The sequence below is a fragment of the Methylobacterium indicum genome, from assembly GCF_001043895.1.
GTDB lineage: Bacteria > Pseudomonadota > Alphaproteobacteria > Rhizobiales > Beijerinckiaceae > Methylobacterium > Methylobacterium indicum.
The window spans coordinates 1-43,707 of sequence record NZ_JTHF01000140.1 but is presented as its reverse complement, the minus strand read 5'-3'; the positions used below and the strand labels follow the sequence as shown (position 1 = coordinate 43,707).

Genomic DNA, 43,707 nt, shown 5'->3' with positions numbered 1-43,707 from the left:
CTCACCCCCCCTTCACCCCCCCTTCACCGCTCCCGCCGTCAGCCCGGCGACGATCTGGCGCTGGGCGAAGACCGTCAGAACCAGCACCGGCAGGGTGACGATCAGCGCTGCCGCGGCGAGCGGTCCCCAGCTCAACTGGTCGAACGAGATCATGTTGTAGACCGCGACCGGCAGGGTGCGGGTCTCGCGGCCGGCGAGCACGATGCCGAAGACGAAGTTGTTCCAGGAGAAGATCACCGCCAGGATCATCGCGACGGCGATGCCGGGCTTGGCGATCGGCAGGGCCACGTGGCGAAACACCTGCCAGCGGCTGGCGCCGTCGACGACGGCCGCCTCTTCCAGTTCCATCGGCGTGGTCTCGAAGTAGCCGATCATGATCCAGATCACGATCGGCACCGTGACGACGAGATGGATGATGATCTGCGGCCACAGCGTGCCCAGCAACCCGAGCCACTGAAAGAGCAGGAAGAGCGGGATGAGGTAGGACAGGCCCGGGGTGATGCGGGCGACCAGGATCACCACCGCGGCCTTGGCGGCCTTCATCCGGGCGATGCCGTAGCCCGCCGGCACCCCGACGAGGAGCGCGAGGAATGTCGCCGTGCCCGTCACCAGCAGGCTGTTGACGAAGTAGGTCGAGAACCGGTTCGATTCGAGGACGTCGATGTAGTTCTTCCAGGCGAAGCGCTCGGGGATCAGCACCGGCGGATAGGCGGCATTGTCGATCTCGTACTTGACCGAGAGCGACAGCATCCAGACGAAGAACAGGATCACCGGCGAGACGATCACCAGGACGGAAAAGAGCAGGGCGGCCTGCCGGAGGAGCCAGCGCCAGTTCATGCCACCGCCCCTTGCGTGCGCTTGCGGACCACCAGCAGGGCGGCGGCGAGCGCGATGATGAGGAGGAAGAACACCACGGCGATCGCCGAGCCGTAGCCCACGTCGTAATAGGCGAAGGCGACGCTGTAGAGGTAGATGTTGATCGTCTCGGACGCCGTGCCGGGTCCGCCCTGCGTGATCGCGAAGATGATGTCGAAGCTCTTCACCGCGTCGATCATCCGGATCATCGCGGCGACGAACAGGAACGGGGCGACGAGCGGCAGGGTGATGTGCCGGAACATCTGCCAGATCGAGGCGCCGTCGATCTGCGCGCTCTCGTAGGGCTCGGTGGGGAGCGCCGCGAGGCCACCGAGCACGATCAGCATGACGAGCGGCGTCCATTGCCAGGTCTCGACCAGCACCAGCGAGGGGATCACGGTCGCCGGGTGAAAAACCCAGAGCTGGGGCGGGATGCCGACGAGCGAGAGGAGATAGTTCAGCACCCCAAGCTGGGGGTGGAACATCATGGTCCAGACGAGCGCGATGGCGACGGGGGTCGCCATCATCGGCAGGATGAACACCCCGCGCAGGAAGCCCCGCAGCGGGAACTTGGCGTGGAACACGCAGGCCGCCAGCGTGCCGAGGATCAGCGGCAGCACCACCGAGAGCGCGGTGTAGACCAGCGTCTGCCACACCGCGTCGAGGAAGCGCGGATCGGTCGGGAGCCGCGCGTAGTTCGACAGACCGACGAAGGCCGGCGCCGCGCCGACCTTCCATTCGTGCAGGCTCATCCACAGGGTGAAGGCCCAGGGAAACACGATCACCCCGACGACGACGACGAGGGCCGGCACCACGAAGGGCCAGTAGCCCGGCGGTTGCCAGCGGGCAGGCGCGGCCGCGTCGGCCGATGACAGATCGTCCGCGGGCGATACGAGGCCGGCCCGGGCCATCAGGCCTTCTCGCTGCGTTCGAGGATCGGGCGGTACTGCTCGGCCGCCTTCTTCAGCTCGGCCGCCGGATCGGCCCCCGACAGGGTGGCGGTGACGGCGGAGCCGACGATGTCGCGGAACTCCGCCACCGGCACCACGACCGGCAGGCCGAGCTTGCTGATCTTGGCCGAGCCGATCGCCGAATCGAGCCATTCGCGCGGCATCTTCACGCCCTGCTGGACCTCCGCGTCGCCCAGGATCGAATCGCGGAACGGTACGCCGCCACCGGCCTGGAGCAGGCGCGCGCCCATCAGCTTCGAGACCGCCCACTGGCAGTAGAGGTAGCCCGCCTCCTTCTTGGTGCTGGCGGCCGCCACCCCGATGCCGTCGCCGTAGGTGGCGGCGGCGTGGTCCGCCGGGCCCTTCGGCACCACGGCGTAGCCGACCTTGCCGACGACGCGGGAGGCGTTGGGATCTTCGAGCGGCGGCGCCCAGCCGACGCCGTCGAGCCACATCGCGGCGCGGCCCTGCGTGAAGGCTGCCATCGACTCCATCCAGTTGAAGCCGACGACGCCGGGGGGCGCGGTCTTGGTGAGCAGCCGCTGGTAGAGCTTCGTCGCCTCCACGGCCTCCGGGCCGTCGATCAGCAGGTTGCCCTTGTCGTCGAGGAAGCGGCCGCCATAGGCGAGGAAGAACGCGCCCCAGAGCGCCATGTTGGCGTTGCGCAACCCCCGGCCGACGAAGCCGTAGGTGCCGGCCTTCGGGTCGGTCAGGGTCTCGGCCGCCCGCATCATCTCGTCGAAGGTCGTCGGCAGCGCGACGTTCTTCTTCTGAAAGAGTTCCTTGTTCCAGTACAGGATGAAGTAATCGACCGAGAGCGGCAGCGAGCGCATCTCGCCGTTCGGGGTCTTGGCGTATTGCAGGCCCGCATTGCTGAAGTCGGCCTCCTTGAGGGAGGGCTCGGTCAGGGCCGGGTCCTTCATGAACCCGGAGAGATCGGCGAGCCAGCCGGCCTTGTCGAACTGGCGCTTCTGGACGTGGTAGCTCAGATGCACCACGTCGAAGCTCGGCCGGCCCGAGGTCAGCTCGATGACGATCTTCTGGCGTTGCTGCTGCTCGGGGATCACCTCGGAGGAGACCTTGATCCCGGTGAGCGCCGTGAACTCGGCCGCGCTGCGGTGGAGCAGGTCGCCGCGGGGACCCTTGATCAGGTTGACCTCGAGGGAGGTGCCGGCGTGCTTTTTCCAGTCCACGGCGGCGAAGGCCGGCCGCGTGCCGATCAATCCGAGGCCGGTCGCAGCGGCGCCGGAGGCCAGGAGGCTGCGGCGGCTGGGACCGCTGCGAAACGTCTCGCTCATCGTTTCCACCCTTGCGATTCCGCCCGGATCTGGCGCCGGGCTGGTTCGGGGCGGGGCCGGTCTTCCGGTCCCCGGGGCGCTGCGCCGCGTGAATTGGCGTCGCGGCGCGGCAGCGCTGCCGGTCGAGCCTAGTGCAAGTGATGAGGCGGTGGGAAGCGGCTCGCTGCGCAGAACGTAGGAAAAATCCGCGAGCGAGCGCTGTGCCGAAAGCCAATCAGCCTGGCATCACAGCGCTTATCGACGAAATAGATGCGGGCCCATCATCGAAAATTACGCAAGAATATACCTTATAAGATTTCATGATTGCAATGCATCTACAATATCTTCTAACATCCGGGTAAACCATAGCGTGATACCCCGGCTCGCTGCAGCGCTTCGTCGATCTTCTCAACTCGGCGTTCGATTTTTGTAGACTCGACCGAAATCGAATCCTGCCCTTCACTCCATGTGCTCTCTTTTGCAAGGCCGTTGATGAATTTTTTATAACAATCGCTCTCGCTTTTTGCGATCGTGGTCATCTCAGGCGAATGCCGACCTTGATGAGAAGGTGCAAGAAAATTGCGGCCTATCAACATGCCTACGGCGAGCACTGCCAGCAATTCGATTGCCTTGAGCACGACGCGCAATCGATCGACGTTCATTCTCTCCGAGCCTCCGCGTGCAGGATCGCAGTCCGTCCGGCATTCCGTCGATAACATCGAAGGAGGAACGGCCGATCAGGACCTTACCCTACGCCTTGCCGAGATCCAGCGTCAGGGCGAAGCACGCCCCGTCCGTTCCCGTGACCGTGAGATCTCCGCCGAGCTGGCGCGCCAGGCCGTGGATCACCCGCATGCCGAGGCTGTGACGGGCGGCGGCCGCGTCGAAGCCCTCCGGCAGGCCGACGCCGTCATCCGACACGCTCAGGCGCACCCGGCCCTCGTCCCGCGCCTCCGCCTCGACCCGCACCGGGCCGTGGCCGTCCGGGTAGGCATACTTGATCGCGTTGGTGACGAGCTCGTTGACGAACAGCCCGAGGGGGATCGCGAGGTCGGCCGGGATCGGCATGGCGGGGGCCCGGCAGGTGATGGCGTGGCCCGGCGCGCTCTCGCGCAGCTTCTCGCACAGGCTCTCGAGAAAGCCCGACAGCTCCACCGCCGCGAGGTCGGGCTGGCGCCAGAGCTGGTCGTGGACCTGGGCCACCGCCTCGACCCGCGAGCGGGCATCCGCCAGGGCGTCGCGCGCCTGCTGGTTCTCGGTGGTGCGGGCCTGGAGCGAGAGCAGCCCCGCCACGGTGGCGAGGCTGTTCTTGACCCGGTGGCTCATCTCGCGGGTCAGCAGCTCCTGCCGGTCGAGGGCGGCCTGGAGCCGGGCCTCCGCGCGCTGGCGCTCGATGGCGCCGCCGAGGAGATTGGCGAAGCCCTGCATGAAGGCGATGTCGGCCTCGTCGAACTGGCCCTCGCGGGTGTCGTCGACCTCGAGCACGCCGAAATCACCCTGGCGGTTGCGGATCAGCACGTTCAGCGCCCGGCGCACGCCGTGATCGGCCATCAGCTGCGGGGTGCGGAAGCGGCGCTCGTTCTCGAGGTGGTTGGAGATCACCGGCTGCCCGGTCTTGAGGGCGTAGCCGGCCGGCGAGGCGAGGTCGGCCCCGACATGCGCCTGGCCGACGACGTTCGGCCCCCAGCCGACGCCCGCGATGACGAGCAGCGTGTCCTGGCCGGGCTTGTACTCCAGCGCCTTGCAGAACTGCGCCGACATTCCCTCCGCGCACAGCTCGGTCGCCCGCTGCAGCAACTGCCCGAGATCGTCGGCGCGCAGCGCCTCGACACCGAACTCGGACAGGATCTTCTGCTGATTCAGGCGGTAGTCGAGGTCCGAACGGCTGAGTTCCGCCATCGTGCGAGATCCTGTCCTTTCCCTGCGACAGAAGCGGGAGATCGTCCTGGCCGGGGGCCGAGCGTGGCCGGCCCCGATCCTGCCAGAGGGCTCATGTCTGCGCGAGCCGGTCAAGCGCATCGATGGCATCCGGCCGGGGACGGCGCGGGCCTGTCGGTGCGCCGCGCGGCTCCCATATGGTGCAGGGCCGTTCCCAAAGCAGGAGTGCGGGTCCGTGCTGCGCCTCGTCGCCCTCGGCATCATCCTCGCGGCCGCTGCGACGATCCTGGTCGTCGCCCTGCGCCCGCCCCTCGTCCGGGCACAGGAGGACGCGTATTGCCGCCCTCCCCTCAAGTTCGCCGCCGGTGCCTGCGTCGCCCGATGCCCGGCGGGCTACGAGGATCGCGGCCAGACGTGCGTCTTCCGCAGCCTGTCGCGCTGACGCCTCAGGCGGCCTCGGTCTCTGTGGGGAGCGCGGCATGGGCGTCGCCCCAGGCCTTGAGCGCCCGGATGACCGGCTCCAGGCTGCGGCCGCGCGCGGTCAGGCGGTATTCCACCCGGGGCGGCACCTCGGCGTAGACCGTGCGGTGCACGAACCCATCCGCCTCCAGTTCGCGCAGCTGGTTGGTCAGCATGCGCTGGGTCACGTTCGGCATCCGGCGGCGCAAGCCGTTGAAGCGCAAGGCCCCATCCGGCGCCTCCGCCAGCAGATGGTAGAGGATCACGCCCTTCCACTTGCCGTCGATCAGCTGGAGCGTCGCCTCGACGGCGCAGCCCGGGCTGCAATCCAGGCTGCGGTGCCGAATGCGGGCCATGACGGTATCCTTTTCGACACTATGGGCGTTTCATGTGCGTTCTTGCGCGTGATGAAGGTAGCGGTCATCTCGGCTCCAGTCATCAAGGAGCCCGCCCATGCGCGCCGTCGGTTATCAGACCTCCCTGCCGATCGAGGACGAGGCCGCCCTCCAGGACATCACCCTGCCCCGCCCCGAGCCTACCGGCCGCGACATCCTGGTCGAGGTCCGGGCGGTCTCGGTGAACCCCGTCGACACCAAGGTGCGCCGCCGCGCCGCACCCGAAGCCGGCGCCTGGAAGGTCCTGGGCTGGGACGCCGCCGGCATCGTCGTGGCGACGGGCCCGGAGGCGACGCGGTTCCGCCCGGGCGACGCGGTGTACTATGCCGGTGCCCTGGAGCGCCCCGGCACCAACGCCGAGTTCCATCTCGTCGACGAGCGCATCGTGGGCAGGAAGCCCGCCTCGCTCTCCTTCGCCGAGGCCGCCGCCCTGCCGCTGACCGCGATCACCGCCTGGGAGACGCTGTTCGACCGGCTCGATGTCCGCAAGGCCGTGCCGGGGGCCGCGAACGCGATCCTGATCGTCGGCGGCGCCGGCGGCGTCGGCTCGATCGCCACGCAGCTCGCGCGCCAGCTCACCGACCTCACGGTGATCACCACCGCGTCGCGGCCGGAGACGATGGCCTGGAGCCGGGACCTCGGCGCCCACCACGTCGTCGATCATGGCGCCGCGCTCGCCCGGCAGGTTGCCGATCTCGGGCTGGGCGCGCCGGGGCTGGTCTTCTCGACCACCCACACCGACACGCATCTCGCGGCGATCGCCGAACTGATGGCGCCGCAGGGCCGGCTCGCCCTGATCGACGATCCCGCGACGCTCGACGTGTCGCTCCTCAAGCGTAAGAGCCTGTCGCTGCACTGGGAGTTCATGTTCACCCGGCCGATGTTCGGCACGGTCGACATCGCGGCCCAGGGCGCGTTGCTGGACGAGGTGGCGCGGCTCGTCGAGGCCGGGCAGCTGCGCACGACGCTCGCCGAGCATTTCGGGCCGATCAATGCCGCGAACCTGCGCCGGGCTCACGCGCGTCTCGAGAGCGGCCGGGCGAAGGGGAAGATCGTGCTGGAAGGGTTTGCCTGAGGGCTTCTTCGGTCGAGATGGCCGGACGGAAAACCCTCCAAGGGGATCCCGGGTTCTAGCCTGCGGCGAGCCCCCGGGATCGCCTTGCGGTTCGGGACCGCGAGCCACGCCTCTGCCTGGCTCGCCGCGTCCCGTGGCGCTCAGCGCGTCACTCCGCGCATCGGCATCACTCAGCGCATCACTTGCCGATACGCGCGGTGATGCATCGTCGCCTTGGCGTGGGAGCGATGCTTGACACCGTGGCGCACCCGCACGGCCCGCATCCGCGGCGCGTAACCGGGCTCGCCATAGTAGCCGGCCGGCGCGTAGCCGTAGCCCGGATTCTGGTACTGGTAGGCGCGCACCGGCCGCATCGGGGCCTGGATCGCGTCGTAGGGGCCGTGGCCGGTCCGGGCGCGGTAGGCGGCGCCGGCGAAGTCGCCGGGCGTCGGCGGCGTGCCGGGCTGCGAGAAGCTGGTCTCGGGCCGATAGGCCGGGCCCCAGCCGATCTCGTCGTCGCCGGCCGGGTCCTTGCCCGGGAAGCCGGTGACGTAGCCGACGCTCTGGGCCGCGGCCGGCAGGGCCGCCGCCAGGGTGGCGAGGCCGGCCAGCAGGCCCGCCGCGAGAATGCGTGCACGCATGGAACGTCTCCTTCCTAAGAAGATTTCGCCTAAGCAGATTTCGCCGAAGTGGACACCGGTTCGGCGGCAAAAATCTGCGACACAACAAGAACCTAAGCGGGCGAAGCGTTGGCCTGCCAACGCACGTCTGCTGAGAGGGTGGGATCAGTAGGGGCGGCTGCCGAGGACGTAGTCGGCCATGCGGGGCCGGCGGTTGAGCGGGCCTTCGCTCACGCTGTCGCCGTAATAGCCGAAGCCCGTCGGTCCGAAGCCGCCGCCATTGGTGACGGCGACGACCGGCACGGCGCGGATCGCCACGAGGCCGCTCGCGCCCACCGGCAGCGGGCCGAGGACGGCGTCGGGAGACATTGGCAGCACGACGGGGCCGGCCGCGGCGGCGCGGTTGTAGATGTCGGGCTCCGCGACCGGCGGGCGCACCCGCACGGCGAGCGGGGATTGCGCCGAGGCCGAGTTCGCGACCATGGGGCCCGAGAAGCAGGCCAGGGCGGCGAGCGGCAGGATGAGACGACGGACCACGCGGGGCATCCTCGGTGATGGATGCTGGTTAACGCGCGGAAAGCCGCCCCCGGTTCCGGGGCGCGGCGAGCTGTCCGGGTGGCTCTGAAGAGTCGGGCTGGTTCGCGCCCGCGTGTCAGCCCTTGGTGCGGACCACGACCTCGCGCTCGCGCCGGATCCGCTCGCACTCGGCCCAGTAGCCGTTGAGGAGCGCCGGGGTCGAGGAGCAGCGATAGGCGATGTCGGGGCTCGGGGCCGGGACGGGGTCGCGGGCGATGATCGGGTTCGGCGCGCAGGCGGCCGGGAGGGCGGCCGCGGCGGCGAGAACGACGAGCTTCAGCGAGCGACGCATCGGATACCCAGTGTGGAGCGAAACCTTGGCCGCACCCTGACGCTCCGTTCCGCCCGGATCAACCCGGCGCGGCCGAGGCGACGATACGGGGATGCGATTGCGCCTCCCCTGTCGCCCCCCGGCCACAAGTCGTGGCGTCAGCCGACCTTCTGCATCGGCACCACGTTGTGCAACGTGCGATCGGCGTTGTCGAAGAAGCGCCGGATGTTGCGGGCCGCCTGGCGGATGCGCTGCTCGTTCTCGACCAGCGCGATCCGCACGTAATCGTCGCCGTGCTCGCCGAAGCCGATGCCCGGCGCCACCGCCACGTCGGCCTTCTCGACGAGCAGCTTGGAGAATTCGAGGCTGCCGAGACCCCGGAAACGCTCCGGGATCGGCACCCAGGCGAACATCGAGGCGGACGGGACCGGGATGTCCCAGCCGGTCTTCTGGAACGCGTCGACCATCGCGTCGCGGCGGCGGCGATAGGTGGCGCGCATCTCGTGGATGCAGTCCTCGGGGCCGTTCAGCGCCGCGGTGGCGGCGACCTGGATCGGCGTGAAGGCGCCGTAATCGAGGTAGGACTTCACCCGGGTCAGCGCCGCGAGCAGCCGCTCGTTGCCGACCGCGAAGCCCATCCGCCAGCCGGCCATCGAGAAGGTCTTGGACAGCGAGGTGAATTCCACCGCCACGTCGATCGCGCCCGGCACCTGCAGCACGGAGGGCGGCGGGTTGGCGTCGTCGAAATAGACCTCCGCGTAGGCGAGGTCGGACAGCAGGATCAGCTCGTGCTTCTTCGCGAAGGCGACGAGGTCGCGGTAGAAGTCGAGGGAGGCGACGTAGGCCGTCGGGTTCGAGGGATAGCAGACCACCATCGCCACGGGCTTGGGGATCGAGTGCTGCATCGCCCGTTCGGCCGCCGGGAAGAAGGCCGGGGTCGGCTCGGCCGGGACCGAGCGGACCACCCCGCCGGCCATCAGGAAGCCGAAGGCATGGATCGGGTAGCTGGGGTTGGGCACCAGCACCACGTCGCCCGGCGCCGTGATGGCCTGCGCCATGTTGGCGAAGCCTTCCTTGGAGCCGAGCGTGGCCACAACTTGCGTGTCGGGGTTGAGCGCGACGCCGAAGCGGCGCTGGTAATAATTCGCCTGGGCGCGGCGCAGGCCCGCGATGCCCTTCGAGGCCGAGTAGCGGTCGGTACGCGGCTTGCCGGCGGTCTCGACCAGCTTCTCGATCACGTGGCGGGGCGCGTCGAGGTCGGGGTTGCCCATGCCGAGGTCGATGATGTCGGCGCCGTTGGCGCGGGCGGCGGCCTTGATCCGGTTGACCTGCTCGAAGACGTAGGGAGGCAGTCGCTTGATGCGGTGAAAATCGGTCATGGCCGGGTCCTGGATCGGCGCCGCCGCTGCGACGCGCGTGTCACATACGCTGTCTAGAGGGGTTTTGGGGCAAGAGGAAGATTGGCCGGGCCGGGGCCGGTCTGGGACTTAAGCCTCAACCGGGCCGTGTCGCTCCTCTGCGTCACTCATCCGGGTCACGCGCGGGTCACGCGCGGGTCGCCCGCGGGTCACTCGGTGGGCGGAAGGGCCGGCGGCATCTTGGGCGGGGCCGGCGGCTTGACCGCGCCGCCGACCTTGGCGGCGTCGCGGCCCTTGGCCTCGTTGCGCTGGCGGCTCGCGTCGAGCTCTGCCTCCAGCGCCTTCACGCCGGCAGCCGACTTGGCCCGGGTTTCGCGAGGCGGGGCGGATTCGCCGACCGGCAGGAAGTCGCCGCCCCCGCGGCGGGACTTCTCGACGAAGTCGGGCGCGGCGACTTCCTTGGGGCCGAACCCCGCCGACTTGGCGGCGTCGCGGATGCCGGCCCCGTCGAGGACGCAGCCGCCGGCGGACAAGCCGATGACGACGAGTGTCGCGGCAGTGGCGAGACGGGTCGAGAGAGCGGGGAAGGCGGGCATGGACGTGGCGGAACCTTGCGCGAGGGCAGCGTGGCGGTGAGGAAACCGGGTCCGGTCATCTGGCGCAACCGGCGGTTTGAGATGATAGTTTGTCCGAAAGGCGGCCTGTCGCGGCAGGCCGCAACAAGGGAGGAGAGAGCGCGTGACGTCTTCTGAGAGAGGTACGGCGCCGGTTGCGGATGTGGAGGCCCTGTCGCGCAATGCGGGCCTGATGACCGAGCAGTTCAGCCGGGCGCTCGCCGCCTACGCCAAGCCCCTCGAGGAGGGCAAGCCGAACACGGCGCTGGCCGACTCGGTGACGGAGGTCGTGCGCACGCTGGGCACCGTCGCCGAGAAGTGGTTCACCGATCCCCAGAAGGCGATGGAGGCCCAGAGCCTGATCGGCGGCCAGTTCCTGGCCCTATGGGGCTCGACCCTGCAGCGGATGCAGGGCGAGACGGTCACCCCCGTGGCCCTGCCCGATCCGAAGGACAAGCGCTTCGCCGCTCCCGAATGGACGTCGAACCCGGTCTTCGACTTCCTGAAGCAGGGCTACCTCATCACGACGCGCTGGGCCGAGATCATGGTCGACGAGGCCGAGGGGCTCGACGACCATACCCGCGCCAAGGCGCAGTTCTACGTCCGGCAGATCTCGGGCGCGATGTCGCCGTCGAACTTCCTGGCGACGAATCCCGAGCTCCTGCGCGAGACGTTTCGGGAGAACGGCGCCAACCTCGTGCGCGGCATGAAGATGCTGGCCGAGGACGTCGAGGCCGGCGGCGGCGAATTGCGCGTGCGCCAGACCGATCCGGGCCAGTTCAAGGTCGGCGTCAACATGGCGAGCACCCCCGGCGAGGTGGTGTTCCGCAACGACCTGATCGAGCTGATCCAGTACGCGCCGCAGACCGAGACGGTGCTCAAGCGCCCGCTGCTGATCGTGCCGCCCTGGATCAACAAGTTCTACATCCTCGATCTGAACAAGGACAAGAGCTACATCGGCTGGGCGGTCGCCCAAGGCCTGACGGTGTTCGTGATCTCCTGGGTCAACCCGGATGCGCGCCACGCCGCCAAGGACTTCGAGAGCTACATGCGCGAGGGCATCTTCGCGGCGCTCGAAGCCATCGAGAGGGCGACCGGCGAGCGCGAGGTCTCGGCGGTGGGCTACTGCGTCGGCGGCACGCTGCTCGCCGTCAGCCTCGCCTACATGGCGGCGGTGGGCGACGACCGCATCGCCAGCGCCACCTTCCTGACCACCCAGGTCGACTTCACCCATGCCGGCGACCTCAAGGTCTTCGTCGACGAGGCCCAGATCCGCTCGATCGAGGCCGGCATGAAGGACCGCGGCTACCTCGAAGGCGCCAAGATGGCCAACGCCTTCAACATGCTGCGGCCGAACGACCTGATCTGGCCCTACGTCGTCAACAACTACCTGAAGGGCAAGGCGCCGCTGCCCTTCGATCTCTTGTACTGGAACTCCGACGCGACCCGGATGCCGGCCGCCAACCACTCGTTCTACCTGCGCAACTGCTACCTCGACAACAAGTTGTCGCGCGGCGAGATGGTGCTCGGCAACGTCCGCCTCGACCTCGGCAAGGTGAAGGCCCCGGTCTTCAACCTCGCGACCCGCGAGGACCACATCGCCCCGGCCCTCTCGGTTTTCGAGGGCTGCCGCGCCTTCGGCGGCACCGTCGACTACGTGCTGGCGGGCTCGGGTCACATCGCCGGCGTGGTGAACCCGCCGGCCAAGCCCAAATACCAGTACTGGACCGGGGGTCCGGCCTACGGCACCCTCACCGACTGGATCGCCGCCGCAACCGAGCATCCGGGCTCGTGGTGGCCCTACTGGCTCTCCTGGCTCGAGCACCAGAACAACGAGCGGGTCCCGGCGCGCCAGCCCGGCGGCGGGGTGCTGCCCTCGCTCGGGGCGGCGCCGGGAACCTACGTGCTCGAGAAGGCGTGAGGTGAGGCAAGCCCTCGGGACTATGGTCCCGGGGGTTTCGCGAGCGTTCGATGCTCGTCGATCGACCCGGTTGGGCCCGGGCGTCAGCTCAAGGCGGCGCCCCGTGCCTGCCGGGTTTCGCGTTCGAGGTCCCGCTTCAGGCGGGCCATCTGGCGCTCCTGCCGCCGAACGGCGAGGTACCCGATCCCAACCGCGACGATGGGGACGATCACGGCGAGGGCCGCATATTCGTTCATGGGATCAGCCCTCTGAGAACACGTCGTGCAAGATAATGTAGGAACGCGGAGCCTCCGAGCCAACAGGCGATGATGACTACCAGCAGCCACCACTGAACCTGGTTCAAGCCGCTCACGCCGAAGAGCCAACCGGTCAACGGCGTGGCTGCGCCAACGGTGAAGCAGGCCGTCGACGCTCGGTCGAGGTTGTTCGCAAACAGTTTCGCGGTCTCGTTGGCGACGAGCTTGCGATTGTCGGCAGGCGACGGCGCGGAGGGCCTGTCACCCGGTGCCGTGTCTTCCAAGGCTCCCGATCCCTCTTATCCGCCGATCCACCGACGCGGGTCGAAACGCACGGTCGGAAACAAAAAAACGGGGCCGCGATATCCACGGCCCCGGGGGTCGGATGCGTTCGGGGTGGGGCGCCGAACCCACCCCTCCCCTTCAGTACTTGCGCACCAGCGGCACCGGGATCGGCGCCGGGGCCGGCGGGTTGTCCCAGCGGTACTTCAGGCCGACCGAGACGATGTCGGCGCTGGCGTCGGTGGTGGCCAGGAAGGCGAGCGGGGCGGTGTAGAGCGGCTCGCCCGGCACCAGCGCGATCCGGTTGCGGCCGGCGGCGAACAGGTGCTGGTAGGAGACGTCGAACTGGATCTTCTCGCTGTAGCGGTAGCTGGCGCCGACCGAGGCGAAGTAGCGGTCGCCGTCGGGCAGGCGAGTCGAGCGGTTCGAGTTGTCGATCGGCGACTGCTCGTAGGCGACGCCGACGCGGCCGGTCCATTGCGGGGTGAAGTCGTACTCGGCGCCCAGCGAGTAGTAGAAGCCGTTCTTGTAGTTGAGCGGCAGGGCCGTCACCGGCCGGCCGAGCGCCACCGAGACGATCGCCGGCGTGCCGATGCGGGTCCAGTTGTCCCACTCGAAGCCGAAGTTCAGGCGGAAGTCCCGGGTGATCGCCTGGGTCAGGCCGACCGAGACCTTCTCGGGCGTGTTGAGGTTCGCGCGGACCTGGCCGATGCCGAAGGCCGAGCCCTCGATCCGGTGGTTGATGGACGAGCGGTAGCCGACGCCGACCGTGGTGCCCTCCGAGAGCCGCGCGACCACGCCGGCGGTGAAGCCCCAGGCCCAGTCGTCGCCCTTGAGGAACGCCGAGTTCGCCAGCGGCGTGATGCCGGTGGCCTGGCGCAGGGTGAGCTTGAAGTATTCGAGCACCGGGCCGGCGGCGACCGACAGCCAGTCGTTGACCTTGTAGCCGATGACCGGATTGAAGTTCAGGGTGAAGATCTTGGACGACCGGCTGTAGGTCTGGCCGGCCCAGACCTGGTTCGGCTTGGTGATGAGGCCGAACGGCGCGGCGCCGGACAGGCCGAGATACAGCCGGTCGTTGATCTGGTAGTTCGAGTAGGTCGCCGGCAGCACCGCCGCCTGGCCGATATCGCCGGAGTCGCCGAGCCCGATCAGCGGCGGGAAGGTGCCGGTGGTCGGCGTGATCCGGGCCGAGGGAGCCACCAGGGTGGCGTTGAAGTCCGAGTTCCAGCCGGGCTTCATCGTGACAACGGCCGGGTTCCAGAACATCGACGACAGGCCGCCCGAGCCGGCGGCCGCGCCCGCGAAGGCGAGGCCCATCGCCTGGGCGCTCTGCTCGCGCAGGCCGAACGCCCCCGCCTGCGCGGCTCCGCTCGCCCCGGCGAGCAGCGCCACCGAGGCGCCGGCCAGCAGCGCCGTCCTCCCCAAACCCGTCATGACGTTACCTCGACCCCGAATTCGTAAGACGTGCCGCGTGGCTTCCCGACGCCCGCGGCTTGGGCGGAATGATGCGGTAGGAGGCAGCGGCTGCGCAATCCCGCCGGAGCGTCGACCACGACGCGCGACCTCGAGACGATGACCCGGATCGATTGCGGGTATCGCGAAATCCGGAAGTCGTTCGTGAGAATTTATTCGATGGCGCGTGCAGTGTCATGTATAGGCCGTGTCGGCTGATCCCGCGCGTTCCGACCCTCTCCGACACCGTTTCGCCGCAGATGTGACGAAACTGCAACGGGGACGTGCCGCGGGCGCGGAAGTCCCGGCTTGCGGCGGTGGCGCGCCGGCGCCAATGTCCCGGCCCGACGGGGCTCCGGCTCGGATGAATGGGGGAGACGCGCGATGAAGCTTGTGCGCTGGGGCGAGAGCGGGGTGGAGAAGCCGGGCCTGATCGATGCGGCGGGGAAGATCCGCGACCTGTCGGGCGTCGTCCGCGACATCGCCGGGCCGGCGCTGGCCGCCGACAGCCTCGACTCCCTGCGCCGCATCGATCCCGCGACGCTGCCGGAGGTGCCGGCCGGCACCCGGCTCGGGCCCTGCGTCGGCGCGGTGCGCAACTTCATCGCCATCGGCCTCAACTACGCCGACCACGCCGCCGAGACCGGCTCGCCGATCCCGGCCGAGCCGATCCTGTTCAACAAGGCGCCGTCCTGCATCGTCGGCCCGACCGACACCGTGATCCTGCCCAAGGGTTCGGCAAAGACCGACTGGGAGGTCGAGCTCGCCATCGTGATCGGCAAGCGGGCCTCCTATGTCCATGCCAACGAGGCGCTCGACTACGTCGCCGGCTACTGCGTCTGCCACGACGTGTCCGAGCGCGAGTTCCAGCTCGAGCGCGGCGGCACCTGGACCAAGGGCAAGGGCTGCCCGACCTTCGGCCCCCTCGGGCCCTGGCTCGTCACCCCCGACGAGGTCGGCGACGTGCAGAACCTCGACATGTGGCTCGACGTGAACGGCGAGCGGATGCAGACCGGCTCGACGCGGACGATGATCTTCGACGTGCGCCAGATCGTCTCCTACCTGTCGCACTTCATGCTGCTCGAGCCAGGCGACGTCATCACCACCGGCACGCCGCCCGGCGTCGGCATGGGCATGAAGCCGCCGCGCTACCTCAAGTCCGGCGACGTCGTCAGCCTCGGCATCGCGGGTCTCGGCGAGCAGCGCCAGGCCGTCCTCGCCTTCGACGACTGGACCGCCAAGGTCGCGGCCGGCGAGCCGACCAACTGAGCGACGTCCGGCCCGCGACGCCGTCGCGGGCCGCCCCTTTCCCACGAAGGTTACCGCGGCCGTGAACGTCCTCGTCGTCGACGACCATCCGATCGTGCTGCAGGGCTGCCGCCGCGTGCTGGAGGATGCCGGCGTCGAGACCGTGCACGAGGCCACCGGCATCGCCGCCGGCTACCGCCGCTTCCGGCGCCACCGCCCCGACCTCGTGGTGGCCGACCTGACGTTCCAGGGCGCGTCGCTGAGCGGCCTCGCGCTGATCCGGCGGATCCGGGCCGTGGCGCCCGAGACCCGCATCCTGGTCTTCAGCATGCACGACGACCCGGAAATCGCCGTCCGGGCGATCGAGAGCGGGGCGACCGGCTACGTCCTCAAGGACACCGCGTCGATGGAGCTGCACACCGCCTTCGAGCGGGTGCGCGACGGCGGCACCTATGTCGCGCCCTCGCTCGCCGCCGAGGTCGATCGGCTGCGCCGCGAGGCGCCGGCGGCCCCGCCCCTCACCCCGCGCGAGCGGCAGATCCTCGAGCGGCTCGGAGCCGGCCGCTCGCACGGGGCGATCGCCGAGGAACTCGGCCTGAGCTACAAGACCATCGCCAATGCCTGCACGCAGCTGCGCCGCAAGCTCGGTGCGCGCACCCTCGCCGACCTGATCCGCATCGGCCTGCGCGGCACGGCCCGGACCCCGTGAACCTTGGCCGCACCGTGGCAAGACGCGGCCCGGCGGGGCCGCCGGGTTTGATCGGCCAAGACAGTTAACGATCGTAAACCCTGTCGGTTCCCGCAATTGGCGTGGTCGAATATACGCAAAGTCTTCTCGTCTTCGACTGTTCCATAATGTCGCCTTCTTCAGTTTTATGTTGCGCGGCGTCAAGCAACAAAAACGGGAATGCGAAATGGTTTCGAAGGCAAAGCTGGCGATCATCGGCCTCGCAGCTGCGGGCGCCGTCGGAGTGACGATACAAGCCAGCACGCCCGCCGAAGCCCAGTCCGGCAAGGCCTCCTGGTACGGCCCCGGATTTCAGGGTCGGCGCACTGCGAATGGCGAGCGGTTCAACACGCACGCCCTCACGGCGGCTCATCGCCGTCTCCCCTTCGGCACCCGGGTCCGGGTCACCAACACCTCCAACGGCCGCTCCGTCGTGGTGCGCATCAACGACCGCGGACCCTATGTCGGTGGCCGGGTGATCGACCTGTCCCAGGCCTCGGCCCGGGCGATCGGCATCTCGGGCGTCGCCCGGGTGCGGCTCAGCCGCCTCTGAGACGCGATCCGGAAGACGTTGTCCGGATCTCGTCTCGCGAGCCGGCGCGGCGCCCGCGCCAAGCCGACATCCACCTCGCGGAGCGATCACCCGGATTTCGTCCGGGCATCCCTCCCCTTCGTCGCCGGACGGCCCCGGCGGGTTTCCCCGCGCCGTCGTCTTGGCGGAGGAGGCTCCTGGACGATCCAGCCACAGACGAGGACCGCATTGCCGGGAACGGCGCGGTCCTCGTCTGTCGCGAGATCTCGGGGTTACCCTAACGGCAGGTTGCCCGTACCCGCAAGAATGCTAAGTGACGCCACCGGCCGAGGCCTCGACGCGGCCGGGACCGGCCCGTCGTCGACCGCCCTCTCCTCCCTCTCACGGAGAACCCCGTGCTCCTGCGTTCCACCCTCCTCCTCGCCCTGACCACGGGCGCGGCCCTCGCCGAGCCCGTCGTGGTCGATCGCGCGGTGCTCAAGCAGTATTGTACCGGCGATTACCTGACCTATTGCGGCAACCTCTCGCCAGACGGGCCCGAGGTGCAGGCCTGCTTCCGTCAGAACAGGGCGAAGCTGTCCCAGAACTGCCAGTCCGCGATCACCAGCTACATGAAGGCGCAGCGCAAGGGCTGAGGCCGGAGCCGACCGACCGAGTTGCGCGGTCCCGGCGATCCAGGGCCGCCCCGGATCCGGGGTGGATCGCCGGTCGGGTCCGATCCATCGTCTGCCCCCGGATGGCGCCCCTCGTGCCGCGGTCATTCCAGACCGTTTCCCCGGATCGCTGCGCCGGGGACCAGTACGGCGAGGGCCGATGCGCCCGGGTGAATCCGGGCCGGCGGTGCCGGAGGTGCGATAGGCGCGCCCATCAAGGCGCGCCCCGCCCGATGCCGCAGGCCCGCGCACGCCGCGAAAGGGAGAGGCCGCTGCGAGCGGCGCGGCTGCGTAACCCAGGGTTGTGTGTCCGCCTCATGCGAACTCGTCGAACATGACGAGGAAGAGGCCGTCGTTTAATATGTGTCTTTGTCGTAGAGATCCCGAAGGCAGATTTTGTTTGCTGTTATTTGCTGGGTGAGGCGGGATCTGTCCTTCACGGTTCGATAAGGATCGGGGCGCATCGTCCCGGGCAAGTCCAGCAAGAGACGCACGCCGTGCCCCTCCTCCTGTCCCGCCACGCGGCCCTGCTCGCGGCCGTCGACCGTTCCCAAGGCCGGATCGAGTTCGATCCCTCCGGGACGATTCGCGACGCGAATGCGTGCTTCCTGGCGCTCACCGGCTACACCCTGGCCGAGCTCAAGGGTCGGCACCACCGCCTGCTGATGCCCCCGGAGGAGCGGGACGGCCCGGACTACGCCGCGTTCTGGCAGGGCCTGCGGCAGGGCCGGTTCGAGACGCGCGAGTTCCGCCGCATCGCCAAGGACGGCCGGACGATCTGGATTCAGGCCTCCTACAACCCGGTCCTCGACCGTCGCGGCCGGGTCGTCCGGATCGTCAAGCTCGCGTCCGACATCACCGCCCGCAAGGAGCGCGACGCCTACCTGGCGGGCCAGGTCGCGGCCCTGGACCGCTCGCAGGCGGTGATCCACTTCACGCCGGACGGCGTGATCACCGAGGCCAACGCCTCCTTCCTGGCGACGATGGGATATACCCGCGACGAGGTGGTGGGGCGCCACCACCGCCTGTTCGTCACGGAGGCGGATCGGGACGATCCGGACTACGCGGCGTTCTGGCGCGCTCTGGCCGGGGGCCGCCACCAGGCGGGCGAGTTCCGCCGCGTCGGCAAGGGCGGGCGGGAGGTCTGGATCTTCGGCGCCTACAACCCCGTGCTCGGCCTCGACGGCAAGCCCTGCGCGGTGGTGAAGTTCGCCACCGACATCACCCGGCAGGTCCACGATCGCGAGCGCCTGGCCTCCGGCCAGCGCGCGATCGAGTCGGACATCGCCGCGGTCACCCTGGCGGTCACGGACGTCTCGGACCAGGCCCGCGCCAGTGCCGACCAGACCGTGCAGGCGTCGGGCAGCGTCGCGGCGGTGGCCGCCGGCGCGGGGGACTTCTCCGCCTCGATCGCCGATCTCGGCCGCCACGCCGAGGAGGCCCGCACCGCCGCCGAGGCCGCGTTGCGGCAGTCCCGGGATGCCGGCACCATCGTTACCGGCCTCGCCCAGGCCGCCGGGCGGATCGGCGAGGTGGTCTCGTTGATCGGCGCCATCGCCGACCAGACCAACCTGCTGGCGCTGAACGCCACGATCGAGGCGGCCCGGGCCGGCGAGGCGGGACGCGGCTTCGCGGTCGTGGCCGCCGAGGTGAAGGAACTGGCCGGCCAGACCGCGAAGGCGACCCACGAGATCGGCACCCAGATCGCGGCCGTCCAGGGTGCCACCACGGCGGCGGTGACGGCCATGGAAGCGATCGCCGATTCGATCGGCCGGGTCAGCCACATCTCGGTCGGTGTCTCCTCGGCGATCGCCCAGCAGGCATCCGCCACCGATGCCATGACGGTGAACATGCGGAGCGCCGCCGAGGGCGTCGCCGCGGTGCATCGGACCGTGGAACGGATCAGCGGCGCGGCCGAGGCGGTCGACCTGTCGGTGCGCAAGATCGCGGATGCCGCGCGGGCGCTGCTCTGACACGATTTCCGGGAAAACGACTTCCGGAAACGGATCGCGAGCCCGCCCGACGCTCGAGTGGAGCTGCAATCCGCCTCACGAGGCAATCGATCGAATTTCGTCCGATCGTCGAGTCGGTCCCCGGACCGCGTCTCTCGTTCAGGCGCTCAGACCGAGCAGCACCACGAGGGCGATGCCGAGGGCGAGGCAGGAGCCGGCGGCGAGCAGCAGGGGCATCGGGAGACCTCCGGAACAACGGCGATGCGCACCGGGCTAGCGCCGGAGTGCGGCCTCTCCGTGACGATGCGGCAGCGCGGGCCGGACGGAGCGTCGCCGCGGCCGACTCGCCCCGGAAGCCATGTTCAGGTAGTATGGCTCCCGCGATAGACAGGGAGAGCCATGCATCTTGTCGTGACGGCCCATACTCCGGATGGGCATTTGTCCTACCAGCGGACCTCGCCGCAGGCGGCCTTGGAGAAGGCCGACGAGCTCGCGGCGGACGGCCACGAGCGCGTCGTGATCACCGACATCACCGGTCGCGACTACGAGCCCGGCGAGTTCGACAGCCTGTTCGTCAACCCGGGAAGCTGACGCGCGTGCCTTCTCCGCCGGCTCGCCGGAGATCAGGCACCGAACGTCAGACGCCTACTGTCAGGCGCCTACTGTCAGGCGCCTACTTGGAGCAGGCCGGCCTCGCCGGTCGCCGGGCGCAGGGCCGACGGCATTGGACGCTTGGGGAACGGAATGATCAGGCAGCCGTGCTCCGTCGCGTCGGCGTCGCGGTTTCGGGCCGAGCGCCGCACGGCGGCGGCGATCGCCTGCATCGCACGGGGAGAATAGCCGCGACGACGCAGCCAGGCCGGGATCGGGGAGGAGCTTCGCTTCGACATGGTCCGGTGAGCCGCTGCAGGGTTGCGATGGCTCAAGTTCAAACACGGATGCCCGGGTCGGGAAACGTCGCTGCGTCCCAGATTCTTGTCCCAGAATCCCAGGCTTCGACCTGTGCCCTTGAAGCCTGGTTCCCCCACCAAACATCATCGAGCCGGCTCCAGCGCCGGAGCGGTCGGGCCGGGTCGAGGCGGACCGGCGGACGGTCTCCCGTCCGCCGCGCCGACCCTGATGCATCCCGGCGGATCGGGCGCTCAGCGCCCCCCTCGCCTCTCGCGCGCCAGCTCCGAGGCCTTGCCGGCCGCTGCGTAGAGATTGAGCCGCGAATAGACCCCGAAGGCCGAGCCGTCGTCCAGGAAGCCGCCGCCCGGTCCCTGCGTCTCGGTCAGGATGGCGTTCGCCTCCGCGAGGGTCAGGGACGGGAAGGCCGCGGTCAGGAGATAGCCGGCCTCGGGGGCGAGCTTGCCCACGTCCTCGACCGTGTTGGCGGTTTCGGCATGGACCACCGGCAGGCCGTAGGTCTGGGTGGTGTCGTAGAAGGCGGCGTTGGCGGTGGCATCGCGGAAGCGGCCGGTATCGGTCGCCGCGCAGGTCGCCAGCGCGTCGCCGCAGGCGTCCTTCAAGATCCGGGTGAGGTCGGTGCGGGCCGTCTCCAGGGCGGCCCGGTAATCGGTGATCGCGACCGCGTCGTTGGTGGCCCGGCTCATCTCGCCGATCACCGCCGGGTTGCGGCGGATCTGGCCGACATAGGCCGGATCGTTGGCGAGCAGGTGGGCGACCGCGTGCAGCGCCACCGTGCGTCCGCCGAGCACGTCCATGGCGTAGTGGGCACCGACGACGATGCGGTCGTTGCCGTACTCGGCCGCCCGCACGATCATCTGCTGGTAGCGCTCGGGGACGAGGAGCGCGAGCACCAGGGACTCGGTGTAGCCGTAGGTGGTGTGGCCGCTGGGATAGGACGGGCTGTCGGTCAGGTTCTGGCTCGGCCCGTGCAGCCAGTCGAGGCTGTGCGAGCCCTGCCCGAAATAGTCGGCGCCGCGATAGGCGGTGAGCCGCGCCAGGGTCTGGAACGGGCGGGAATTGCCGTAGGCGTCGGCCCCCTTGGCGCCGGCTGGCCGGTCGTAGGCCTTGCCGAACACGTCCGTGACGCCGCCCTGCGTCTTGAGGATCGCCGCGGCCGCCTCCGTGACCGGCGCCTTGCCGTCGGTGGTGGCGTTCGCGAAGAAGTATTTGCCCGAGTTCGAGTCGGACTTGGTGATGTTGTTGGTGTAGCCGATCAGGTCGGCGACCGATTGCGTCACGTTGCCGAACGTCTTGTAATCGGTGTAGCGCGCCCGCTCCTGGTAGATCGCGCCGAGCCGGCTGCCGAGGCCGTCGGCGAGCTCGGTGGCGTTGCCGTCGGTGATGAAGCAGTCGCGCAGGGCGAGCTGCCGCTGCTCGTCGAAGGGCAGCAGGTAGGGTTGCTGGCCGGCGCCGGACTGGATGTCGCCGGTCACCCGCAGGTTCGCGGCGAGCGCCGCCCGCCCCGCCTCGGTCCGCGGCAGCACGCTCACCGCGGCGAGCCCCTTCAGGGCGGTGAGGTTCGTCGCGGTCTGCGCCGCCGCCGGAAGCGGCAGCAGCAGGCAGACAAGAGCCGCACCGTGAATCGTCGCCCTGCGCATGATGATCGGCCTCCCGCGGCACCTTCGCATGGCGGGGCCGCCCCGTTCTGTTGAGGGCGGCGCCGGTCGTCTGTCCAGTCCGACTCGCCGAGCCGCCTCGGATTTTCCGGAAAGCCCCGACGTCGTCGATGGGCAACGTCCTTCCCCGACGAGATCGAAACGGCGCCCTCGATCGCGCGCCCGCTGCCCGACCCGGCGCAGCGATCCTCCGGCGCCCGAGCCGGTACGACGCGCGGTGGCCGGCCGGCCCGTGATCGGGGCTTATACTTGTACTCCGTACGAGACATAGGTGGCGATCCGGGGAACACCTGCCATATTCGAATGCCGTGGGCGAGGAACGTCCATCTCCTCGATTGTCTGAAAATCCAGCGACATAACGGATTTTTTGAGCAGAAACATAAGAGAAACAATAATTGTGTTTTTAGATTATCCTGCGGCTTGATCGCAAATAAACTTGGGAACTGCGTCAGATTTGCCGCCTCACCGTGCGGAACTCCTTGGTCGAGGCCGTGTTGCCGTGCCGCCTTGCTGCTGTCCGTTCGGGACCGTCGCGATGGGTCTGGCTTTTCGAGCAACGGACGATCTGATGTCACCGCAATTCTGGCTCTGGGTCGGCTTCGCCGGCATGAGCGTCGGCGCCGCCCTGATCCTGTTCATCGGCAAGCGCCGCACCCCGGCCGAGGAGGCCGACACCATCATCCATGGCCTGGTGCCGATCATCGCCGCCTGCTCGTACTTCGCGATGGCGACCGGCCAGGGCAGCATCCTCCTGCCGGCCGGGCCGGATGCCGGCACCGCCACCCGGGCCTTCTACTTCGCGCGCTACATCGACTGGTCGTTCACCACGCCGCTGCTGCTGCTGGGCCTCGCCAACACCGCGATGCACAGCGGCATGCGCCGCCGGGCGGTCGTCGGCGGGATGATCGGCTCCGACCTGATCATGATCGTCACCGCCCTGGTCTTCGGCCTGAGCCAGCTGGCGTGGCTGAAATGGACTTGGTTCGCGATTTCCTGCGGCGCCTTCCTGGCGGTGTATTACGGGATCTTCGTTCAGCTGCGCGAGGAGAACGCCAGCGAGCGCGACGACACCCGGGCCGACTTCATGCGCAACGCCGTGTTCCTGTCGGTGATCTGGCTCGCCTACCCGGTCGTGCTGCTCTTCGGCGACGACGGCCTCGGCCTGCTCGGCCCGGCGCTCGGCCTCGGCATCATCGCGGTGCTCGATCTGGTGGCGAAGGTCGTCTACGGCCTGATGGCCACCGTCCACACCGCCAAGCGCGTCGACCGCGACCTCGCCGAGGGCAAGGATCTCACCCGGGGCAAGGCGGCGCCGGTGCGCCCCCACGTCGCGGCGGCCGAGTAGGCGCCCGCGATGCGCCGGCCCTCCCCGATCCCGGCGGCGGCCGGCGCCGATGCGCCGCGGATCCCGCCGCCGGTTCTCCGTCGCGTCACCCTGCGGGGGGCGGCATCCTGCCTGCTCCCCGGCGCCGCTCTCCTCCTCGCCGCGACCGCCCTGCTGCCGCGGGAGACGGGCTGGCTCGCCGTCCTGATCCTGGTCATCGGCCTCGGGGTTCCGCACGGCGCCCTCGACGGCGAGGTCGCGAAACCCTTGCTGCGCCCGCGCTTCGGCCGGGCCTGGTTCCCGGTCTTCGCCGCGCCCTACCTCGCGCTCACCGCCGCGGTGCTGGCCGCGTGGCGGCTCGCCCCCGAGGCGACCCTGGCGGGCTTCCTCGCCCTGTCGGTCCTGCATTTCGGCCGGGAGGATGCCGGGCCCGGCCGTCCGGTCGAGGCCCTGGTGCGCGGCGGGTTGCCGATCGCGCTCCCGGCGCTCCTCCGGCCCGACGCCACCGCCCGCGTCTTCGCGGTCGTGACCGGGACCGCGATGCCGGTGCTGCCGGCCTGGTGGGTGCTGCTCGCCCAGGCCTGGCTCGGCCTCGCGCTCGTCTGGCTGCTGGCGGCCCGGCCGGCGCCCCGGCTCCTCGCGGAACTCGCGGCCCTCGCCCTCGCCTTCCTGGTCCTGCCGCCGCTCAGCGCGTTCGGGCTCTACTTCGTCTGCCTGCACGCGCCGCGCCACATGCGGGCGCTCGCCGACGATCCCGCCCGGGCTCCCTCGGTCGACGGGATGGGGCGGGCGGTCGTGCTGGCGCTGCCGGTCTTCGCGCTCACGCTGCTCATCGGCCTCCTGCTCTGGCCGACCTACCCGCAGGCGCCGGGTGCCGGGCGGCTGCTCGCCCTGACGCTCCAGCTCCTCGCCGCCCTGACCCTGCCGCATCTCCTGCTGGATGCGTGGGTCGAGCGATCGGGGGCCCGGCCCGAACCAGACCGCTGACGCGACCCCGTGCTCCGGGCGGCAATCCGCGCTCAGCAGATTTCGCCGAAGTGGCTACCGGTTCGGCGCCGAAAATCTGCGACACGGCAAGAGCCCAAGCGGGCGAAGCGTTGGCCTGCCGACGCGAGTCTGCTTAGAAGCGGAGCCGTGACGGGGGAGGCGCGACGATGCGGCGGGCGGTGCTGTCCGGGATGCTGGCCGTGTGCTTGGGCGTTGGCGCGCTCGCGCCGGCCCGGAGCCAGGGGCCGGCGCGCGTCTCGTCGGAGGGCGGCCGCGTCGCCGTGCGGCTGACGGAAAAGGAACGCGCCCGCATCGGCGTCGTCACCGCCCGCCTCGCGGCCCAGCCGCACAGGATCGAGATCCTGGCCTATGCCAGCGTCCTCGATCCGGCCCGCATCACCGACCTCGCCAACAGCTATGCCGGGGCGGTCGCCGCCCTGCGGACCGCCCGGGCGCGGGCCGAGGTCTCGGCGGGGGCCCTGCGCCGGGCGAGGAGCCTCGGGGCGACGGTGGTGTCCGGGGCCCAGCGCGAGACGGTCGAGGGCACGGCCGCGACCGACGAGGCGGCGGTGGCGGCGGCAGAATCGCAGGTGCGGACCCTCGCCGCCACCGCCCAGCAGGAATGGGGATCGGTGCTCGGCCGGGGGATCGTCGAGCGGTCGTCCCTCGTCACCCGCCTGATCGAGCGGGCGGACCTTCTGGTGCAGGTGACGCTGCCCTCGGGCGAGGCCATGAAGCCGCCCCCGGCCACGGCCGCCGCCGAGGTGCCGCCGCAGAGCGACCGCATGACCCTGCGTCTCGTCTCGCCGGCGACGCGGGCCGACCAGCGCATCCAGGGCCTCAGCTACTTCTACCTCGCGGCCGGCGACAGCGGCCTCCTGCCCGGCATGAGCGTGCAGGCCTTCCTGACCTCGCCGCAGGAGGCCGTCGGGATCGCCGTGCCGGAGAGCGCCGTGGTCCACTGGCAGGGGCGTGCCTGGATCTACCGCGCCGTCGGCCCCGACACGTTCGCCCGGCACCCCCTCAAGCCGGACGCGGCGATCTCCGCCGACCGCTCCGTGGTCGACGACCTCGGCGAGGCGGCGGAGGTCGTCGTGACCGGGCCGCAGGCCTTGCTGACCGAGGAGCTGAAGGGCCAGGTCCAGGCCTCCGGCGACGCCGACGACGACTGAGCGCGCAGGACGCCTCGACGTGACCCCGACCGACACCGATCCGCGGCCGGCCGACCGGCCGCCCCCCTCCGGCCTGCAGGCGGCGCTGGTGCGACTGTCCGTGCGCCGCCCGGGCCTCGTCGTCGCCCTCGCGCTCGCGCTCGTCGTCTACGGCCTCGTCGCCCTGACGTCGGCCAAGTACGACGTCTTCCCGGAATTCGCCCCGCCCGCCGTCACGGTGCAGACCGAGGCGCCCGGCCTCAACCCGGAACAGGTCGAGGTGCTGGTCACCCAGGCCGTCGAGGGCGTCGTCAACGGCCTGCCCGGCCTCGCGAGCCTGCGGTCGAACTCGATCCAGGGCGTCTCGGTGGTGACCGCGACCTTCCGCTCGGGGACCGACATCTACCGGGCGCGCCAGCTCGTCGGCGAGCGGCTCGCCGGGCTCGCCGGCCGACTGCCGCAGGGGGTCGCCTCGCCGACGATGACCGCCCTCACCTCCTCGACGAGCGCGATCCTGCTCGTCGGCCTGACCTCGCCGACGCGCTCGCTCATGGACCTGCGGACGGTCGCGGACTGGCGGGTGCGCCTGCGCCTCCTCGCGGCACCGGGGGTCGGCGAGGTGCTGGTCTATGGCGGCGACGTCCGGTCGATCCGCATCCAGGTCCGGCCGCAGGACCTCGTCCGGTTCCGCATCGGCCTCGCCGACGTGCTCGCCGCCGGCCGCAAGGCGACCGGCGTGCGCGGGGCCGGCTTCGTCGACACGGCGAACCAGCGCATCACCCTCCAGACCGAGGGGCAGGCGGTGACCCCGGCGGCGGTCGCCCGCACGGTGCTGATCAACGAGGGCGGCGCGAGCGTGGTGCTCGGCGACGTCGCCGACGTCGTCGCCGGCCCGGAGCCGGCGATCAGCGCCGCGCTCGTCGACGGGCAGCCCGGCGTCCTGATGATGATCGGCGCGCAGGTCGGCGCCAACACGGTCGAGGTCGCGGCCGGGGTCGAGGCGGCGCTCGCCGAGCTCCAGCCGGGCCTCGCCAAGGACGGGATCGTCCTGCGCACCGACCTGTTCCGCCCCGCCGGCTTCGTCGCGCAGGCCACCGGCCACGTCCTGCAGGCCCTGGCGCTCGGCGGTGCCCTCGTGGTCGTGGTCCTGGTGGTCTTCCTGTTCGACTGGCGCACCGCGCTGATCAGCGCGACGGCGATCCCGCTCTCGCTCATCGGCGCGGTCCTGGTGCTCGGGGCGTTCGGGTTCAGCCTCAACACCATGACGCTCGGCGGGCTCGCCATCGCGATCGGCGAGGTGGTCGACGATGCGGTGATCGGCGTCGAGAACGCGATGCGCCGCCTGCGGGAGAACCGGCGCCTCGCCGCCCCGCGGCCGGAAGCCCGGGTGGTGTTTGAGGCCATCCTGGAGGTCCGGGTCGCGGTCGCCTACGCGACCGTCGCGGTTCTGCTGGTCTTCCTGCCGGTGCTGGCGCTCTCCGGCGTGCCCGGCCGCCTGTTCGGTCCCCTGGCGCTGGCCTACATCCTGGCGGTCCTGGCGTCGCTCGTCGTGGCGCTCACGGTCACGCCGGCCCTCGCGCGCCTGCTGCTCGCAGGGCGCAGGACGCTGCCCGCCCGGGAGCCGCCGGTGACCCGGGCGGTGCGCGGCGTCTATGTCCGGCTCCTCGAACGCCTGGTGCGGCACCCTCTCCTCGTCGGCGCGGCGGGGCTCCTCGCCGTCCTCGTCGGTGCCGTGCCGATCTCCTCCTTCGGCGGCGCCTTCCTGCCGGACCTGAAGGAGGGGCACTTCATCCTGCACATGGCGACCGCTCCCGGCACTTCGCTGCAGGAGACCCTGCGCCTCGGCGGCCACGTCACGGCGGGCCTCAAGGCGATCCCCGGCGTGCGGGCCGTCGCCCAGCAGGTCGGCCGGGCCGAGGCCGGCTACGATCTCGGCGGCACGCACGAGAGCGAGATCCACGTCGACCTCGCCCCGGACCTCGACGGCGAGGCCCAGGAGCGGGCCGAGGCCGGGATCCGCGCGCTGATGGCGGCCACGCCCGGCGCGACCTTCTCGCTCAAGACCTTCCTCACCGAGCGCATCGAGGAGGTCGTGTCGGGCTTCACCGCCCCGGTGGTGGTCAGCGTCTACGGGGCCGACCTCGACCGGATCGACGCCACGGCCCGGGACGTCGCCCGCGAACTCGCGGAGGTACGGGGCGCCGTCGGCATCCAGCTCCGGTCGCCGGCGGGCCTGCCGCAGGTCACCGTATCGCTGCGCCCCGCCGACCTGCGCCACTGGGGCCTCGATGCGATCGAGGTGCTGGAGCTCGCCCGGACCGCCTTCCAGGGCGACACGGTCGGCCAGTCCTACGAGGGCAACGCGGTGTTCAACGTCGTGGTCGTCCTCGATCCCGCGGCCCGCTCGCGGCTCTCCGGCCTCGGCGACCTGCCGCTGCGCACGCCCGGGGGCAGCACCATCCGCCTGTCGCAGGTCGCGGACGTCTACGAGACCGTGGGGCGCTACGCGATCGCGCATCACGGCGCCCAACGGGTTCGGGTTGTGACGGCGAATGTCGAGGGCCGGGACGTCGCCTCGTTCACCGAGGCGGTGAAGCGCAAGATCGCCCGGGAGGTGACGCTGCCGCCCGGCGTCTATGTCGGCATCGGCGGGGCGGCGGAGGCGCAGGCGCAGGCCCGCCGCGACCTCGCGCTCTATACGGGCCTTGCCGGGTTCGGGATCCTGCTCCTGCTCGCGGTCGTCACCGGGTCCGCCGCCAATCTCGGGCTGATCCTCGTCAACCTGCCCTTCGCCTTCGTCGGCGGCGTGCTGGCGGTGGCCGCGACCGGCGGCCTCGTCTCCCTCGGCGTCATCGTGGGCTTCGTCACGCTGTTCGGCATCTCGCTGCGCAACACCATCATGATGGTCGCCCACTACGAGCACCTCGTGCTCGTGGAGGATCGGCCCTGGAGCGCCGCGACGGCGATCGAGGGCGCCGCCGACCGCCTGGTGCCGATCCTGATGACGTCTCTCGTCACCGGCCTCGGCCTCCTGCCCCTGGCGCTGGGCGCCGGCGAACCGGGCCGCGAGATCGAGGGACCGATGGCGATCGTGATCCTCGGCGGGCTGGCGAGCTCGACGCTCCTGAACCTCTCGGTCCTGCCGGTGCTGGCCCGGCGCTTCGCCCGGTTCGGGGTGCGGGATCGCGAGTCCGAGGCCGTTCGATCGGCTCGATGGGAGTGATGACGAGGACGATGTGAACACTGTCGATCAGGTCAAACAGTCTCCGATACGGGTTCCGCTCGATCCGTTCCGAAACAAATAAAGCGCGGGATCCCCTCTCCCGCGTGGGAGAGGGGTTAGGGGTGAGGGTGACACGCTTCCGAATGGAACTCGACCGTGCCGCCGCCAGCACGAAGGCCTGAGCTTTACTCAGAGCCGAAGCACCCTCGCGCGATCTTCGTTCGCCCCGACCCCTCCCCCACACGGGAGAGGGGAAATGGGCCTTTAATGTTTGGGCCGATCAAGCAGAAATTAGATGAGAGCCTGTTTGACTGATTGCTTAAGTCGTCCTGGTGCCGACATTGCCGCTTCACCTCGTCATCCTGGGTTCCGCTGCGCGGCCCCAGGATGACGATGGAGGGTTTTGGATCCACTCTCGCAATCAAACAGGCGCCCAGACGAGATCGGACGTGATCCCCGGATCGCGCATCGTCCTCGGCGGCCGTCCCCGATGTCGTCCTCGTGCGGTCAGGCCGCCCTCACCCGGCCGTACCGGATGATCGCGTGGTCGGGGATCGACGGGGCGCGGGTCTTGGCGGGGCTTGCCGGCGCGGGGCTTGCCGGCGCAGGGTTTGCCTCGGCAAAGCTTGCCCGAGCCGGATGAGCCGGGATTGGTTCGGCCGGGCCGGCGAGGGCCGGGATGGCGACCCGCGCGGCCGGGGCCGCCGCGAGCAGGGCGTCGATCTCCGGTTTCGGCATCGGCTTGCCGAACAGGTAGCCCTGGCCGAAGTCGCAGCCCTGGCCGGAGAGCCAGTCGACGCTGGCATCCGTCTCGATGCCCTCCGCCGTCGTCACCAGGCCCAGGCTGCGGCCCAGGCTGATGATGGCGTCCACGAGCTTGGCGCGTTCCTCGCTCAGGGTGATGGTGTCGACGTAGGACCGGTCGATCTTGAGCTTGTCGAACTTCAGCTCGCGGAGGTGGTAGAGGCTGGAATAGCCGGTCCCGAAATCGTCCAGCGCGATGCGCACGCCGAGGTTCTGGAGCGACGTCAGGGTGGTGCGCGCCGCCTCCAGGTCCTGCACCAGGGCGCTCTCGGTGATCTCGACCTCGAGGCGGCTCGGGGAGAACCCGGTCTCGGCCAGGATGCCGAGGATCCGCTGCGCCAGGCCGCGGTCCTGGAATTGCTGGGGGGCGATGTTGACGGCGAGCTGCAGGTGCGGAGGCCAGGAGACGGCATCCCGGCAGGCCTGCTGCAGCAGCCGGTAGCTGAGGTCGGCGATCAGGCCGGTCTCCTCGGCGATCGCGATGAACTGGTCGGGCCCGAGCAGGCCGCGGGTCGGATGACGCCAGCGCGCCAGCACCTCGAAGCCGACGCAGTCCCGGCCCGGCAGCGCGACGACCGGCTGGTAGAACGGCTCGATCTCGCCGTTCTCCACCGCCTCGCGCAGCTCCGCCTCGAGGGCGGCCCGCTCGCGCAGCTCGGTATCCATCGCGTCCTCGAACACCCGGAAGGTGCCGCGGCCCTCGCGCTTGCCCTGGTACATCGCGAGGTCGGCCGCGTGCAGCAGCGCGTCGGCGTCGTGCTCGGCGGTGACGAGGGCGATGCCGACGGTCGCGCCGATCTTCACCTCGCCGTCGTTCCAGGCGATCGGCGCCGTGAGGCTCGCGATCACTTGCTGGGCCAGCCGCTTGATGTTCTCGATGCTGCCCGTGAAGGGCGCCAGCAGGGCGAACTCGTCGCCGCCCAGCCGCGCGGCCATGCCGCCGGCCGGCAGCAGGGCCCCGAGGCGATCGGCGACGCTGCACAGGACCGCGTTGCCGGCGGCGTGGCCGTAGAGGTCGTTGACCGGCTTGAAGCGGTCGAGGTCGATCAGGAACACCGCCGCCCTCTCGCCCTCGCCCATCCGCCGGCGGGCGCTCTCCACCGCCTCGACGAAGTGGCGCCGGTTGGTCAGGCCCGTCAGGGCGTCGTGGCGGGCGATCGCCTCGGCCTGCGTCGCGGCGGCGTCGCGTTCCAGCATCGTGCGGCGCAGCGTCAGCGACTTGCGGATGATCGCCCCGGACAGCGCCACACCCATACACCCTGCCAGCATGACGAGATCGAGCAGGCCGTGGCGCAGGGAGAAGGCGATCGCGACCTCGAAGATGCCGAGCACGCTGCCGATCAGGTAGCAGCCGGCCCCGATGATCAGCAGGCAAAGCGTCTCGTATAACTCGCCCTTACCCCAGGATCGGCCTTCGACCCAAGTTTTACGCCACGCCCTCGGCATGAACCGCCCCGGTTCCACATTCATTCGACAGTGATTGTCGCAGTCTCACCTGACTATGCCGTTAATTCCCGGGTCGGCATTGCGTGGACCGGCCGGCCGGCGGGGATCGATCGTCCGGAGACCCGCTCGCCGGCCGGTGCCGGCCCGCCTGTCGGGAGGTGCGGAACCGCCCCGCGCGGCGCCGCTCTCCCCAACGCAAGCTCGGCCGGATCCATGCCCGGTGATCCATGTCCGGTTTCGATCCCTGTGTTGATGGAGCCTTCGTTGATCTTGCGATCCCGGAGGATTATGCAGGCGCCCATGGACCTCCAAGCTTCCGTCGAACGATCCGTGGCCCCTGTGGCGGCCCTGGCCTGCAAGTCGCCGCCCGCCGGCAAGGCCGCCCCGTTCCTGCCGATGAGCCGCGCCGAGATGACGGCGCTCGGCTGGGACGCCTGCGACATCGTGCTCGTGACCGGCGATGCCTATGTCGACCATCCGAGCTTCGGCATGGCCATCATCGGCCGGCTGCTCGAGGCCCAGGGGTTCCGGGTCGGCATCATCGCCCAGCCCGACTGGCAGTCGGCCGAGCCGTTCAAGGCGCTCGGCCGGCCGCGGCTGTTCTTCGGCGTGACCGGCGGCAACCTCGATTCGATGGTGAACCGCTACACGGCGGACCGCCGCCTGCGCCACGACGACGCCTACACGGCCGGCGGCGAGGGCGGGAAGCGACCGGACCGCTGCACCATCGTGTACACGCAGCGCTGCCGCGAGGCCTACAAGGACGTGCCGATCATCCTCGGCGGCATCGAGGCCTCGCTGCGCCGGATCGCCCACTACGATTACTGGTCCGACAAGGTGCGCCGCTCGATCCTGGCGGACGCCAAGGCCGACCTGCTCCTCTACGGCAACGCCGAGCGCGCCGTGGTGGAGGTGGCGAACCGCCTGGCCGCCGGCGAGGCGCCGCACGAGCTCGAGTCGGTGCGCGGCGTCGCCCTGTTCCGGCGCGTGCCCGAGCACTACACCGAGCTGCCCGCCGACGACCTCGATTCCGCCGACGAGGCCGCCGCCCGCAAGGCCGGCGAGACGGTGATCCGGCTCCCGGCCTACGACGTCGTCAAGGACGACAAGGAAGCGTATGCCCGCGCCTCCCGCGTGCTGCACCGGGAGGCCAATCCGGGCAATGCCCGCCCCCTCGTCCAGCGCCACGGCGACCGCGACCTGTGGCTGAACCCGCCGCCGATCCCGCTCACCAGCGAGGAGATGGATTCGGTCTACGACCTGCCCTACGCGCGGGCCCCCCACCCGTCCTACGGCGACGCCAAGATTCCCGCCTGGGACATGATCAAGTTCTCGGTGACGATCATGCGCGGCTGCTTCGGCGGCTGCACCTTCTGCTCGATCACCGAGCACGAGGGCCGCGTCATCCAGAACCGCTCCGAGGGCTCGATCCTGCGCGAGATCGAGCGGATCCGCGACAAGACCCCGGGCTTCACCGGCGTGATCTCGGATGTCGGCGGGCCGACCGCCAACATGTACCGGATGGCCTGCAAGGACCCGAAGATCGAGGCGGCGTGCCGGCTGCCCTCCTGCGTCTTCCCGGACATCTGTCCGAACCTGAACACCTCGCACGACGACCTGATCCGCCTCTACCGCAAGGTCCGCGAGGTGAAGGGCGTCAAGAAGGTGATGGTCGCGTCCGGCGTGCGCTACGACCTCGCGGTCCGCAGCCCCGAATACGTCAAGGAACTCGTCACCCACCACGTCGGCGGCCGCCTGAAGATCGCGCCCGAGCACACCGAGCGCGGCCCCCTCGACCTGATGATGAAGCCGGGGATCGGCACCTACGACCGCTTCAAGGAGATGTTCGACGAGGCGGCCAAGCAGGCGGGCAAGAAGTACTACCTGATCCCGTACTTCATCGCGGCGCATCCCGGCACGACCGACGAGGACATGCTGCAGCTCGCGCTGTGGCTCAAGAAGAACGACTACCGGGCCGACCAGGTGCAGACCTTCCTGCCCTCGCCGATGGCGACCGCCACGGCGATGTACCACACCGAGGTCAACACGCTGAAAGGCGTGCGACGCGGCGGCAGCGAGCCCGTCGAGGCGATCAAGGGCCTGCGCCAGCGCCGTCTCCACAAGGCGTTCCTGCGCTACCACGACCCCGAGAACTGGCCCCTGCTGCGCGAGGCTCTGCGCGAGATGGGCCGCGCCGACCTCATCGGGCCGCGTCCGGACCAGCTGGTGCCGTTCTCGCAGCCGCCGGGGACGGGCTTGGGCACGGGCAAGGGTCGGGGCCCGCAGCGGCCGGTGCGCCCGGCGGGCGGCGGCCAGCGCTTCACCACCAAGGGCGTGCCGCTGAGGAAGTGACGGTCCCGCGCGCCTGACGAGCGAGCGGTCGGTCATCGATTGGGTGCCGGGCCGCTACGCGATCCGTAACGGCACGGGCCGTCGGTCAAGATCCTCGTCCGAGGGCCCGGAGCGGCGGCCTCGGGCCGTTGCGACGGCGAAGGGGCCCGCCTCCCGAAGGAAGCGGGCCCCAGCAGGCTCCGTCAGTTCAGCAGGGCACGCGCCGGCCGACGCTCGTCGGGAGAGACCGACTGGTCGCCGATGAACAGGCCGGCGGGGCCGAGGCGCACCGGCACGGTCTCGCCGTCATGGACGCGGCCGGCCAGAATCTGCTCGGCGAGGGGATCCTGCACCGCCTTCTGGATCACGCGCTTCAGCGGGCGCGCACCGTAGGCCGAGTCGTAGCCCTTGTCGGCGAGCCAGGCGCGGGCGTCGGGCTCGATGTCGAGGGTGATCTTGCGATCCTCCAGGAGCTTCGCGAGGCGCCCGAGCTGGATGTCGACGATCGCCCCCATCTCCTGCCGCTGCAGGCGGTGAAAGAGGATGATCTCGTCGACCCGGTTCAGGAACTCGGGGCGGAAGTGCGAGCGGACCACGTTCATCACGTCGTCGCGCACCACGTCGGTATCCTGGCCCTCCGGCTGGTTGACCAGATACTCGGAGCCGAGATTCGACGTCATGACGATCAGCGTGTTGCGGAAGTCGACCGTCCGCCCCTGCCCGTCGGTGAGCCGGCCGTCGTCGAGAACCTGCAAGAGGACGTTGAACACGTCCGGATGCGCCTTCTCGACCTCGTCGAACAGCACGACCTGGTAGGGCCGGCGCCGCACGGCCTCGGTCAGCGCCCCGCCCTCCTCGTAGCCGACATAGCCCGGAGGCGCGCCGATCAGGCGGGCCACCGCGTGCTTCTCCATGTATTCCGACATGTCGATGCGCACGAGCGCCGTGTCGTCGTCGAACAGGAAGCCGGCCAGCGCCTTGGTCAGCTCGGTCTTGCCGACGCCGGTGGGGCCGAGGAACATGAACGAGCCGATCGGCCGGTGCGGGTCCTGAAGGCCGGCGCGGGCGCGCCGCACCGCGGTGGAGACCGCGATCACCGCCTCGTGCTGGCCGACGACGCGTTTACCCAGCGCCGCCTCCATCCCGAGCAGCTTCTCGCGCTCGCCCTCCAGCATCTTGTCGACCGGCACGCCGGTCCAGCGCGACACCACGCCGGCGATGTGGCTCGGCGTCACCGCCTCCTCCATCATCCCCGAACCGTTGCCGCGGGACCCATCCGCGCCGCGCGCCTCGATCTCGGCGAGTTCCCGCTCGAGGCCCGGGATGATGCCATAGGCGAGTTCGCCCGCCTTCTGGTACTGGCCCTGGCGCTGCGCCGCCGCGAGGTCGTTGCGCGCCGCGTCGAGCTTCGTCTTCAGCTCGGCTGCCCGGCCGAGCTTGTCCTTCTCGGCCTTCCAGCGCGCGGTGATCGAGGCCGACTGCTCCTCGAGGTCGCCGAGTTCCTTCTCCAGCCGCTGCAGACGGTCGCGGGAGGCGGAATCGGTCTCCTTCTTCAGGGCCTCGCCCTCGATCTTCAGCCGCACGATCTCACGATCGATGTTGTCGAGTTCCTCCGGCTTCGAATCGACCTGCATGCGCAGGCGCGAGGCCGCCTCGTCGACGAGGTCGATCGCCTTGTCGGGCAGGAAGCGGTCGGTGATGTAGCGGTTCGACAGGGTCGCGGCCGCCACGAGCGCCGAATCCTGGATCCGGACCTTGTGGTGCTGCTCGTACTTCTCCTTGATGCCGCGCAGGATCGACACCGTGTCCTCGACGGTCGGCTCCGAGACGAAGACCGGCTGGAAGCGGCGAGCGAGCGCCGCGTCCTTCTCGACGTGCTTGCGGTACTCGTCGAGCGTGGTCGCGCCGACGCAGTGCAATTCGCCGCGGGCGAGCGCGGGCTTGAGGAGGTTCGAGGCGTCCATCGCCCCGTCCGCCTTGCCGGCGCCGACGAGCGTGTGCATCTCGTCGATGAACAGGATGATCTGGCCCTCCGCGGCCGTGACCTCGGAGAGTACCCCTTTCAGCCGCTCCTCGAACTCGCCGCGATACTTCGCGCCGGCGATCAGCGCGCCCATGTCGAGGGCGAGCAGCTGCTTGTCGCGCAGGCTCTCCGGCACGTCGCCGTTGACGATGCGGAGCGCCAGCCCCTCGACGATGGCGGTCTTGCCGACGCCGGGCTCGCCGATGAGGACCGGGTTGTTCTTGGTGCGCCGCGACAAAACCTGGATGGTGCGGCGGATCTCCTCGTCGCGGCCGATCACCGGGTCGAGCTTGCCGTCGCGGGCCGCCTCGGTGAGGTCGCGGGCATATTTCTTCAGGGCGTCGTAGGCGTTCTCGGCCGTCGCGTTGTCGGCGGTGCGGCCCTTGCGCAGCGCGTTGATGGCGCCATTGAGCGAGGCCGCGGTGACGCCGGCCTGAGCCAGGATCTTGCCCGCATCCGTGTCCTTCTCGACCGCGAGCGCAAGCAGCAGGCGCTCCACGGTGACGTAGGAATCGCCCGCCTTCTCGGCGGCCTTTTCCGCGGTGTCGAACAGGCGCATCAGCTCGCGGGTCGCCTGCGGCTGCGAGGCGCCGCCCGAGACCTTCGGCTGCTTGGCGAGCCACGCCTCGGTCTGGGCCAGCGCCACGCGCGACTGGCCGCCGGCCCGGTCGATCAGGCCCGCGCACAGGCCCTCGGGATCGTCGAGCAGCACCTTGAGAACATGGGCGGGCGCCAGCTGCGGATGGCCCTCGCGCAGGGCCAGCGACTGCGCCGATTGCACGAAGCCCCGCGCCCGTTCGGTGTACTTTTCGAAGTTCATGAATGCGCTCCTCCTTGGCCGATCCTCCCGCCCTCGTGACGAGGCATCGGTGGGACCGAAGGGTTCGCCCTCGCGCGGTCGTCGCGCGCCGGGCGCCGGCCCTTCCAGGAAGCTGCCGGCTCTCCCCATGTGGTGTGACATATCGGTAACACAAGGGGCGCGCTCTCGATTTCACGGTCACGAGACATGCGGTGCGCGGATGCCTCGACGGGCGCCATCCGGGTCCGATTCCCAGCTGCGGCAAATCCGGATAGGCATGGGGCATGAGCAGCCCCGCCCTGACCGTCACCGCCCTCCATCGCTACCCGGTGAAGGGTCTCTCGCCCGAGCCCCTGACGACGGCGGCGCTTACGGCCGGCGGCTACTTTCCGGGCGACCGGCTCTTCGCGGTCGAGAACGGCCCGAGCGGCTTCGACCCGGCTTCGCCGGTGCATCAGCCGAAGATCAAGTACCTCATGCTGATGCGCAACGAGGACCTGGCCCGGCTGACGACGCGGTTCGACGATGCGAGCGGCGTGCTCACCATCCACGAGGGCGACCGGGAGGCAGTGCGGGGCGACCTCGCGACGCGCGAGGGGCGGCTCGCCATCGAGGCATTCTTCCGCCGCTACCTGCCCAAGGAGCTGCGCGGCCCGCCGAAGGTGCTGGCGGCGCCGGACGGCTACCGCTTCACCGATTCGCGCAGCGGCTACGTCTCGCTCATCAACCTGGCGAGCGTCGCGGCGGTCGAGGACATGGTCGGGGCGCCGGTCGATCCCCTGCGCTTCCGCGGCAACCTGCACGTCACCGGGTTGCCAGCCTTCGCCGAGCTCGACCTCGTCGGGTCGGAACTCGTGACCGAGGGGGGCCTGCGGCTGAAGGTGACGAAGCGTATCGTGCGCTGCGCCGCGACCAACGTCGATCCCGTCACGGGCGCACGCGACCTCGCGATCCCGGAGGCCCTGCAGAAGACCCTCGGCCACGCCGATTGCGGGATCTATGCCGAGGTGGTCGTCGGCGGCGAGGTGCGGAAGGGGGATGTGCTGCGGGTGGTGGGCTGAGCGCTCACCGCTTGGCCGGCAGCCAGGCCGGCTCCGGCTCCTGGCGCGGCAGCACCGCCGCCACGGCGTCGAGGTCGACCGTGTAGCTGTCGGTCAGCAGGCGCCAGAGGTCCTGGCGGCTCGCGGCGCGGTCGCTCAGCGAGGTCACCGTGGCGGCGAGCAGGGCGGGATTGGTGAGGGCGGGACGCGGCAGGAGGAGATCGGCGGGGCGCATCGTCGGCATCCGTGGAACCGTCCCCAGATTGTGCCGATCATAGTAAATTCCTGGTAAAACGGAGCGGGTCGGACGCAGCGAAAGCGGCCGTCATCCCACCGTCGCGCAGCGTCGCCAGAACCCCGGCCCGACACCGACGGTCCGACGCGGGGCGCGGTCGTCGCCCCGGGGCCGTCGCTCGCGCGTTTTCGGTGTGACAGGCCGCGCGATGATGCGTAGAACCCCGCGCCGACCGCGCGCCGCGACGGTACCGCGGCCCGACCTTGCGAGAGGAAACCCGCCACGATGAGCGATTCCGGAGCGGACAAGCAGCCCGACGTCCAGCTGCCCAACGTCCATGTGCGGGCCGAGGTGCTGGTGCAGGCGCTGCCGCACATGCAGCGCTACGACGAGGAGGTCGTGGTCATCAAGTATGGCGGCCACGCCATGGGCGACCGCGCCGCCGCGGAGGACTTCGCCGAGGACATCGTGCTCCTCGAGCAGTCGGGCCTGAAGCCCGTGGTGGTCCATGGCGGCGGGCCGCAGATCGGCCGCATGCTCGACCGGCTCGGCATCAAGTCCGAGTTCCGCGAGGGCCTGCGCGTCACCGACGAGGCCACCGTCGAGGTGGTCGAGATGGTCTTGGCCGGCTCGATCAACAAGCAGATCGTCGGCTGGATCTCGGCCGAGGGCGGCAAGGCGATCGGCCTGTGCGGCAAGGACGGCAACATGGTGCGGGCGCGCCGCGCCGCCCGCACGGTGACCGATCCCGATTCGCACATCGAGCGCCACATCGATCTCGGCCTCGTCGGCGAGCCCGAGCATGTCGACCGCACGGTGCTCGACGCGGTGCTGAAGGCCGAGCTGATCCCGGTCCTCGCCCCGGTGGCGGTGGGCGCCGACAACCAGACCTACAACGTCAACGCCGACACCTTCGCGGGGGCGATCGCCGGGGCGATGCGGGCCAAGCGCCTTCTGCTCCTCACCGACGTGCCGGGCGTGCTCGACAAGAACAAGAAGCTGATCCCGGAGCTGTCGATCGAGGATTGCCGCCGGCTCATCGCCGACGGGACCATCACGGCCGGCATGATCCCGAAGATCGAGACCTGCATCTACGCCCTGGAGCAGGGCGTCGAGGCGGTGGTCATCCTCGACGGCAAGGTGCCGCACGCGGTGCTGCTCGAGCTGTTCACCGATTACGGCGCCGGCACGCTGATCCGCCGGTCCTGACCTCCCGCCCGCCAGCTTGAGACCGGGCGGCCGACCCCACGGCCGCCCGACCCGTGAGACCTTTCTTTCGACTTCCCTTCCGCCCCGCCTCGCTTATCTTGGGTGCCCGGGGCCGTGGGGCCCCCTCCGCCGGATCGTCCCTTGCTCCTGCCAGGCGAGAGCCACCTCACCGCCCCCGCGGCCCGCGGCTTCTCCGGGGTCGACACCTGGGTGTTCGACCTCGACAACACCCTCTATCCCCACGACGCCCGCGTCTGGCCGCAGGTCGACGAGCGCATCACGCTCTACGTGATGAACCTGTTCGGGCTCGACGGGATCTCGGCGCGGGCGCTGCAGAAATACTTCTATCATCGCTACGGCACGACGTTGCGTGCGCTGATGGCCGAGTGGAAGATCGACCCCTACGATTTCCTCGACTTCGCCCACGACATCGACCATTCGAGCATCGCGCTCGATCCGGGGCTCGGCGTGGCGATCGAGAGCCTGCCCGGCCGCAAGCTGATCCTCACCAACGGCTCGCGGCGGCACGCCGAGAACGTGGCGAAAAAGCTCGGCATCCTCGATCATTTCGAGGACGTGTTCGACATCGCGGCGGCCGATTTCGTGCCCAAGCCCGAGCGTAGCGCCTACGAGAAGTTCCTCGACCGCCACGGGGTCGACCCGACCCGCTCGGCCCTGTTCGAGGACATGGCCAAGAACCTCGTCGTCCCGCACGACCTCGGCATGGCGACGGTGCTGGTGGTGCCCCGCACCATCGACCCGTTCCGCGAGAGCTTCGAGCAGGAGGCGGTGCGCGCGCCCCATATCGACCACATCACCAACGACCTCGCCGGCTTCCTGACCGACCGGGTCGCCCCGGCGCTCGCGGCGTGAGCCGGCCGGACGGTCACGGACCGGATGCCCACGACCCGGTGGAGGTCTGGGGCCGGCGCATCGGCCGCGGGCTCGGTGCCGTGGCGCTCGTCGGGCTGGCCTTCCTGCTCGGCCGGCAATTGCAGTGGTGGTGATGCCCTCGTCCGGAGATCCGATGTCCGAGACCGACTGGAGCGGGTGCAAGGCCCCCGACCTCGCTGCCTTCGAGGCCCTGGCCGAGGACGCGTTCGCGCGCCTCCCGGAGGCGTTCCGCGCCCTGTGCGAGGGCGTGGTGATCCGCGTCGAGGATTTTCCCGACGACGAGACCCTGGAGGAGATGGGCTGCGAGACCGAGTTCGACCTCCTCGGCCTGTTTCGCGGTACCGGCCTCGCCCAAGGCGGCGGCGCCCTGACCCTCGCCACCGGGCAGTTTCCCAACATGGTCTGGCTCTACCGCCGGCCCCTCCTCGATTACTGGGCCGAGCACGACGAAACCCTGGGCCATCTCGTCACCCACGTCCTGGTCCACGAGATCGGCCATCATGTCGGCCTGTCGGACGACGACATGGCGGCGATCGAGGCGGCGGCGGAGGCGTGACGGGCCCGATGGGCCTAGCTCTGACGCTCTAGGACGCGCTCCGTTAAATCGCGCCCTTGCGACGGCGCAAACCCTTGGTGCGTCAGCCTTTTCGAGAGAGGGAACCGCACCTCTCAACCCCGAATATGCCCTAGGGTAGTATAACGGCAAGACGGTTGCCGGCGGCCGGCCTCCTCCCCTATCGGCGAGGATGGACCGGCGATCCGGTCGTCATCGCGATCCCCGACATGGCCAGCCGCATCACCCTCGATCCCGTCCGCATCGACACCGGCAGCACAGACAGCGAGGGCCGCCTGGCCTATCGCGACGGACACCTCATCGGCGTTCTGACACTGCTCGACCCGGACCTGCACGAGGAGCTGGGGGTCGGCCGGCACTGGTTCCTGGAGGCCGGATTCGGGCGGATTGCCGACGAGCCGCGCCCGCCGGCCTTCCCGACCCTCGATGCCGCCCGCGCCTGGCTCGCCGACCGGATCACGGGCCTCTCCCAGCCCTGTGACCTACGGCGTTGAGGCCACGCCGCGCTGCGCGGCGGCATTTTTGGGGTCAAGCCGCGCTGCGCGGCGGCATTTTGGGGTCAAGCCGCGCTGCGCGGCGGCATTTCGAGACTACGCCGCGCTGCGCGGCGGGCATTTTCCGGGGTCAAGCCGCGCTGCGCGGCGGCAGGGCACTCGCCTTCGGCCTGCTGGTGCGGAACTGGCCCCGCTCCACGGCGATGAACACCAGCACAACCACCGTGACGCTGGTGAACCACCAGCTCGCGGTCGTGCCGATGCCGAGGCAGGCGGAGGCGAAGGCGGTCGCGGCCGTCGCCATCGCGCCGGGGGTCAGCACCGGGTGCTCGCGGCCGGAATGGCGGATGCCGGTCCACAGCACGAAGGCCGCCGCGAAGGCGCCGACGATGCCGAGCTCGTACCAGATCTCGAACAGCAGCGAGGCCGGGGCGTTGATCGGCAGCATGCCGATCACCTTGCCGCGCAACGCCGTCTCCAGGCCGTGGCCGGTGATCAGGCGCAGCGGCTCGGTCGTCACCACCCGCTGCCAGGCCTTCAGCGACAGGATCGTCGGGTGGAGCGGGCCGAGTAACGGGGTGAGCAGCGGCCGCAGCAGGAACGGCAGCAGCGGCGCCAGCGCCACGAGGCCGGCGGCCACGCCCGCGGTGACCCGCACCCCGAGCCCCTGGCGCCAGGCCGAGAGGGCGAAGGCGGCCGCACCGACGGCCAGGGCGAGCAGCGGCACCGGCCCGGGGGCGAGCACCAGGGCCACCGCCGTCGCCACGGCGAGGCCGAGGGCCTGCATGTCGCGCCGGCGCGAGCGCAGCCAGGCGGCGGCGGGCCAGACCAGCAGGGCGAGCAGCATCGCGCCGCGTTCGAGGGCGCCGTCGTCCTCGAGGGCGCTCCGCACGGCGGTGCCGCTGGACAGCCCCAGCAGGATCGCCCCGATCGCCGCCGCGCCGACGCCGAGCGGCAGGAGGTAGAGGTTGGCCGAGCGCATCCGGTCCGGCAGCGCGAGGTAGCCCGCCACCGTCAGACCCACGGTGGCGGCGAGGTTGAGCAGGCGCTCGCTCGCCGGGCCGGGAAACGGCGTCCAGACCAGCGACAGGGCGCACCAGCCCAGCAGCAGGCCGCCGGCCAGGATCGCCCGTGCGCCGCCGAGGCGGGCCAGACCGGCTCCGAGGGGGCGTTGGGCCCCGTCGAGGAGGGCGGCGATGATCAGGAGCGCGATGCCGATGGGCGCCAGGATCACCACCGTGCGCCGGGACACCAGGGCGGTGACCGGGACCACCACGGTCAGGTTGAAGAAGGCGAGGCGCCGCAGCAGTGCCGCCGCATCGACGGCGGGATCGGTGGTGTGCGACGTCGCGCGCGGCATGGCGGCAATTCCGGCTGGCGGCCCGACGGGCGCCGTTCTCCCCTCCTAGTCGAGAGGGCGGTCCCTCGCTGTAGATGGCGGGCAACACTGAGGCGGGCGTGCCTCAGCCGGGCGGCTGGAGGGCGGGCAGCAGGTCGTTGTTCTCTTCGATCCGCAGCATGCGGACGTCTACCACCGCCGCCCGGAACCAGGGGCATTCCCGCGCGACCTCCTGGACCGCCAGCACGCAGCGAACCGGGTCGACCTTCTCGTTTCCGAAATAGACGCTACCCTGCTGCCGGTCGAAACCGTGCCGTTCCAGCACGCGGGCGATGTCCTGGTAGCCATTCTGCCAGGACGAATTGTGATACTGATTCTTCAGTGTCTCGGTGTCGAGATCAAAGCAGATCGCGTACACGCGCGTTCCCCAGGCCGGCCTATTCGGAATCAGGCTGGGTAAAGGACTATCGCTTTCTTGACGCTGCGGCAACAGCGGCTTTCGGCGCCGGGTCTTCATGCGTCGGCTGCTGGCCTCGTCGCGGATCGACACCCGGGGTATCCGGATATCCCATGAATCCGAATGTGGACGCTTCCCCCGTCCGTGTGAAGCACCCGGTGCGGTGCGTCTTCAAGACCGGAGCGCCGCCGCCACGTCCTCGTCCGTCACCGCCTCCAGGGGCTTTCCCACCTTGCAGGCCCGCGAGCGATCCCCTGCGCGCATCACCAGGATCACCGTCTCGGTGCCCGGGCAGGCCGGATCGGCGCAGACGATCTCGTTGACCGTCACGCTCACCTCCGGGCCGAAGCCGCCGAGCCGGCGCGCGGCATCCGCCACCCGGGCCCGCGCGGCGGCGTCCGGGCCGGAGCGCCGCCGGAAGGCGCCGAGGAGGCCCATTGCCCTACCGGGGCAGGTTCAGGAGGCCGGCCTGCCCGTCGGCGCAGCCGAAGGCGAGGTGCTCGCCCCCGGCGTGCCAGCTCAGCGCCGTCACGGCGCTGCCCCGCACCGCCGGGCGCACCAGGAGCTCGGAGGCGTCGGTGAAGCGGATCAGCAGCACGCAGCCATCCTCGTAGCCCGCCGCCAGGACCGGGGATTTGGGGTGGAAGGCGACCTGCGAGACCCGGGCCGGGCGCACCCCGCATTCCCGCGGCGCCTTGCCGGTCGGGCCCTCCTTGGAATCGAACGGCCACACGATCACCGCGTCGGCGCCGCTCGTCGCCAGCCAGTCGCCGTCGGAGGACCAAGCATACGAGCGGACCTTGGCGGGGTAGCCGCTCATCCGCATGTGGCCGCGGTCGGGCTGGAGGCGCCAGCCGTGCAGGGCGTTCTCCTGCATGGTGGTGATGACGAACCGCCCGTCCGTCGACCAGGTGACGTCGATATGCGAGCCCTTCCAGGTCAGGGGCTCCGGCGCCGTGTCGAGATTCGGGTACCACAGGGTCGCGCCGCCGTAATGGGACACCGCGAGCCGGTAGCCCTTGGGCGCGAAGGCGAGGCCGCGGGCGGTCGAGGGCGCCTCGAAGGTCTTTTCCCGGCCCTTGGCGTCCCGGGCGACGACGCGCTTGCCCGCCGCGAAGGCGAAGCCGCCATCGGCATGCAGCGCCAGGGCGTCGATCCAGGCCGCGCCTTGCGCGGTCGCCACCGTCTCGGTCGTGCCGTCGGCCTTCACCGCGACGACCCGGCCGTCATCGCCCCCGGTGAGAAGGCGCTTGCCGTCCCCCGCCGCCACCAGGATCCCCGCATCCGGGTGGGCCTCGACCCGGGCGGTCTCGCCGCCCGCGTGGACGAGCAGCACCGCCCCGTCGCCGAGGGCCGGGGCGAGGCTGCGGCCGAGCCAGTGCGCCGCGACGAGGGGGGCGCCGGCCGCGACGTCGGTGACCTGCTGGGTGAGGGAGGGGGCAGCGGAGGCGCTCATCGCTCGTCTCTGAACCTCTGGGGCATCGGCCGGGCAGGGAG

Annotated in this window: 43 protein-coding genes; 20 read left to right on the top strand and 23 right to left on the bottom strand. The window is 70.2% G+C overall.

Features of this window, described 5'->3' with window-relative positions:
- Positions 1–12 precede the first annotated feature (12 nt).
- The 5 genes from QR78_RS17480 to QR78_RS17465 form a co-directional block, all read right to left on the bottom strand.
- Positions 13–837 carry a carbohydrate ABC transporter permease gene (locus QR78_RS17480; RefSeq protein ID WP_048428825.1) on the bottom strand — a complete coding sequence of 275 codons (825 nt, stop codon included), beginning with the start codon at positions 835–837 and terminating at the stop codon, positions 13–15.
- Positions 834–1,766, bottom strand: a complete 933-nt coding sequence (locus QR78_RS17475) for a carbohydrate ABC transporter permease (protein WP_082171654.1) — start codon at positions 1,764–1,766, stop codon at positions 834–836. Before QR78_RS17475 ends, QR78_RS17480 begins: the two co-directional genes overlap by 4 nt.
- Positions 1,766–3,103 (bottom strand): ABC transporter substrate-binding protein, encoded by a 1,338-nt coding sequence (locus tag QR78_RS17470; RefSeq protein ID WP_048428824.1) that lies wholly within the window; start codon positions 3,101–3,103, stop codon positions 1,766–1,768. Before QR78_RS17470 ends, QR78_RS17475 begins: the two co-directional genes overlap by 1 nt.
- 326 nt (positions 3,104–3,429) lie before the next feature.
- Complete coding sequence (locus QR78_RS34230; RefSeq protein WP_125900990.1) at positions 3,430–3,744, bottom strand: hypothetical protein; 315 nt, start codon at positions 3,742–3,744, stop codon at positions 3,430–3,432.
- Between the two features lie 88 nt (positions 3,745–3,832).
- Positions 3,833–4,981, bottom strand: a complete 1,149-nt coding sequence (locus QR78_RS17465; RefSeq protein WP_048428823.1) for a sensor histidine kinase — start codon at positions 4,979–4,981, stop codon at positions 3,833–3,835.
- A gap of 214 nt (positions 4,982–5,195) precedes the next feature.
- On the opposite strand from QR78_RS17465, the gene QR78_RS17460 reads away from it, so the two are divergent.
- A complete protein-coding gene (locus QR78_RS17460) occupies positions 5,196–5,402 on the top strand; it encodes a hypothetical protein (protein ID WP_048428822.1) in 207 nt (68 codons plus the stop codon).
- 4 nt (positions 5,403–5,406) lie between these two features.
- Here QR78_RS17460 and QR78_RS17455 read toward each other — a convergent pair whose 3' ends face one another.
- On the bottom strand, positions 5,407–5,775 hold the full coding sequence (locus tag QR78_RS17455) for a winged helix-turn-helix transcriptional regulator (RefSeq protein WP_048428821.1): 369 nt from the start codon (positions 5,773–5,775) through the stop codon (positions 5,407–5,409).
- 97 nt (positions 5,776–5,872) lie between these two features.
- Between QR78_RS17455 and QR78_RS17450 the strand changes: the two genes are divergently transcribed.
- On the top strand, positions 5,873–6,889 hold the full coding sequence (locus QR78_RS17450; protein ID WP_048428820.1) for a zinc-binding alcohol dehydrogenase family protein: 1,017 nt from the start codon (positions 5,873–5,875) through the stop codon (positions 6,887–6,889).
- 170 nt (positions 6,890–7,059) lie between these two features.
- Here the strand turns inward: QR78_RS17450 and QR78_RS36110 are convergent, their stop codons facing one another.
- From QR78_RS36110 to QR78_RS17425, 5 genes are all read right to left on the bottom strand, one after another.
- Entirely contained in the window at positions 7,060–7,509 is a 450-nt protein-coding gene (locus QR78_RS36110) for a hypothetical protein (RefSeq protein WP_048428819.1), read from the bottom strand.
- 144 nt (positions 7,510–7,653) lie between these two features.
- The gene (locus QR78_RS17440; protein WP_048428818.1) at positions 7,654–8,034 is read right to left on the bottom strand and encodes a hypothetical protein; all 381 of its coding nucleotides are present in this window, start codon (positions 8,032–8,034) and stop codon (positions 7,654–7,656) included.
- Between the two features lie 106 nt (positions 8,035–8,140).
- A complete protein-coding gene (locus QR78_RS17435; protein ID WP_048428817.1) occupies positions 8,141–8,356 on the bottom strand; it encodes a hypothetical protein in 216 nt (71 codons plus the stop codon).
- A gap of 137 nt (positions 8,357–8,493) precedes the next feature.
- Complete coding sequence (locus QR78_RS17430; RefSeq protein WP_048428816.1) at positions 8,494–9,714, bottom strand: LL-diaminopimelate aminotransferase; 1,221 nt, start codon at positions 9,712–9,714, stop codon at positions 8,494–8,496.
- Between the two features lie 188 nt (positions 9,715–9,902).
- Positions 9,903–10,289 (bottom strand): hypothetical protein, encoded by a 387-nt coding sequence (locus tag QR78_RS17425; protein ID WP_244276351.1) that lies wholly within the window; start codon positions 10,287–10,289, stop codon positions 9,903–9,905.
- 211 nt (positions 10,290–10,500) lie between these two features.
- Here QR78_RS17425 and phaC point away from each other — a divergent pair, with 211 nt between their 5' ends.
- Positions 10,501–12,228, top strand: coding sequence for a class I poly(R)-hydroxyalkanoic acid synthase (phaC, locus tag QR78_RS17420; protein WP_089504136.1), 1,728 nt, complete (start codon positions 10,501–10,503; stop codon positions 12,226–12,228).
- 83 nt (positions 12,229–12,311) lie between these two features.
- On the opposite strand, the gene QR78_RS34985 is transcribed toward phaC, so the two are convergent.
- The 3 genes from QR78_RS34985 to QR78_RS17415 form a co-directional block, all read right to left on the bottom strand.
- Positions 12,312–12,464 (bottom strand): hypothetical protein, encoded by a 153-nt coding sequence (locus QR78_RS34985; RefSeq protein ID WP_158004052.1) that lies wholly within the window; start codon positions 12,462–12,464, stop codon positions 12,312–12,314.
- Positions 12,461–12,748, bottom strand: coding sequence for a hypothetical protein (locus QR78_RS33640; RefSeq protein WP_089504135.1), 288 nt, complete (start codon positions 12,746–12,748; stop codon positions 12,461–12,463). Before QR78_RS33640 ends, QR78_RS34985 begins: the two co-directional genes overlap by 4 nt.
- Before the next feature lie 139 nt (positions 12,749–12,887).
- The gene (locus QR78_RS17415) at positions 12,888–14,183 is read right to left on the bottom strand and encodes an OmpP1/FadL family transporter (RefSeq protein WP_048428814.1); all 1,296 of its coding nucleotides are present in this window, start codon (positions 14,181–14,183) and stop codon (positions 12,888–12,890) included.
- Positions 14,184–14,585: 402 nt separating this feature from the next.
- On the opposite strand from QR78_RS17415, the gene QR78_RS17410 reads away from it, so the two are divergent.
- The 6 genes from QR78_RS17410 (at position 14,586) to QR78_RS34225 (ending at position 19,904) form a co-directional block, all read left to right on the top strand.
- Positions 14,586–15,470: a fumarylacetoacetate hydrolase family protein gene (locus QR78_RS17410; RefSeq protein ID WP_048428813.1), complete on the top strand. Its 885-nt coding sequence runs from the start codon at positions 14,586–14,588 to the stop codon at positions 15,468–15,470.
- Positions 15,471–15,531: 61 nt separating this feature from the next.
- On the top strand, positions 15,532–16,158 hold the full coding sequence (locus QR78_RS17405; RefSeq protein ID WP_048428812.1) for a response regulator transcription factor: 627 nt from the start codon (positions 15,532–15,534) through the stop codon (positions 16,156–16,158).
- A gap of 205 nt (positions 16,159–16,363) precedes the next feature.
- Complete coding sequence (locus QR78_RS17400) at positions 16,364–16,729, top strand: septal ring lytic transglycosylase RlpA family protein (protein ID WP_048428811.1); 366 nt, start codon at positions 16,364–16,366, stop codon at positions 16,727–16,729.
- 374 nt (positions 16,730–17,103) lie between these two features.
- Positions 17,104–17,343, top strand: a complete 240-nt coding sequence (locus QR78_RS17395) for a hypothetical protein (RefSeq protein ID WP_048428810.1) — start codon at positions 17,104–17,106, stop codon at positions 17,341–17,343.
- Between the two features lie 515 nt (positions 17,344–17,858).
- Positions 17,859–19,334 (top strand): methyl-accepting chemotaxis protein, encoded by a 1,476-nt coding sequence (locus QR78_RS17390; protein WP_048428809.1) that lies wholly within the window; start codon positions 17,859–17,861, stop codon positions 19,332–19,334.
- 378 nt (positions 19,335–19,712) lie between these two features.
- Positions 19,713–19,904 carry a hypothetical protein gene (locus QR78_RS34225; protein ID WP_125900992.1) on the top strand — a complete coding sequence of 64 codons (192 nt, stop codon included), beginning with the start codon at positions 19,713–19,715 and terminating at the stop codon, positions 19,902–19,904.
- A 74-nt stretch (positions 19,905–19,978) separates the two neighbouring features.
- Here the strand turns inward: QR78_RS34225 and QR78_RS17385 are convergent, their stop codons facing one another.
- The gene (locus tag QR78_RS17385; protein WP_048428808.1) at positions 19,979–20,203 is read right to left on the bottom strand and encodes a hypothetical protein; all 225 of its coding nucleotides are present in this window, start codon (positions 20,201–20,203) and stop codon (positions 19,979–19,981) included.
- Between the two features lie 252 nt (positions 20,204–20,455).
- Entirely contained in the window at positions 20,456–21,862 is a 1,407-nt protein-coding gene (locus tag QR78_RS17380) for a phosphatase PAP2 family protein (protein ID WP_048428807.1), read from the bottom strand.
- A 586-nt stretch (positions 21,863–22,448) separates the two neighbouring features.
- Here QR78_RS17380 and QR78_RS17375 point away from each other — a divergent pair.
- The 4 genes from QR78_RS17375 (at position 22,449) to QR78_RS17360 (ending at position 28,565) form a co-directional block, all read left to right on the top strand.
- Positions 22,449–23,225 carry a bacteriorhodopsin gene (locus QR78_RS17375; protein WP_048428806.1) on the top strand — a complete coding sequence of 259 codons (777 nt, stop codon included), beginning with the start codon at positions 22,449–22,451 and terminating at the stop codon, positions 23,223–23,225.
- 9 nt (positions 23,226–23,234) lie between these two features.
- On the top strand, positions 23,235–24,191 hold the full coding sequence (locus QR78_RS17370) for a Brp/Blh family beta-carotene 15,15'-dioxygenase (RefSeq protein WP_082171655.1): 957 nt from the start codon (positions 23,235–23,237) through the stop codon (positions 24,189–24,191).
- 191 nt (positions 24,192–24,382) lie between these two features.
- A complete protein-coding gene (locus QR78_RS17365) occupies positions 24,383–25,363 on the top strand; it encodes an efflux RND transporter periplasmic adaptor subunit (RefSeq protein WP_244276356.1) in 981 nt (326 codons plus the stop codon).
- 19 nt (positions 25,364–25,382) lie between these two features.
- Positions 25,383–28,565 (top strand): efflux RND transporter permease subunit, encoded by a 3,183-nt coding sequence (locus tag QR78_RS17360; protein ID WP_048428804.1) that lies wholly within the window; start codon positions 25,383–25,385, stop codon positions 28,563–28,565.
- 507 nt (positions 28,566–29,072) lie between these two features.
- Here the strand turns inward: QR78_RS17360 and QR78_RS17355 are convergent.
- Entirely contained in the window at positions 29,073–30,815 is a 1,743-nt protein-coding gene (locus QR78_RS17355) for a putative bifunctional diguanylate cyclase/phosphodiesterase (RefSeq protein ID WP_082171656.1), read from the bottom strand.
- Between the two features lie 300 nt (positions 30,816–31,115).
- On the opposite strand from QR78_RS17355, the gene QR78_RS17350 reads away from it, so the two are divergent.
- The gene (locus tag QR78_RS17350; protein WP_048428828.1) at positions 31,116–33,167 is read left to right on the top strand and encodes a YgiQ family radical SAM protein; all 2,052 of its coding nucleotides are present in this window, start codon (positions 31,116–31,118) and stop codon (positions 33,165–33,167) included.
- 182 nt (positions 33,168–33,349) lie between these two features.
- Here the strand turns inward: QR78_RS17350 and clpB are convergent, their stop codons facing one another.
- Positions 33,350–35,989 (bottom strand): ATP-dependent chaperone ClpB, encoded by a 2,640-nt coding sequence (clpB, locus tag QR78_RS17345; protein WP_048428803.1) that lies wholly within the window; start codon positions 35,987–35,989, stop codon positions 33,350–33,352.
- Positions 35,990–36,252: 263 nt separating this feature from the next.
- On the opposite strand from clpB, the gene QR78_RS17340 reads away from it, so the two are divergent.
- Positions 36,253–37,029 carry an MOSC domain-containing protein gene (locus tag QR78_RS17340; RefSeq protein WP_048428802.1) on the top strand — a complete coding sequence of 259 codons (777 nt, stop codon included), beginning with the start codon at positions 36,253–36,255 and terminating at the stop codon, positions 37,027–37,029.
- A 4-nt stretch (positions 37,030–37,033) separates the two neighbouring features.
- On the opposite strand, the gene QR78_RS17335 is transcribed toward QR78_RS17340, so the two are convergent.
- Positions 37,034–37,243 (bottom strand): hypothetical protein, encoded by a 210-nt coding sequence (locus tag QR78_RS17335; RefSeq protein WP_048428827.1) that lies wholly within the window; start codon positions 37,241–37,243, stop codon positions 37,034–37,036.
- A 285-nt stretch (positions 37,244–37,528) separates the two neighbouring features.
- Here QR78_RS17335 and argB point away from each other — a divergent pair, with 285 nt between their 5' ends.
- From argB to QR78_RS17315, 5 genes are all read left to right on the top strand, one after another.
- Complete coding sequence (gene argB / locus QR78_RS17330) at positions 37,529–38,452, top strand: acetylglutamate kinase (RefSeq protein WP_048428801.1); 924 nt, start codon at positions 37,529–37,531, stop codon at positions 38,450–38,452.
- A gap of 141 nt (positions 38,453–38,593) precedes the next feature.
- Positions 38,594–39,325, top strand: a complete 732-nt coding sequence (locus QR78_RS17325; protein WP_048428800.1) for a pyrimidine 5'-nucleotidase — start codon at positions 38,594–38,596, stop codon at positions 39,323–39,325.
- Complete coding sequence (locus tag QR78_RS35540; protein ID WP_165602101.1) at positions 39,322–39,459, top strand: hypothetical protein; 138 nt, start codon at positions 39,322–39,324, stop codon at positions 39,457–39,459. The genes QR78_RS17325 and QR78_RS35540 overlap by 4 nt, the downstream gene beginning before the upstream one ends.
- 20 nt (positions 39,460–39,479) lie before the next feature.
- The gene (locus QR78_RS17320; protein WP_048428799.1) at positions 39,480–39,902 is read left to right on the top strand and encodes a metallopeptidase family protein; all 423 of its coding nucleotides are present in this window, start codon (positions 39,480–39,482) and stop codon (positions 39,900–39,902) included.
- A gap of 227 nt (positions 39,903–40,129) precedes the next feature.
- Positions 40,130–40,414 carry a hypothetical protein gene (locus tag QR78_RS17315; protein ID WP_048428826.1) on the top strand — a complete coding sequence of 95 codons (285 nt, stop codon included), beginning with the start codon at positions 40,130–40,132 and terminating at the stop codon, positions 40,412–40,414.
- Between the two features lie 130 nt (positions 40,415–40,544).
- Here QR78_RS17315 and QR78_RS17310 read toward each other — a convergent pair whose 3' ends face one another.
- The 4 genes from QR78_RS17310 to QR78_RS17295 form a co-directional block, all read right to left on the bottom strand.
- Positions 40,545–41,774: a hypothetical protein gene (locus QR78_RS17310; RefSeq protein WP_048428798.1), complete on the bottom strand. Its 1,230-nt coding sequence runs from the start codon at positions 41,772–41,774 to the stop codon at positions 40,545–40,547.
- A 103-nt stretch (positions 41,775–41,877) separates the two neighbouring features.
- Complete coding sequence (locus QR78_RS17305; protein ID WP_244276352.1) at positions 41,878–42,303, bottom strand: hypothetical protein; 426 nt, start codon at positions 42,301–42,303, stop codon at positions 41,878–41,880.
- Positions 42,304–42,381: 78 nt separating this feature from the next.
- Complete coding sequence (locus tag QR78_RS17300; protein WP_048428796.1) at positions 42,382–42,648, bottom strand: hypothetical protein; 267 nt, start codon at positions 42,646–42,648, stop codon at positions 42,382–42,384.
- Positions 42,649–42,652: 4 nt separating this feature from the next.
- The gene (locus QR78_RS17295) at positions 42,653–43,666 is read right to left on the bottom strand and encodes a WD40 repeat domain-containing protein (RefSeq protein WP_048428795.1); all 1,014 of its coding nucleotides are present in this window, start codon (positions 43,664–43,666) and stop codon (positions 42,653–42,655) included.
- Positions 43,667–43,707 lie beyond the last annotated feature (41 nt).

What these genes read in the sequence shown, in the direction of transcription:
- QR78_RS17480 (WP_048428825.1), bottom strand. Translation starts at nt 837, where the DNA reads ATGAACTGGCGCTGGCTCCTCCGGCAGGCCGCCCTGCTCTTTTCCGTC.
- QR78_RS17475 (WP_082171654.1), bottom strand. Translation starts at nt 1,766, where the DNA reads ATGGCCCGGGCCGGCCTCGTATCGCCCGCGGACGATCTGTCATCGGCC.
- QR78_RS17470 (WP_048428824.1), bottom strand. Translation starts at nt 3,103, where the DNA reads ATGAGCGAGACGTTTCGCAGCGGTCCCAGCCGCCGCAGCCTCCTGGCC.
- QR78_RS34230 (WP_125900990.1), bottom strand. Translation starts at nt 3,744, where the DNA reads ATGAACGTCGATCGATTGCGCGTCGTGCTCAAGGCAATCGAATTGCTG.
- QR78_RS17465 (WP_048428823.1), bottom strand. Translation starts at nt 4,981, where the DNA reads ATGGCGGAACTCAGCCGTTCGGACCTCGACTACCGCCTGAATCAGCAG.
- QR78_RS17455 (WP_048428821.1), bottom strand. Translation starts at nt 5,775, where the DNA reads ATGGCCCGCATTCGGCACCGCAGCCTGGATTGCAGCCCGGGCTGCGCC.
- QR78_RS17450 (WP_048428820.1), top strand. Translation starts at nt 5,873, where the DNA reads ATGCGCGCCGTCGGTTATCAGACCTCCCTGCCGATCGAGGACGAGGCC.
- QR78_RS36110 (WP_048428819.1), bottom strand. Translation starts at nt 7,509, where the DNA reads ATGCGTGCACGCATTCTCGCGGCGGGCCTGCTGGCCGGCCTCGCCACC.
- QR78_RS17440 (WP_048428818.1), bottom strand. Translation starts at nt 8,034, where the DNA reads ATGCCCCGCGTGGTCCGTCGTCTCATCCTGCCGCTCGCCGCCCTGGCC.
- QR78_RS17435 (WP_048428817.1), bottom strand. Translation starts at nt 8,356, where the DNA reads ATGCGTCGCTCGCTGAAGCTCGTCGTTCTCGCCGCCGCGGCCGCCCTC.
- QR78_RS17430 (WP_048428816.1), bottom strand. Translation starts at nt 9,714, where the DNA reads ATGACCGATTTTCACCGCATCAAGCGACTGCCTCCCTACGTCTTCGAG.
- QR78_RS17425 (WP_244276351.1), bottom strand. Translation starts at nt 10,289, where the DNA reads ATGCCCGCCTTCCCCGCTCTCTCGACCCGTCTCGCCACTGCCGCGACA.
- phaC (WP_089504136.1), top strand. Translation starts at nt 10,501, where the DNA reads ATGACCGAGCAGTTCAGCCGGGCGCTCGCCGCCTACGCCAAGCCCCTC.
- QR78_RS34985 (WP_158004052.1), bottom strand. Translation starts at nt 12,464, where the DNA reads ATGAACGAATATGCGGCCCTCGCCGTGATCGTCCCCATCGTCGCGGTT.
- QR78_RS17415 (WP_048428814.1), bottom strand. Translation starts at nt 14,183, where the DNA reads ATGACGGGTTTGGGGAGGACGGCGCTGCTGGCCGGCGCCTCGGTGGCG.
- QR78_RS17410 (WP_048428813.1), top strand. Translation starts at nt 14,586, where the DNA reads ATGAAGCTTGTGCGCTGGGGCGAGAGCGGGGTGGAGAAGCCGGGCCTG.
- QR78_RS17400 (WP_048428811.1), top strand. Translation starts at nt 16,364, where the DNA reads ATGGTTTCGAAGGCAAAGCTGGCGATCATCGGCCTCGCAGCTGCGGGC.
- QR78_RS34225 (WP_125900992.1), top strand. Translation starts at nt 19,713, where the DNA reads ATGCATCTTGTCGTGACGGCCCATACTCCGGATGGGCATTTGTCCTAC.
- QR78_RS17385 (WP_048428808.1), bottom strand. Translation starts at nt 20,203, where the DNA reads ATGTCGAAGCGAAGCTCCTCCCCGATCCCGGCCTGGCTGCGTCGTCGC.
- QR78_RS17380 (WP_048428807.1), bottom strand. Translation starts at nt 21,862, where the DNA reads ATGCGCAGGGCGACGATTCACGGTGCGGCTCTTGTCTGCCTGCTGCTG.
- QR78_RS17375 (WP_048428806.1), top strand. Translation starts at nt 22,449, where the DNA reads ATGTCACCGCAATTCTGGCTCTGGGTCGGCTTCGCCGGCATGAGCGTC.
- QR78_RS17370 (WP_082171655.1), top strand. Translation starts at nt 23,235, where the DNA reads ATGCGCCGGCCCTCCCCGATCCCGGCGGCGGCCGGCGCCGATGCGCCG.
- QR78_RS17365 (WP_244276356.1), top strand. Translation starts at nt 24,383, where the DNA reads ATGCTGGCCGTGTGCTTGGGCGTTGGCGCGCTCGCGCCGGCCCGGAGC.
- QR78_RS17355 (WP_082171656.1), bottom strand. Translation starts at nt 30,815, where the DNA reads ATGCCGAGGGCGTGGCGTAAAACTTGGGTCGAAGGCCGATCCTGGGGT.
- QR78_RS17350 (WP_048428828.1), top strand. Translation starts at nt 31,116, where the DNA reads ATGGACCTCCAAGCTTCCGTCGAACGATCCGTGGCCCCTGTGGCGGCC.
- clpB (WP_048428803.1), bottom strand. Translation starts at nt 35,989, where the DNA reads ATGAACTTCGAAAAGTACACCGAACGGGCGCGGGGCTTCGTGCAATCG.
- QR78_RS17340 (WP_048428802.1), top strand. Translation starts at nt 36,253, where the DNA reads ATGAGCAGCCCCGCCCTGACCGTCACCGCCCTCCATCGCTACCCGGTG.
- QR78_RS17335 (WP_048428827.1), bottom strand. Translation starts at nt 37,243, where the DNA reads ATGCGCCCCGCCGATCTCCTCCTGCCGCGTCCCGCCCTCACCAATCCC.
- argB (WP_048428801.1), top strand. Translation starts at nt 37,529, where the DNA reads ATGAGCGATTCCGGAGCGGACAAGCAGCCCGACGTCCAGCTGCCCAAC.
- QR78_RS17320 (WP_048428799.1), top strand. Translation starts at nt 39,480, where the DNA reads ATGTCCGAGACCGACTGGAGCGGGTGCAAGGCCCCCGACCTCGCTGCC.
- QR78_RS17315 (WP_048428826.1), top strand. Translation starts at nt 40,130, where the DNA reads ATGGCCAGCCGCATCACCCTCGATCCCGTCCGCATCGACACCGGCAGC.
- QR78_RS17310 (WP_048428798.1), bottom strand. Translation starts at nt 41,774, where the DNA reads ATGCCGCGCGCGACGTCGCACACCACCGATCCCGCCGTCGATGCGGCG.
- QR78_RS17300 (WP_048428796.1), bottom strand. Translation starts at nt 42,648, where the DNA reads ATGGGCCTCCTCGGCGCCTTCCGGCGGCGCTCCGGCCCGGACGCCGCC.
- QR78_RS17295 (WP_048428795.1), bottom strand. Translation starts at nt 43,666, where the DNA reads ATGAGCGCCTCCGCTGCCCCCTCCCTCACCCAGCAGGTCACCGACGTC.